Consider the following 57671-nt stretch of genomic DNA (forward strand, 5'->3'; position numbering starts at 1 on the left):
CAAGGGATGGTAAGGTTCTGCGCGTTGCGTCGAATTAAACCACATGCTCCACCGCTTGTGCGGGCCCCCGTCAATTCCTTTGAGTTTTAATCTTGCGACCGTACTCCCCAGGCGGAATGCTTAATGCGTTAGCGGCGCCACTGACCTGCATGCAGACCAACGGCTAGCATTCATCGTTTACAGCGTGGACTACCAGGGTATCTAATCCTGTTTGCTCCCCACGCTTTCGCGCCTCAGCGTCAGAACCGGACCAGACAGCCGCCTTCGCCACTGGTGTTCTTGCGAATATCTACGAATTTCACCTCTACACTCGCAGTTCCGCTGTCCTCTTCCGGTCTCAAGCCAACCAGTATCGAAGGCCATTCCGTGGTTGAGCCACGGGCTTTCACCCTCGACTAAATCAGCCGCCTACGCGCCCTTTACGCCCAGTGATTCCGAGCAACGCTAGCCCCCTTCGTATTACCGCGGCTGCTGGCACGAAGTTAGCCGGGGCTTATTCCTCCGGTACCGTCATTATCGTCCCGGAGAAAAGAGCTTTACAACCCTAAGGCCGTCATCACTCACGCGGCATGGCTGGATCAGGGTTGCCCCCATTGTCCAATATTCCCCACTGCTGCCTCCCGTAGGAGTCTGGGCCGTGTCTCAGTCCCAGTGTGGCTGATCATCCTCTCAGACCAGCTACTGATCGTCGCCTTGGTGAGCCGTAACCTCACCAACAAGCTAATCAGACGCGGGCCGATCCTTCGGCAGTCAAGCCTTTCCCCAAAAGGGCGTATCCGGTATTAGCTCAAGTTTCCCTGAGTTATTCCGAACCGAAGGGCACGTTCCCACGCGTTACTCACCCGTCTGCCGCTGACCCCGAAGGGCCCGCTCGACTTGCATGTGTTAAGCCTGCCGCCAGCGTTCGCTCTGAGCCAGGATCAAACTCTCAAGTTGAAGAGCTGATCAAAGCTGATCACAATAGTAACGGAGGCTCACGACCGACCGGCGTTTCCACCAATCGTGTGAGCACCGAAACGTCAGACCAGCATCATCCTACTCGTGATCCCACCCGAAGGCAGGATCCGCAGGGACGACGCCGTCCACGCTTCTCTTTCTCGTATGCACTTGTCAAAGAGCGACCCGATCGAAACCGGGGTATCATCGGCAACAACGGGACCAGCGCCTGACCAAGGTCAGGCTCGCCGGCCCGGACTGTCTCGAAGATGGCTCAGCGGCCGGTCCGCGGGAGCGGCCGGCGCCGATGGGCTGGGGTATACGGGCCACCTCCGGACCCGTCAACCCCTTGGCGAAACTTTCGCGACAGGGCCCCTCCCCTCTTCGTCCAGGGCCGGGACAGCTGTGGCGCAGAGCCAGTGCCGCATGGCGTCGAAGGTCGCGGTCGCCGAGATCACGATGGCATCGGCCTCGCCGCGTGTCGCCTCCTCGGCCAGGCGCTGGCGAAAAGCCTTCCACATCGCGCCGGTCTCGCGGCCATGCGCGGCGTAGTAGCGGCAGCCGCACTCCGCAGTGAGCCCGAGCTGGCGCCCGATATGTTTGGCGATCACCTGGCCGCCGAGGGTCGAGCCCTCCAGGACGTAGAGGGCGCCGAAGGCTTCGGCCCGGTCGCGCGGCGGGGCGAGGCGCGGGCACGGCAGAATTTGGATCTTCGCGTCGTCGAAACCGAGGATCCGCAGGTCGGCGGCGAGATGCGCGAGGCGCCGACGGGGATCGAAGAAGGGTGCGTCGTCGAGGGATGCGGCGAGGGCCGGCTCCAGCACGGCGTGGAACCCCCAGAACCGGGCGAGGAGCGCGCGGTATTCGGCCAGGGTCGCGACGCGGGTTTCCCAGGCGAGGTCGCGCTCGATCGCCTCGTGCGCCGGCCTGGTTTCGGCCCGCAGGCGCTCCAGGATATCGCTCACGCGGTGACCGTGAAGCAGGCGCCGGGACAGTTCTCGACCTCGAGCCGGGCGTTGATCTGGTCGAGCATGGCGCGCACCAGCTTCATGCCGAGACCGGTGCCGCGGGCCGGGACGTTCTGCCAATCGACCGGCAGGCCCTTGCCGTCGTCGCAGACCGAGAGCCGCACCCGCCCCTCCGCCTCGCCGGCGACCCGCACCGCGATGCGGCCGCCGGCTTCGGCGAAGGCGTATTTGAAGGCGTTGGTGATCAGCTCCGTGGCGATCAGCGAGAGCGCCACCGCCTTGCGGTAGGGCACCATCAGGCCGGGCTCGGCATCGAGATCGACCGCGTGCCCCTCCCCCGCCATGCCGGCGAGATCGGCGCAAAGATTCTCGATCGTCTGGCCGAGATCGACCTCCTCGACGCTCTCGGCCTGGTACAGGCTGTCATGGACCCGCGCCACGCTCATCACCCGGGCTGCGGTCTCGGCGAAGGCCGCCTGCGAGGCCGGGTCGGTCACCTGGCGGCGCTGCATCTGCAGGAAGGCCGAGACGATCTGGAGCGAGTTCTTGACCCGGTGGTCGATCTCGCGGGTGAGCAGGTCCTTCTGGGCGAGGAGGCGCTCCTTGTCGGCCAGCAGCCCGGTCAGCTCGGTGATCTTGCGCTGCTGGCGCAGGACCACGCCTTCCACCGCCTGGGCCAGGGCCTCGGCGATGGCGATCTGCCAAGCGGCGAAAGGCTCCGAGACGCCGCGGCGCTCCTCGACCCAGCGCTCGAACGAGCGCCGGGGCAGCACCGCCACCGGGCCGCTGCCCGCGAGGACCGGCTTTCGCGGATCGCCGCCCCAGGTGACGGTGCTCGGCATCTCGGGCCGGAACCACAGCAGCAGGTGGCGCCGCTCGGAATCGACGAAGACGGCGAGGAGCCCGCTGGCGCATTCGGCGAAAGGCGCGCTCGGCGGATGGACAGCGGCGAACTCCGCCGTGGCGTAGCTGGCGCGGTCCGCCGGCAGGGTGGTGCGCAGCCAGGCGGCGACCGTCAGGATCGCGTCCGGCGGCGGGGTTCGTCCGAGGCTGCGCACGGATCCGTCCGAGACGGTGGCGGCGCCGCCGGCCTCGAACAGGTCGAGGAGGGTGTGGGTGTTCTCGGTGAGCGCGCTGACGAAATCATCCGAGCGGGCGAGCTCGCGCACCAGGTCGCTCTCCAGCGCCAGGTGGGCCTGCTGCTCCTGCCACAGGCGCCGGCTCTCGAGTTCGTGGACCCGCATCGCGAAGGCGTCGGCGAGCACCGTGGCGGCGGCGCGGGTCTCCGGCGCGACGTAGTGCGGCCGGCGATGATGGCCGATCATCAGCCCCCAGAGCCGCCCCTCGACCAGGATGGAGATCGACATCGAGCCGTTCACGCCGAGATTGCGCTGATACTCGAGGTGGATCGGCGACAGGCTGCGCGCCTGGGCGAAGGTGAGGTCGATCGGAGCATTCGCGGTCGTCGGCGTCGCCACCAGGGGCACCGGCACGTAGTCGCGGTCGATGACGAAGCGGCTCTTCGAGCGAGTATAGAGGGCACGGGCCTGGGCCGGGATGTCGGAGGCCGGGAAATGCAGGCCGAGCAGGCTGCGGGTCCAGGACGGGTCCTTGTCCTCGGCGATGGCGGCACCGTTCCAGTCCGGATCGAAGCGGTAGACCAGGATGCAGTCGAAGCCGGTCAGCGCCCGGGTCTCGCGGGCCGCCACCGCGGCGGCGTCCTCCAGCGTGCCGGCGCCGCGCAGGCGGCTGATGGCGAGCTCGGTGTCGAGCTGGCTCGCGGAGCGGAAATCCTCCGGATGGGCCGGCGCCAGTTCGAGCTCGACGATGATGCGGTCGCCGTTGCGATGGGCCACCACCTCGACCGGCAGGCCGTCGGTGGCGGGCAGGACGAGGCGCTGGCGCAGGGTGCGGCCGGGATCGACGCCGTCTCCTTGCAGGGTCTCGCGGATCCGGTCGGCGAGGCTGCTCCCGAGCAGGGCGGCGAGGTCGAGCCCGAGGGGGTCGCGGTCGATGGCGTCGCGGACGTTGCCGCTGCAGGCCACGACGGTCAGGGTGTCGAGGTCGGCGGCGACCAGGACGGCATGGGGCTGGATCGCCCCCGGGATGTGGATCGGCTCCTGCTCGCACAGGCGCGGATCGACCGGCTCGGCCCGCACCCGCTGGCTCACCGCCGCCTGCACCGCCTCGCGGCTATGCCCGTGCTCCAACGTCTCCACCGGCTCGGTGACGATCCAGTAGCGGTCGGGCGTGGCGGCCTGGCGCAGGGTGATCCGCACCTGCATCGGCCGGGGATCGAAGCCGTAGACGAAGGAGAAGCTGTGATCGAGCCGGCCCCGGCGCACGCCCTCGCGGAAGCGGCCGTAGAAATGCGGCAGGTGGGTGCAGGGCGCGACGTCGGTGAAGAAGTTGCGGCCGATCACCCGCTCGGGCGCGCGGCCGGAAAAAACGCTCTCGGCCCGGTTGTAGAGATGGACGATCCCGCGCCCGTCGATCTGGATCACGCCCTGGCGCAGGCGGTCGAGGTCGGGCGGCGCCAGGGCGTCGAGATCGATCGTCGGAGCCGTGGTCGGGTCGGGCAAGGTCACGGCATTTCCAACGAAGCGATGGCCCGAGAGTGGTGCGCCTTCGGCGGCCGGTCCGGCACTTTAGATAATTCCCAACCTGAACGAAACCGCAACGGGTGATCGCCCGGCCGGACGGCGCCGCATTGTCACCGTGTACCGCCGGTGCGCTCGGCCACCGCCTTGACGGCGCTCTGCAAGCCTTCCTCCAGGGTCGGGTGATAGAAGGGCCGGTCGAGAAAGGTCGCGGCGTCCCAGCCTTCCTGCACGGCGATCGCCATGAGGTGAGCGAGATGCTCGACCCCCGGCCCGATCATCGCGGCGCCGATGAGCCGGCCGTCCGGCTCGGCATAGACCCGGATCAGGCCGGCGGCCCGGTCCATCGCTCGGGCGCGGCCCTGATCGGCGAAAGAGGCCTCGCCGATGACCCAGTCGCGGGCGGCTTGCGCATCGAAGGCCCTGCCCACCGCCGCGATCTGCGGATCGGTGAAGACCAGGGCGAAGGCCGGCCAGGGCGGCGGCGCCTCGACCTGGGGGAAGCGAGCGGCGTTGCCGCCGGCGATCCAGCCCTGGCGCTGGGCCTCGTGCAGGACCGGGTGCTCCTGGTTGGCATCGCCCGCGATGAAGATCGGGGCGGTGCCGCATTGAAGCGTGCGCGGGTTGAAATCCGGCAGGCCGTCCTCGTCGAGGGCGAGTCCCGCGGCACCGAGATCGAGGTCGGCGAGGTTGGGCGGCCGGCCGGCGGCGGCGAGCACGCGCGCGAAGGTATCGCTCGCCGTCTCGCCGGATTTGCGGCGCCAGGTCAGCCGGATCCCGTCGCCCACCACCTCGGCCTTCTCGACGGTGGCGCCGAGATGCAGGGTGAATTCGGACCCGATCAGCGCGGCGGCGCAAGTCCCGATCTCCGGGTCGCGGCCGCCGCCCACGGCGTCGCCCGGATCGAGCACCGTGACCTGGACGCCGAGGCGGGCCATCGCTTGCGCGAGTTCGAGGCCGACCGGGCCGGCGCCAAGCACCGCGAGCGAGTCGGGCAGGGTCTCGATCTCGAACAAGATGTCGGTGGTGAGCACCCGGTCGGCGACCGGGCGAAGGGGCGGCGGCAGGCTCGGGGTCGAGCCGGTGGCGACGACCACCGCGCCGGCGCTGATCCGGGTATGATCGTCGACGAGGAGGGTCGTCGGGTCGGTGAAGCGCGCGGTGCCGCTGACGCGCAGATCGGCGGAAATCCGGTCGAGCCCCTCGAAGACGGAGGCGACGAAATCGTCGCGCAAGGCGCGCACGCGCTCCATCACCGCCCGGCCGTCGACCCGGACCTCGCCGGTCGTGACACCGAAGGATCGGGTCCCGCGCGCGTCGTGGGCGGCGCGGCCGGCCTCGATCAGTAGCTTCGAGGGCATGCAGCCGACCCGGGCGCAGGTGGTGCCGCCGGGGCCGCGCTCGATCAGCACGGCGCGGGCTCCGGCCTTGGTGGCCGCGGCGTGGGCGGCGATCCCGGCGGTCCCGGCGCCGATGATCGCCACGTCGCAGGCCAGTTCACGCATCGCTCGTCCCCTTGGGCTGCCCGGCGCGGCAGGAGCGGCGACGTAGCGGATTCGACGGGGATCCAACTTGCATCGCGGGCGATTCGTTCCCGCGCGTCAGGTTTTCGATGTCCCCGATGCGTCCCGGCCCTCGGCGAGGAGGCCGCTCACGAAGCCGGCGAGGCCGGTCTGGCGCTCGCGCCGCAGGTGCTCGGCGGCGAGGATCGCCTCCAGGGTCTTGAACGAGCGGTCGAGGTCGTCGTTGACCAGGACGTAATCGTATTCCGACCAGCGCTCGATCTCGGTGCGGGCGTTGAGCAGGCGGCGCTCGATCGTCTCGGCGGAATCCTCGGCCCGGCGCTCCAGGCGGCGGCGCAGCTCGGCCATGCTCGGCGGCAGGATGAAGATGGTGACGACGTCGTCGCGCAGCTTGCCCCGGACCTGCCGGGTGCCCTGGTAGTCGATGTCGAAGATCATGTCGCGGCCGGCGGCCAGCGCCCGCTCCACCGGGCTCCGCGGCGTGCCGTAGTAATTGCCGTGCACCTCGGCCCATTCGAGCAGGTCGTCGCGCTCGCGCAAATGCTCGAAGGCGTCGCGGTCGATGAAGCGGTAATGCTGGCCGTCGATCTCGGACGGGCGGCGGGCCCTCGTCGTGACCGAGACCGAGAGTTCGAGGCCCCATTCGGGCCGCTGGGCCAGGGCCCGGGTCAGGGTGGTCTTGCCCGCCCCCGAGGGCGAGGAGAGGATCAGCACCAGGCCCCGGCGCGCCACCGGTGTGGTCAGGAGTTCGGAGCCCATCGTCGCCACCATCGCGTTGCATCACCTTCTCGCCGGCACCGACGCGCGGCCGACTTCCCATCCGGTCCCCTCCCATGCCGTCCCCCCGGCGGAGGCGCAACCGGGGAGATCATGACGGGCCGGGGACAGATATCCCCTACTCGACGTTCTGGACCTGCTCGCGGAACTGCTCGACCACCGCCTTGAGGTCGAGGCCGATGCGGGAGAGCGACACGTCGTTGGCCTTGGCGCAGAGCGTGTTGGCCTCGCGGCCGAGTTCCTGGGCCAGGAAGTCGAGCCGGCGCCCGACGGCGCCCCCCGTCGCCAGGAGATCGCGCGCGGCGGACAGATGCGCGCGCAGGCGGTCGATCTCCTCCCGCACGTCGGCCCGGGCGGCGAGCAGGACCGCCTCCTGGTGCAGGCGGGCCGGATCGAAGCTGGCGACCTCCATCAGGCTCGCGACCTGCGCGGCGAGGCGGGCCTTGACCGCCTCGGGCTGCCGGGCCGGACAGGCCTCCGCCGCCTCGACGAGGTCGGCCATGGCGGCGAGCTGGCCGCCGACGATCTCGGCGAGCGCCCGCCCTTCCGCGCGGCGGACCTCGACCAGCGCCGCGACCAGCCGGAGGGCCGCCGCCGCGAGGTCGCGCCGCAAGGCCTCGTCGTCGCCCGCATCCTCCTCAACCTCGACCACGCCGCGCAGGCTCAGGAGCCCGTCGACGGAGGGGAGCGTGATGCCGAGAGGCATCGGCACCCGGGTGACCGCCTCGGCCAGGGAGGCGAGCAGGGTCTCGTTGATCCGCACCCTCGGCGCGGATTCGGTCCGCGACAGGGTCAGGGTGAGGTGGCAGGTACCGCGCCCGAGGCGCTTCTGCACCAGGGCCCGGGCCTCCTCGCCGACGGCATCGAGGCCGGTCGGGACCCGGACCCGGACCTCCAGCCCGCGGCCGTTGACGCTCTTGAGCTCCCAGGCCCAGTGCGCGGGTCCGGTGGTTCCGGTCTCGCGGGCGAAGCCGGTCATGCTGGCGATGGACATCGGGCGCTCTAAGCAGGTGTCGCGAGAGTGGCCGCCGGCTTCGCGAGGGAACCGGCGGCACGACGGGGGTCTGACGTCATGGCGGACTCGCGTCGGTACGCCGACGCGAGTCCGGTCAGGGGTTGCGCGACCCGGGCGTGCCCTTGGGCTGCGACAGCACCGGGACGGTCTTGGGCGAGTTCAGGTCGTAGGTCCTGTTGCGCAGGGGGTCGCGGGCGGTCCCTTCCGAGGCGTCGAAGGCACGCGAGCGGGCGCCCGGATTCGCGTCGCCGCCGTCATAGGCGAGCGGCGCGCCGGGCAGCCCCGTGCGCGACGGCAGGGCCGAAGGCAGGGCCGAGGGATCGGCCTGCGGCGGCGGCTCGACCTTGTCGACGCCGATCGTCGAGGCCGGATCGGAAGCGGCCTTCGCCTTCTCGACCTGGCGCCAGCGGGCGACGTTACGGTTATGCGCCTCCAGCGTCTCGGCGAAGACGTGGCCGCCGGTCCCGTCGGCGACGAAGAACAGCTCCTTGGTGCGCGAAGGGTTCGCCACCGCCTCGAGCGCCGCCCGGCCCGGATTGGCGATCGGTCCCGGCGGCAGGCCCTCGATCGCGTAGGTGTTGTAGGGCGTCACCCGGTCGATCTCGGAGCGCAGGATGCCGCGCCCGAGGGTGCCGCGCCCGCCGACGAGGCCGTAGACGATGGTCGGATCGGATTGCAGCCGCATCCGCTTCTGAAGGCGGTTGACGAACACGCCGGCGACCCGCGGGCGCTCGTCGGCCCGGCCGGTCTCCTTCTCGACGATGGAGGCCAGGGTGACCATCTCCTGGGGCGTGCGCACCGGCACGTCGGGCGAGCGGCGGGCCCAGATCTGGTTGAGCACCTCGCGCTGCTTGGTGCGCATCAGGTTGAGGATCTTCTGGCGGGAATCGCCGCGCTCGAACTTGTAGGTGTCGGGCAGCAGCGAACCCTCCGGCGGGGTCTCGTTGATGTCGCCGGTGAGGATGTCGTTGTCGTTGAGGCGGGCGACGATCTGCTCGCTCGTCAGGCCTTCGGGGAAGGTGATGGCGTGCTGCACCGGCCGGCCCTGGACCAGCACGTCGACCACGTCGTCGATGCTGGCATGGGCCTTGAAGTTGTACTCGCCGGCCTTGAGCGCCGCCTTGCGGCCGAAGCGGGCGGTCAGCTCGAACAGCATCGGATGGGCGATCACGCCCTCGCGCTGGAGGAGGTCGGCCATCTCGCCGACGCTGGAGCGGGGCACGACCACCACCTTGTCGGCCTGAAGCGGGCCCGCCTCGTTGGTCTGGCGCTCCAGGACGACGAGGCCCAGGATGGCCCCGAGGCCGAGGATGACGAACAGGGTGAGGAAGCCGCTCACCGCGGAGAGCAGGCCGCCGCGTTCGCGCACCGGCTTCTCGGGCGGGGGCGGCGCGGCGGTCGGCTTGATGGCCTCGCTCGGGCTGCGCGGGGCGAGCCGGTTCGGCTGGCTGACCGGCTCCGGCGCGCTCGGCGCCGGGTCCTGCGTCTTCGATCTGCGAAACATGGCGGTCCTGTCGTGGCGCGTCCGGGAAGCCGGCCGTGGACGCGCATGCCGGCCCGAGAGGGCGGAAAGCGATCGAGACCCTAGCAAGTTTTATGGCGAAATGGAGCCGAGGCGCCCTGGAAGCCACATGCAAGAAAGCCCCTCCGCACCGGCGAGAGGGGCTTTTGACAGTTCGGCGATGGGCTTGAGGCCCGGATTCCGGTTCGCTCCAACCTGGGTTCACCCCCCCGAGTCATTCCGGGGCCGCGAAGCGGAGCCCGGAATCCAGACACTCGGGTTCGTCAGGACAGGGCGATCGGCGCCCCGCTCGATTCTGTTCCACCTGTGGTTCTGGATCCCGGGCTCCGCTGCGCGGCCCCGGGATGACGCGGAGGGTGTCAGACCGGACAGCGGACTTGGACAGGCCCGCAGCGATCGTTCACACCCGCCGCAGGATCAGCGACGCGTTGGTGCCGCCGAAGCCGAAGGAGTTCGACAGGGCGATGTCGACCTTCCGCTTCTGCGCCTTGTGCGGCACGAGGTCGATCGCGGTCTCGACCGAGGGGTTGTCGAGGTTGAGGGTCGGCGGCACCACCCCGTCGCGGATGGCGAGAACCGAGAAGATCGCCTCGATGGCGCCGGCGGCGCCGAGCAGGTGGCCGGTCGCGGACTTGGTCGAGGACATCGCCACGTCGGTGGCGTTGCCGAGCAGGCGCTCGACGGCCTTCAGCTCCAGCTCGTCGCCGAGGGGCGTCGAGGTGCCGTGAGCGTTGATGTAGTCGATCTCGGACGCCGTGATGCCGGCGCGCTTCACCGCCGCGCTCATGCAGCGGAAGGCCCCGTCGCCGTCCGGCGAGGGCGAGGTGATGTGGTAGGCGTCGCCCGAGAGGCCGTAGCCGATCACCTCGGCATAGATCTTAGCGCCGCGGGCCTTGGCGTGCTCGTATTCCTCGAGCACCACCACGCCGGCGCCCTCGCCCATCACGAACCCGTCGCGGTCGCGGTCGTAGGGGCGGGAGGCGCGCTGCGGCTCGTCGTTGAAGCCGGTGGACAGCGCCCGGCAGGCGGCGAAGCCCGCGAGCGAGAGCCGGTTGATCGGCGATTCGGCGCCGCCGGCCAGCATCACGTCGGCGTCGCCGAGGGCGACTAGGCGCGCGGCGTCACCGATCGCGTGGGCGCCGGTGGAGCAGGCCGTCACCACCGAGTGGTTCGGACCCTTCAGGCCATGGGCGATCGAGACCTGGCCGGAAGCCAGGTTGATGATCCGGCCCGGGATGAAGAACGGCGAGATCCGCCGCGGCCCCTTCTCGAACAGCGTCACCGAGGCATCGTAGATGCCGCCGATGCCGCCGATGCCGGAGCCGATGAGGACGCCGGTGGCGCACTGGTCCTCGTGCGAGGCCGGGTGCCAGTCGGAGTCGTCGAGCGCCTGGCCGGCCGCCGCCATCGCGTAGACGATGAAGGGGTCGACCTTGCGCTGCTCCTTGGCTTCCATCCAGCGATCGGCGTTGAAGGTGCCGTCGCTGCCGTCGCCGAGGGGGATCGAGCAGGCGATCTTGCACGCCAGATCCGAGACGTCGAAGGCCTCGACGCGGGCGGCACCGCTTTGCCCCTCGATGAGGCGGCTCCACGTGACGTCGACGCTGCTGCCCAGCGGCGACACCATTCCGAGGCCCGTGACGACGACTCGACGCATCGCGTTATCCCGACCCGATCCCATGACGGAAGCGTTCTACCTGCTAGAGCATTTTCCGACGAAGTGGACACCGGTTCGTCGACGAAAATGCGGCAAAATCAATGATCTAGAGCACCATTCGATCGCAGCGCGATCGGATGTTGCTCTAGCGGAAGACGCGGCGATCAGGCGGCGTTCTTCTCGAGGAACTTGATCGCGTCGCCGACCGTCTGGATCGTCTCGGCGGCGTCGTCCGGGATCTCGACGTTGAACTCTTCCTCGAACGCCATCACCAGCTCGACGGTGTCGAGGCTGTCGGCGCCCAGATCGTCGATGAAGTTCGCGTTCGGGGTCACCTTCTCGGGCTCGACGCCCAGGTGATCGACGACGATCTTCTTCACCCGGTCCGCGATATCGCTCATCGTGTAGATCCTTGAGTTACTGCTCGTGGCACTGTCCGGAGCCGCCGCGTGCGAGCGGAGCCCCGGGGAGAGTCGTGATGCGGCCGGCGCACCGGTCGCGCATGTCGTGGAAAAGCCGCGGGCGGCCGATCCGTCAATCCCCTCGCACGGCCGGCGGGTGCTTAACACAGGGATTTAGCCCTGGCGAGGGCCGCTTCACCCCCGGTTAAGAAACCGTGCCTCCCGGCGGAGGAATGTCCATGAAGGCCTAGAACATCGCCATGCCGCCGTTGACGTGCAGGGTGTGCCCGGTGACGTAGGCCGCCTCGTCGGAGGCCAGATACACGGCCGCCGCGGCGATCTCGGCGCCCTCGCCGAGGCGCCCCATCGGCACCGTGGCGAGGATGCCCTCGCGCTGCTTGTCGTTCAGCACGTCGGTCATCGGCGAGGTGATGAAGCCCGGCGCGATGCAGTTCACGGTGATCTTGCGGCTCGCCACCTCGGCGGCGAGCGCCTTGGTCAGGCCGACGAGGCCGGCCTTGGCCGCCGCATAGTTGCCCTGGCCGGCATTGCCGGTCGCGCCCACCACCGAGCCGACATTGATGATCCGGCCGTAGCGGCGCTTCATCATGCCCTTGACGGCCGCCCGCGACAGCCGGAACGCCGCCGTCAGGTTCACGGCGATCACGCTGTCCCACTCCTCGTCCTTCATCCGCAGGAAGAGGTTGTCGCGGGTGATGCCGGCATTGTTGACCAGCACGTCGAGCCCCCCGAGCGCCGCCTCCGCCGCCGGCACCAGGGCCTCGACCGCCGCGGTGTCGGACAGGTTGGCCTCCAGGACGTGGACGCGCTCGCCGAGTTCGCCCGCCAGCGCCTCCAGGGCCTCGCGACGGGTGCCGGAGACCGCGACGTGCGCGCCCTGGGCATGAAGGGCCCGGGCGATGGCGCCGCCGAGGCCACCGGTGGCGCCGGTGACGAGGGCCTTGCGGCCGCTGAGGTCGAACATGACGGTCACTTTCTCAGAGCGTGAAGGCCGCGACCTCGGCCGGGGTGCCGACCGGCGTGGCCGAACTCCCCGCCGCGATGCGCTTGACGAGGCCCGACAGCACCTTGCCGGTGCCGATCTCGTAGAAGGAATCGACGCCGGCCGCCGCCATCGCGGCGACGCATTCGCGCCAGCGCACGGTGCCGGTGACCTGCTCGACCAGGGCCGAGCGGATCGCCGCCGGCTCGCTGATGGGATAGGCCAGCACGTTCGCCATCACCGGGACGGCGGCGGGGCGCAAGGTGACGGCATCCAGCGCGGCGCGCATCGCCTCGGCGGCGGGCGCCATCAGGCTGCAATGGAAGGGCGCGGAGACGTTGAGCATCACCGCGCGCTTGGCGCCGCGGCCTTGCGCCAGGGCGACCGCCCGCTCGACCGCCGCGCGGTGGCCCGACACCACGACCTGCCCGGCGCCGTTGTCGTTGGCGACGTCGCAGACGTCGCCCTGGGCCGCCTCCGCCGCGACCTCGGCCGCCGCCTCGACGTCGAGGCCGAGCAACGCCGCCATGGCGCCGGAGCCCACCGGCACCGCCTTCTGCATCGCTTCGCCGCGCAGGCGCAGCAGCCGCGCCGTATCGGCCAGCGACAGGCTGCCGGCGGCGGCGAGCGCGCTGTACTCACCGAGCGAGTGGCCGGCGACGTAGGCCACGTCCCGGGCGAGATCGAGGCCGCGCTCGGCCTCCAACACCCGCAGCACCGCGATGCTGGAGGCCATCAGGGCCGGCTGGGCGTTGGCGGTGAGGGTCAGTTCCTCGACCGGGCCTTCGAACATCAGGCGCGAGAGGTTCTGGCCCAGGGCCTCGTCGACCTCGGCGAAGACGGCGCGGGCGGCGGCATGACTTTCAGCGAGGGCGGAGCCCATGCCGACGGCCTGGCTGCCCTGGCCCGGAAAGATGAAGGCGCGCGACACGTGCGGGGTGCTTCCTGCCCTGGATTGAGTCGATGCGGCTGCGGGACGCAGCGATTGGGCGGCGCCAGTCGCAGAGCGGCAAGCGGTAGTCAAGCGTGGCTGGAGGGTAAAAATGCATGGCCGCGTTCGGGAGAATCGTGCGGGCTGGATATCGTCGCTCCGGCGGTCCTCTGCGGAGGCGGGGCTGTACGGCGGAAAGAAGTGGCGCGGGTTTCCCCCTCCCCCTTTCTGCGGAGGAGGGGGCCTCGCGGATGCGAGGCGGAGAGGGGTCGACGCTTCCGGAGAGGTCGCGACCTTGGTGACGGGCTCCCTCCAAACCAACGTCGCGCTGCCCCTCTCCCGGCCTACTCCGTAGGCCACCCTCCCCCGCAGAGGGGGGGAGGGTTACCCGCGCCGTGCACTTTACCCGACTGCCCTGCACCCGACTGCCCTGCAAAGCCTCACATCCTCCGGGCTCCACCGACGCTTGTTGCAAAACGGCATCTCGTGTAGGGAGGCCGCTACTCCGAGATTTTCGTTTGACCAAGGAAGGGGTCGCGCATGGCTCGCGTCACCGTTGAGGACTGCATCGACAAGGTCGAGAACCGCTTCGAGCTGGTGCTGCTCGCCGGCCACCGCGCCCGGCTGCTCTCCTCCGGCGCTCCCCTCACCATCGACCGCGACCGCGACAAGAACCCGGTCGTGGCCCTGCGCGAGATCGCCGACGAGACCATCACCCCGGACGACCTCAAGGAGCAGCTGATCCACTCGCTCCAGAAATACGTCGAGGTCGACGAGCCGGAGGCCGAGACGGTTCCGCTGCTCTCCAGCTCGCCCGCCGCCGCCGCAGTGGCGCCGCAGGGCTCGGGCGACGGCGACGACATCCAGTTCGACAAAATGAGCGAGGAGGACCTGCTGCGCGGCCTCGAGAACCTCGCGCCCCCGACCGAGACCGAGGAGGAAGGCGACTAAGCCTTCTGTTAGCACCAGCACGACCCGAACCCGGCCCCTCGGCCGGGTTTTTTCGTGCCCGCCCTGCGCAAAGCGGGGCTGCCGCGACGTTTAGGGGCTGGCGCGGCCGCCGGTTCGGCTCGATATTTGATTTTGGGACCTCCACCAGCGTCGTCGGCGTTCAGCGCAACCGGCTTAGATCCGGCACGCCGCGACGCCTCCGCCGGCCGTGTGCCGGCGGCTCTTACGCGCCTAAGGAGACCAACGGCGGATGATGCGCCAGTACGAGCTCGTCGAGCGGGTCAAGGCCTACAATCCCGGCGCCGACGAGGGGCTGCTGAACCGGGCCTACGTCTACGCGATGCGGGCGCACGGCACGCAGAAGCGCGCCTCGGGGGATCCGTTCTTCGCCCACCCGCTCGAGGTGGCGGCCATTCTCACCGACCTGCGGCTCGACGACGCCACCATCGTGGCGGCGGTGCTGCACGATACGGTGGAAGATACCGCCGCGACGCTGGACGAGATCAACCGGGTCTTCACCCCGGAGATCGGCCGGCTCGTCGACGGGCTCACCAAGATCAAGCGCCTCGATCTGGTCTCGAAGCGCGCCGCGCAGGGCGAGAACTTCCGCAAGCTCCTGCTCGCCATCGCGGTCGACGTGCGGGTGCTGCTGGTCAAGCTCGCCGACCGGCTGCACAACATGCGCACCCTGCAGCACATGCCGGCGGAGAAGCGCGCCCGCATCGCGCAGGAGACCCTCGACATCTACGCGCCGCTGGCGAGCCGCATGGGCATGCAGGAGCTGCGCGAGGAGCTGGAAGACCTCTCCTTCGTCAATCTGAAGCCCGACGTCTACGCGACGATCGCCAAGCGGCTGTCCGACCTCTCGGCCAAGTCCGAGCGGCTGGTCGAGAGCATCGAGCGCGACCTGATCGCCAAGCTGGCGAATGCCGGCATCACCGCCACCGTCAAGGGACGGCAGAAGCGCCCCTACTCGATCTGGAGCAAGATGGAGCGCAAGTCGGTCGCGTTCGAGCAGCTGTCCGACATCTTCGGCTTCCGGGTCATCGTCGACGAGGTCGATACCTGCTACCGGGCGCTCGGCGTGGTCCACACCACCTGGCCGATGGTGCCGGGACGCTACAAGGACTACATCTCGACGCCCAAGCAGAACGATTACCGGTCGATCCACACGACCGTGATCGGGCCGAAGAGCCAGCGCGTCGAACTCCAGATCCGCACCACCGAGATGGACGAGATCGGCGAGTACGGCATTGCCGCGCATGCCCTCTACAAGGACGGCGCACCGCATCTCGCCACCGAGAGCGGCGCCTATCAATGGCTGCGCCGCACCATCGAGCTGCTCGCCGAGGGCGACAGCCCCGAAGAGTTCCTGGAGCACACCAAGCTCGAACTGTTCCAGGACCAGGTCTTCTGCTTCACCCCGAAGGGCCGGCTGATCGCGCTCCCCCGGGGCGCGACGCCGATCGATTTCGCCTACGCGGTCCATACCGACGTCGGCAACACCGCGGTCGGCGCCAAGATCAACGGCCGCATCGCCCCGCTTCTCACCGAGTTGCAGAACGGCGACGAGGTCGAGATCGCCCGGGCCGACGGCCAGATCCCGCCGGCGGCGTGGGAATCCCTCGTCGTCACCGGCAAGGCCCGCGCCGCGATCCGGCGGGCGACCCGCTCGGCGGTGCGCCGCCAGTATGCGGGCCTCGGCCGCCAGATCCTGGACCGCGCCTTCGAGCGCGCCGGCAAGAACTTTTCCGACGAGAAGCTGCGCGGCGCCCTGCCGCGGCTCGCCCGCCAATCGACCGAGGACGTGTTCGCCGCGGTCGGACGGGGCGAGATGTTCTCCGGCGACGTCGTGAAGGCGGTCTATCCCGACTACAAGGACGAGCGCCGCGCGGCGGCGAGCCAGCCCGCTCCGGGCCAGCCCCGCCCGCACGTCAACGGCGCCGGACGCCTGTCCCTCGACAAGGACCAGACGGTGCGGCTGACCTGGCCGGGCAAGGCGCCGGGAAAGGAGGGCGCGCCGGACGAAAGCGCGATCCCGATCCGCGGCCTCGACCGCGACGTGCTGGTGCGCTTCGCGCCCGATGGCGGCGCGGTGCCGGGCGACCGGATCGTCGGCATCCTCACCCCCGGCGAAGGCGTGACGATCTATCCGATCCAGTCGCCGGCTTTGGCCGCCTTCGACAACGAGCCCGACCGCTGGCTCGACGTGCGCTGGGACGTGGACGGCGCCTCCAACCAGCGCTTCCCGGCCCGGCTCGCCCTCCAATCGATCAACGAACCCGGCAGCTTCGCCCAGATCGCCCAGGTGATCGCCGACCACGACGGCAACATCGACAACATCTCGATGAAGCGGCGGACCCAGGACTTCACCGACGTGACGATCGACCTCGCGGTCTGGGACCTGAAGCACCTCAACGCCATCGTGTCGGAGCTGAGGGCCAAGCGCGTGGTGAGCCGGGTCGACCGCGTGAACGGGTGAGCGGGCGCCCCGCTAGAGGGGCCCCCGTACCCGGGCCGGGCAGAGCTGTCCGGCGAAAGAAGTAGCGCTGATTTTCCCCTCTCCCCGCCCGCGGGGAGAGGGGAATATCAGCGCCCCTTCTCTACCCCGGACGACCATGCGGGCCGGGTATCGGTGCGTGAGGAAATCGGTGCGAGACCAGCGCATTCGCGCCGCTCTCCCGCATCGCGGCAAAGCCCGGTTAGCCTTAAACGGCCATTAACCGCCCCGCCGCATCCTCACCGTCCAGTTCCGCGTTCCCGGTTTTTGTCCGCATGCGTTCGCTTCGTCGCTCGGCATCGCCCTACGATGGCCTCATCGACACGCTCCGCGCGTTCCTGACGCGGCGGGCGACGGAGGTCACCGGCCTCGCCCTGCTCGTCGGGGCGGCGTGCTTCACGGTCGCCCTGGCGACCTGGTCGATCGACGACCCGAGCCTCAACCACGCCACCTCCCGGACGGCCCGCAACCTCCTCGGCTTCGGCGGGGCGGTCGTGTCGGATCTCGGCATGCAGCTCCTCGGCCTGGGGGCGCTGGCCTTCGCGCTGCCGCCTGCGGTATGGGGCATGCGGTTGCTGCGCACCCACCGGCTCGCGCGGCTGCAATTGCGGCTGGTGCTCTGGGTCATCGGCTTCGGCGCGGCGAGCGGCATGGCGAGCGCCCTCCCCCCGACCGCGCGCTGGCCGCTGCCGACCGGCCTCGGCGGCGTGGCGGGCGACGCGCTGCTGGGCGCCGCCAAGGCGATCGCCGGCCCGGCCGGGGCCTTCGCGGGCTTCCTGTACGCAGCCATCGCGGTGGTCAGCCTGACCGGCGCCTGCGGCTTCGGGCTGATCGAGGACGAGGAGGCCGACGACGAGGCGGAATCCTACGCGCCGGTGGTGAGCCGCTACGACGAGCGGCAGCCTCGCCGCGGCGCAGCGCAATCCCACGACGACGAATCGCCCGGGCTCGGCCTCGCCTCGCTCGGGGCCCTCGCCCATCTGGCGATCAGCGCCCGCAGCGCCGTGGCGCAGAAGATCGAGTCGGTCCGCGACGGCTCCTGGCGCCACGGCGCCGCCGATCCCTATGCCGGCAACTCGCCGGCGCTCGCCGCCCGCCGTGCCTTCGCCGAGCCCGGCGAGGCCTGGGACGAGCCCGAGGCTCCGGTCGAGCGTTCCGCCAAGCCCGGCACTGCCAAGCCCGGCACTGCCAAATCCGGCCGCCGCGAGCCGGTCTTCGCCGAGGGCGCATCACGCCGGGTCGAGGGCGCCCCGCGCCGGGCCGACGCCGCGCTGGACGACGAGCCAGGGGACGAGGACGACGACGCGATGGACGCCCCGCGCGGCCGCGTCGCGCCCCCTGCCCCGCCGATCCAGACCCGGCGCGCGCCGGCGCCCGGCCCGGCCTCGCCCGATTCCTACGAACTGCCCGCGCTGACGCTGCTCGCCGAGCCGCGCCACCCGGCGCCGAGCGCCGCGGTGTCGACCGATGCGCTCGAGCAGAACGCCACCCTGCTCGAATCGACGCTGGAGGACTTTGGGGTCCGCGGCGAGATCCTGGCCGTGCGCCCGGGTCCCGTCGTCACGCTCTACGAGCTGGAGCCGGCGCCCGGCACCAAGTCGAGCCGCGTCATCTCGCTCGCCGACGACATCGCCCGCTCGATGTCGGCCATCTCCGCCCGCGTCGCCGTGGTCCAGGGCCGCAACGCCATCGGCATCGAATTGCCGAACGCCAAGCGCGAGACCGTGTACCTGCGCGAGCTCCTGGCCTCCCCGGCCTTCGCCGAGACCAAGCAGAAGCTCGCGCTCTGCCTCGGCAAGAATATCGGCGGCGAGGCGATCATCGCCGATCTCGCCCGCATGCCCCACCTGCTGGTCGCCGGCACCACCGGCTCGGGCAAGTCGGTCGCGATCAACACCATGATCCTGTCGCTGCTCTACCGGATGACCCCGGAAGAGTGCCGCCTGATCATGGTCGATCCCAAGATGCTGGAACTGTCGGTCTATGACGGCATCCCGCACCTGCTCTCGCCGGTCGTCACCGATCCCAAGAAGGCGGTGATCGCCCTCAAATGGGCGGTGCGCGAGATGGAGGAGCGCTACAAGAAGATGTCGAAGCTCGGCGTTCGCAACATCGACGGCTTCAACGCCCGGGTGGCGGAGGCGCGGGCGCGCGGCGAGGTGATCACCCGCACCGTCCAGACCGGCTTCGACCGCGAGACCGGCGAGGCGATCTACGAGGACGAGATGATGGATCTCGCGCCCCTGCCCTACATCGTGATCGTGGTCGACGAGATGGCCGACCTGATGATGGTGGCGGGCAAGGACATCGAGGGCGCGATCCAGCGTCTCGCCCAGATGGCCCGCGCCGCCGGCCTGCATCTGATCATGGCGACGCAGCGCCCGTCGGTGGATGTCATCACCGGCACGATCAAGGCGAATTTCCCGACCCGGATCTCGTTCCAGGTGACCTCGAAGATCGACTCGCGGACGATCCTGGGCGAGATGGGCGCCGAGCAGTTGCTGGGCCAGGGCGACATGCTGTTCATGGCCGGCGGCGGCCGGACGACCCGGGTCCACGGCCCGTTCTGCTCGGACGACGAGGTCGAGCAGGTCGTGGCGCATCTCAAGCGCCAGGGCCGCCCGTCCTACCTCGAGGCGGTCACCGCCGAGGAGGGCGAGGAGGAGGCCGACGCTCCGGTCATGGACCAGGGCGGCTTCGGCGACCCGTCGGCCGATGTCTACGACCAGGCGGTGGCGGTGGTGCTGCGCGACAAGAAGGCGTCGACCAGCTACATCCAGCGCCGGTTGCAGATCGGCTACAACCGGGCGGCCTCGCTGATGGAGCGGATGGAGCGCGAGGGCATCGTCGGCCCCGCCAACCATGCCGGAAAGCGCGAGATCCTGCTGGAGGAGCAGGACGGCTGACGCCGTCTTGCTGCCGAGTAGTGTTTCCCAGAAACCGACCTCATCCTGAGGTGCGACTGAAAGGAGCCTCGAAGGAGGGCTCCAGAGATCGTGGAGACTGCTGGAGTTCTCCTTCGAGGTCAGTCGATCGAAGATCGACTAACACCTCAAGATAAGGTGAGAGAGTGGCATCTCCGCAGCCCGTCCAGGTTTCAACATGCGAGGGAGCGCACTGGTTTATTAAAAACTAGCGCTGTCCGAAGCTCGCTTCCTTGAACAAATCCTTCAAGTGGTGCGGCTGCGAGCGCCAGTACTGCTTCGGGGCGCGGACCCGGGCGCCGAGTTCGGCGGCGGCGTGCCACGGCCAGCGCGGATCGTACAGCATGGCGCGAGCAAGCGAGACCGCGTCGGCCTTGCCCTCCAGCAGAATCGTCTCGGCCTGGCGCGGCTCGGTGATGAGGCCGACCGCGATCGTGACGAGGTCCGTCGCCGCCCGTACCCGCTCGGCGAAGGGCACCTGGTAGCCCGGCCCGACGGCGATCTTCTGCCGGGGCGAGACGCCGCCGGTGGAGACGTGGATGGCGGCGGCGCCGCGCGCCTTCAGGGCCTCCGCGAAGGCGATGGTCTGCTCGACCTCCCAGCCGTCCTCGACCCAATCCGTCGCCGAGACCCGGGCCCAGACCGGCTGACCGGCGGGAACGACCTCGCGCACCGCCTCGAACACTTCGAGGGGAAAGCGCATCCGGTTCTCGAGGCTGCCGCCGTACTCGTCGCTGCGCCGGTTGGCGAGCGGCGACAGGAACTGGTGCAGCAGGTAACCGTGCGCCGCGTGGATCTCCACCGCGTCGATGCCGAGACGGACCGCCCGCCGGGCGGTGGCCTTGAACCCGTCGCGGATGCGCTTCATGTCCTCGCGGTCCAGCGCCCGGGGCGCCACCTCGCCGTCGGCATGGGCGAGCGCCGAAGGCGCCTCGGTGAGCCAGCCGCGGGGTGAGTCCGGCGCCACCTGATGGCCGCCGCGCCACGGCGGCTCGCTCGAGGCCTTGCGGCCGGCATGCGCGATCTGGATGCAGACCGGCACCGGCGCGTAGTCCCGCACCGCGTCGAGGACATGGGCCAGCGCCCGCTCGGTCCCGTCGTCCCACAGCCCGAGATCGCCGTGCGTGATCCGCGCCTCCGGCGACACCGCCGTGGCCTCCAGGGTCAGGAGCCCGGCGCCCGACATGGCGAGCTGGCCGAGATGCATCATGTGCCAGTCGGTCGCCTCGCCGTCGCGGGCCGAGTACTGGCACATCGGCGCGACGATGATGCGGTTCTCCAGCTCCAGGCCGTCGAGGCGCAGGGGCTGGAACAGGAGGGGGCTGGTCATTCAGGTACTCCGGTGCAGGATGACGCGAATGTGGCGCAGGGCCGCGAATCCGGCCAGCGCGGACGATGCAGGGCGCCTGCGCGCGGCAGGGCGCGCGCGGGGTGCGCCGGCGCACCGAAACTCGGGCGATCACGCGTCGAGCGCGTAAGAGGGGCGGAGCTACCAGCCCCGGCCGAGGCTCACGGCGATCCGGCTCGGGCGCGTGCCGACCAGGACCGCCGCCAGGCCCCCGAAGGCCCGCGTCGCCGCACCGCGCGCCGCCGAACGCGCCCGGCGCGGACGGCTCGCCATCTCCGCCAGCCGCTCGCCCGCGCCCGCGAGTCGCTCCACGGCACGCATCACCGTCGGGTGTGCCTCGGCCTCCGTCAGGGCGCAGATATCCGACAGGGCGCTGCGCAGGGCATGCATCCCCTCGCGCACCCCGGTGCCTTCCGCCCGATCGGCATTCGCCAAATCGACGATGCCGCGCTCGATCCGGTCGAGCAGGGCTCTGAGGGGCAACGGCACCCGGTCCAGGATCGCGGCCACGCCGGCACCGGGACGGCGCTGCCTCTCTTGGGTATCCGAACCGAGCATGGCGACTTCTCTAGTCAGATCGACTGCGCACTCGTCACCTTGTCAGGATGCCAATCTTGTGAAAAATTCGCAACTGCTTGTTGTGACTTGTGACCTCGAACAGATCAAGATGCCTGTCCTGACGCTGAGTCTGCCGTCCACGACCGCGCCCGATAAGACGTGTGGTTGCATCAGGCACCCGCATTCGCTCGACACCTGTAGCATAGCGATACGGCCGCGTGACGCATCCACATTGCCATATATCTGATCGGGACTGCGACTTGGTCGCGAATGATTGCAGAGTGTTGAATTTATGAATAAATTCATATCATAAATTTAGTTAAATCGAAAAGGTCTTGCCTCCGAAAGATCCCAGAAATACAATCCCAAGTTGATACAACGGCACGAACCCCCCTCCCGACCGGATCGAACGATGCCCCTGCACCCCGTCTTCGGTGACTATTCCGGCAGTGCCAGCGACCAGATCCTGTCAGTCCTCCGGGCCGTCCGCCGCCACCTGGCCATGGATGTCGGCTTCATTTCCGAGTTCGTGGCGGGCGACCGGGTCTTCAGATTCGCGGATTCCGAGACGATGCACGGCCCGGTCGTCGTGGGAGGCCATGCCCCGCTCGAACAGAGCTTCTGCTACTACGTCGCCAAGGGCCTGATGCCCGGCCTGATGCAGGACGCCGCCGAGGATCCGGTCGCAGCACAGCTGCCGGCCACCCGCGACCTGCCGGTCGGGGCCCATCTGAGCGTGCCTCTGCGCCATGCGGACGGCGAGCCCTACGGGACGTTGTGCTGCTTCAGCTTCACGCCGGACCGGAGCCTCACGACCCGCGATCTCGCGACCCTGCGTCTCTGCGCGGATCTCGTGAACTCCATCCTGGGGAAGGACCGCGACGCCGCGCGGCAGCGGGACGCGAAGCACCGGCGCATCGCCGAGACGATCGCGGCCGAGTCCGTCGAGATGGTGTTCCAGCCGATCTACCGCACCGCCGACGACAGCCTCGCCGCCTTCGAGGCCCTGGCGCGCTTCACTGCCCCGACGGGTCAAGGCCTCATGAGCAAGGGTCCCGACGCCTGGTTCGCGGACGCCGCCGAGGTGGGCCTGGACGGGGAACTCGAGTTCCTCGCCCTGCGCAAGGCCCTGCGCGCCTTGCCCTCCCTCCCCGCCGGGGTCAGGCTGTCGGTCAACCTGTCGCCGGCGAGCCTCGCTGCGCCGCGCTTCGCCGAGACGATCGCGGGGGCGCCGCTCGACCGGCTGGTGGTCGAGCTGACCGAGCATGCGGCGGTCGCCTCCTACGAGGCCCTGCGCGACGCGCTGGCGCCGTTCCGGAGCCGGGGCCTGGGCCTCGCCATCGACGATGTCGGGGCCGGCCACGCGACGTTGCGGCACGTGCTCGACCTCGCCCCGGAGATCATCAAGCTCGACATGAGCCTGATCCGGGCCATCGACGCGCATTCCGGCCGCCGGGCCCTGACCGAGGCGCTGACGGGCTACGGACGGCGCATCGGCTGCGAGATCGTCGCCGAGGGGGTGGAGACAGAGGCCGAGTACGCGGTGCTGCGGGGCATCGGCGTGACGCGGGTCCAGGGCTTCCTCACCGGCCGGCCGATGCCGCTCGCCGCCGCCGCCGCCCTGCCGCTCTCCGGCACCGGGGCGTGGACGCGACGGGCCGGATGACCCCACCCTATCCCAGCCCGCGCTCCCGCAGCGCCCCGCCGATCTCGTCGAGGACGCCGGGGTCCTCGATCGTCGGCGGCATCGCCCACGCCTCGCCGTCGGCGATTTTCTTCATCGTGCCGCGCAGGATTTTCCCCGACCGGGTCTTGGGCAGGCGCCCGACCGTGAGCGCCAGGCGGAAGGCCGCGACCGGGCCGATGCGCTCGCGCACCAAAGCCACCAATTCGCGCTCGATCACGTCCGGACCTTTCGTGACCCCGGCCTTCAGCACCACGAAGCCGCAGGGCGCCTCGCCCTTGAGGCTGTCGCGGATGCCGATCACCGCGCATTCGGCGACCGCCGGATGGGAGGCCAGCACCTCCTCCATGCCGCCGGTCGAGAGGCGGTGGCCGGCGACGTTGATGATGTCGTCGGTGCGGCCCATCACCGAGACGTAGCCGTCGGCATCGAGGAAGCCGGCATCCGAGGTGTTGTAGTAGCCCGGATAGGTCGCGAGGTAGCTCTCGCGGAAGCGCTCGTCCTGCCGCCACAGGGTCGGCAAGGCGCCGGGGGGCAGCGGCAGCTTGATGGCGATGGTGCCCATCGTGTCGGGGGGCACGGGCTTCCCGGCTTCGTCGAGCACCTGGACGTCCCAGCCCGGCATCGCCACCGTCGGGCTGCCGTGCTTGACCGGCAGCGCGCCCAAGCCCACCGGGTTGGCGGCGATCGGCCAGCCGGTCTCGGTCTGCCACCAATGGTCGATCACCGGCACACCGAGAATCCGCTCGGCCCACGCGACGGTGTCCGGATCGGCCCGCTCGCCGGCGAGGAACAGGGTGCGAAAGCGCGCGAGGTCGTGGCCCTGCATCAGACGGCCTTCCGGATCCTCCTTCTTCACCGCCCGCAAGGCTGTCGGCGCGGTGAACAGGGCGACCGCCCCGGTCTCGGCGATGACGCGCCAGAACGCGCCGGCATCCGGCGTGCCGACCGGCTTGCCCTCGTAGAGCACCGTGGTGCAGCCGTGCAGGAGCGGGCCGTAGACGATGTAGGAATGGCCCACCACCCAGCCGACATCGGAGGCGCACCAATAGGTCTCGCCGGGGGCGACGCCGTAGAGGTTCGGCATCGACCAGGCCAGCGCCACGAGGTAGCCGCCGGTGTCGCGGACCACACCCTTCGGCTTACCGGTGGTGCCCGAGGTGTAGAGCACGTAGAGCGGATCGGTGGCGACGACCGGCACGCAAGGGGCGGCGCGGCCCTCGGCCTTCGCGGCGGCGACAGCCTCGGCCCAGTCGCGGTCGCGCCCCTCGACCAGGTCGGCGGCTTTTTGCGGCCGTTGCAGGATCAGGCAGGATTCGGGCTTGTGCGAGGAGAGCCGGCAGGCCTCGTCGAGGAGCGGCTTGTAGGCGACGACCCGGCTCGGTTCGATGCCGCAGGAGGCGGCGAGCACCACCTTCGGGGCGGCGTCCTCGATCCGGGCGGCGAGTTCCCGGGCGGCGAAACCCCCGAACACCACCGAGTGCACGGCGCCGATGCGGGCGCAGGCCAGCATGCCGAACAGCGCCTCGGGCACCATCGGCATGTAGAGCACCACCCGGTCGCCGCGTCCGACGCCGAGTTCCTGGAGCACGGCGGCGAGCGCCGCGACCTCGCTCAGCAGCTCGGCGTAGCTGATCCGGCGCTTGGTGCCGGTGACGGGGGACTCGTACAGGATCGCCGCCTGGTCGCCCCGCCCGGCCGCGACGTGGCGGTCGACGGCGTTGTGGCAGGCATTGACCTCGGCACCGACGAACCAGCGGCCGTAGGCGCCCGCCTCGGGATCGAAGACGCGGGTGGCGGGTCTCGCCCAGTCGATCGCCTCGGCGGCCTGTGACCAGAAGGCCTCCGGGTCGCGCTGCCAGGCGGCGTAGGTCTCCGGGTAGCGGCTCGGGCTCGCCATGGCGTCTCCTCCGGTGCCGTCCATCTGCGGGGCGGCCTGCCTGTTCAGATAGAATAGGCCCCGGTCCGGCCGGAAGTCGAACTTTCGTAAGGATGCCGGGCGGATTGATCGCTCCGCCCCGGCGGGTACTCTGGCGCGACAGGGAGCAGGACGACCCATGACCGGCGCGACGATCTACGACCACGGCCTCGACCGGAACCCGGCCAACCACCAGCCGCTCACGCCTCTCACCTTCCTGGAGAGGGCGGCCACGGTGTTTCCCGACCATACGGCCGTGATCCACGGAAATTTGCGGCGCAGCTACCGCGACCTCTACGCCCGTTCCCGGCGCCTCGCCTCGGCGTTGAAGGCCCGCGGCATCGGGCGGGGCGACACGGTGGCGGTGATGCTCGCCAACACCCCGGCGATGATCGAGTGCCATTACGGGGTGCCGATGGCCGGCGCGGTGCTCAACACCCTCAACACCCGGCTCGACGCCGCGATCATCGCCTTCTGCCTCGACCACGGCGAGGCCAAGGTGGTGATCACCGACCGGGAATTCGCCCGCATCATGGGCCCGGCTCTGACCCAGGCCGGGGTGAAGCCGCTCGTCATCGACTACGACGATCCCGAATACGACGGTCCGGGCGAGCGCCTCGGCACGATCGAGTACGAGGACTTTCTGGGTCAGGGCGATCCCGGTTACGCCTGGGCGATGCCGGGCGACGAGTGGGACGCGATCACCCTCAACTACACGTCGGGCACCACCGGCGACCCGAAGGGCGTGGTCTACCACCATCGCGGCGCGTCGCTGCTCGCGGTCGGCAACGTGGTGGCGGGCAATCTCGGCCGGCACCCGGTCTATCTGTGGACCCTGCCGATGTTCCACTGCAACGGCTGGTGCTTTCCCTGGACCCTGTCGGTGGTGGCCGGCACCCATGTCTGCCTGCGGCAGGTGCGGGCCAAAGCCATGTACGACGCCATCGCGGATCACGGCGTGACCCATCTGTGCGGCGCGCCGATCGTGATGTCTCTCCTCATCAACGCGCCCGAGGCCGAACGCCGGGACCTGTCGCACCGCGTCTCGTTCCTCACTGCGGCGGCGCCCCCGCCCGAGGCCGTGCTCGCCGGGATGGCGGAGGCGGGATTCGACGTCACCCACGTCTACGGGCTGACCGAGACCTACGGCCCGGCGGTGGTGAACGAGTGGCACGCCGACTGGAACGCCTTGGGCAAGGACGAGCAGGCCGCCCGCAAGGCGCGCCAGGGCGTGCGCTACCCGCCGCTCGAGGCGCTGGACGTGCTCGATCCCGAGACGATGCAGCCGGTGCCCGCCGACGGCGAGACGCTGGGCGAAGTGATGTTCCGCGGCAACGTGGTGATGCGCGGCTACCTCAAGAACCCGACAGCCACCGAGGCCGCCTTCGCGGGCGGCTGGTTCCATTCGGGCGATCTCGGGGTGAAGCACCCGGACGGCTACATCCAGCTCAAGGATCGCTCGAAGGACATCATCATCTCAGGGGGCGAGAACATCTCGTCGATCGAGGTCGAGGAGGCCCTGTTCAAGCACCCGGCGGTGGCCGCCGCCGCCGTGGTCGCCAAGCCCGACGAGAAATGGGGCGAGACGCCGTGCGCCTTCGTCGAACTGAAAGGCTCCGAGATGGTCTCGGCCGAGGAGCTGATCGGCTGGTGCCGCCAGTCGCTGGCCGGCTTCAAGGTGCCCAGGCACGTCGTCTTCACGGAACTGCCGAAGACCTCGACCGGCAAGGTGCAGAAATTCGTGCTGCGGGAGATGGCGAAGGCGTTGTGAGACGGGTTCGACCTGAACTGTTCCGGCCGCAATAAAGGGCGGGATCCCCCTCTTCGCCGTGGATGCAGGGCTGTCCGGGGAAAGAAAGTATCGCTGGTCTTGAACCCTCCCCCCTCTGCGGGGGAGGGTGCCCGGCGGCGCCGGGCGGGAGAGGGGAACCACGCTTCCGGATGAGGCGGAACCGTTCTGACTGGCGCCCTCTGAATCAGCGTCGCGCTGCCCCTCTCCCGGCCTGCTCCGCAGGCCACCCTCCCCCGCAGAGGCTAGCGTGTTCACACTTCTCGGTTCGAGAGCTTCTCCGGTGAAGGTCGCGCGCCTCTCCTCCCCCCGGCGATCCCGGGCTTGCCCGGAATCGCTGCAAGTTGTGGGGAGGAGTTGGAGGTGGGGGTGGTGCCGCGTAGAGCGCGAGGCTACTCCGGCACCACCCCCATCCCTAACCCCTCCCCACAAGGGGGAGGGGAAAGCGCGCATATTTACAGAGGGTTAGCTCACGAAGGAGAAGTGTGAATCCGCTAGCCCGCAGAGGGGGGAGGGGGAACTTGCGCTCTTCTTGCCGCGAACAGTTCACACGAAGACCGTATCACGCCTCCGGCGCGAACATCTCGTCGAACGAGTAGCCCGAGCCCCGCACGGTGCGGATCGGGTCGCTGTCGCGGCCGCGGTTGATCGCCTTGCGCAGGCGGCCGATATGCACGTCGACGGTGCGCTCGTCGATGTAGACGTCGTGGCCCCATACGCCGTCGAGCAGCTGCTCGCGGGAGAACACCCGGCCGGGGCTCTGCATCAGGAATTCGAGCAGCTTGAACTCGGTCGGGCCGAGATGCAGCTCGCGACCGTCGCGGCGGACGCGGTGGCTGACCCGGTCGAGCTCGATGTCGCCGGCGATCAGGAGGTCGGCGACGTGGGCGGGCTTGGCCCGCCGCAGGAGCGCCCGCACCCGCGCCAGCAGTTCCGGCACCGAGAACGGCTTGACGATGTAGTCGTCGGCACCGGTGGCGAGGCCCCGCACCCGGTCGCCCTCCTCGCCGCGGGCCGTCAGCATGATCACCGGCAGCCGCTCGGTCTCGCGGCGGGCGCGGATGCGCCGGCACAGTTCGATGCCGGACAGGCCCGGCATCATCCAGTCGAGGAGGACGAGGTCCGGCACCTGCTCGCGCAGGCGGATATCCGCCTCGTCGCCCCGGGCGACGGCGTCGACCTCGAAGCCCTCGGCCTCGAGGTTGTAGCGCAGGAGGAGGGTGAGGGCTTCCTCGTCCTCGACGATCAGGATGCGGGTACTCATCGGGGGCACTCAGGCGGGGCGGGGGTAAAGGCCCGCCGGGCCGCAAGGCCCGGACGGGCGTCGCCCTCAAGCCTCGGGCGGGGTGTCGAGGGTGGCGAAGCTCGAACGGTCGTTCTTCGGACGCTCGGTCGGCAGGGTCTCGCCGGTGGCGAGGTAGTGGATGGTCTCGGCGATGTTGGTGGTGTGGTCGCCGATGCGCTCGACGTTCTTGGCGCAGAACAGCAGGTGCGTGCAGAACGTGATGTTGCGCGGATCCTCCATCATGTAGGTCAGGAGTTCGCGGAACAGCGAGGTGTAGAGCGCGTCGATGCCGCCGTCCCGGGCCCAGACGTCGAGGGCCGCGACGGTGTCCTGGGTGGCGTAGGCGTCGAGCACGTCCTTGAGCTGCTCCTGGACCAGCTCGTTCATGTGCTCCACGCCGACGACGATCTTCTGCAGCTGGACCTGGTCGGCGATGGCGACGACGCGCTTGGCGACGTTCTTGGCCAGATCCCCGATGCGTTCGAGGTCGCCCGAGACGCGGATCGCCGAGATCGTCTCGCGCAGGTCGACCGCGAGCGGCTGACGGCGGGCGATGAGGAGGATGGCCTTCTCCTCGATCTCGCGCTGCAGCCCGTCGAGACGCTGGTCGGTGGCGATCACCGCCTGGGCGAGGGCGGCGTCGCGGCGCAGGAGCGCTTGGCCGGAATCGGCCACCATCTTTTCGGCGATGCCGCCCATCTCGGCGATGCTGCGCCGCAGGTTCTGCAACTCCTGATCGTAGGAGGTGACGATGTGGCTCGACATGGGATCTGGCTCCTCGCGCGGAGGTGGAGCGTAGGCTTGTGCCGGCCCGGCAGACCGGGCCGGCGGATGATCGCGTCAGGCCTCAGCCGAACCGGCCGGTGATGTAGTCCTGGGTCTGGCGCTTCGACGGGTTCATGAACAGCCGGTTGGTCGGCCCGAACTCGATCAGCTCGCCGAGATACATGAAGGCGGTGAACTGCGAGATGCGCGCCGCCTGCTGCATGTTGTGGGTGACGATGGCGATGGTGAACTCGCCCCGCAGCTGCTCGATCAGTTCCTCGATGCGGCCGGTCGAGATCGGGTCGAGGGCCGAGGTCGGCTCGTCGAACAGGATCACCTCCGGGCGCTGCGCCACCGTGCGGGCGATGCAGAGGCGCTGCTGCTGGCCGCCGGACAGGCCCATGCCGGACTGCTTGAGCTTGTCCTTGACCTCGTCCCAGAGGGCGCCCTTGCGCAGGGCCTCCTCGACGCGGTTGTCGAGATCGGCCTTGCCGAGGCGCTCGTAGAGCCGGATGCCGAACGCGATGTTGTCGTAGATCGACATCGGGAACGGGGTCGGCTTCTGGAACACCATGCCGACCCGGGCGCGCAGCTCGTTGAGGTCGATCGAGGAATCCAGGATGTTGCGGCCGTCGAGCAGGATCTCGCCTTCCGCGCGCTGCTCCGGATAGAGGCTGTAGATCCGGTTGAAGGTGCGCAGCAACGTCGACTTGCCGCAGCCGGACGGCCCGATCAGGGCCGTGACCTGGCGGTCGAGGAAGTTGAGGTTGATGTTCTTCAGGCCCTTGAAGTCGCCGTAGTAGAAGTTGAGGTCCTTGACGGCGAGGCGGATCGCGGCGGACTCGTCGGCCGTGCTCTGGCCCACGACCGGCACGGCGGTGGCGGTGGCGCTCATCGGGGTGTCTCCGGGCAAGGTGTCGGATCAGCGGCCCTTGGGACCGCTCAGGACGAGGCGGGCCACGATCGACAGGCCCAGGATGGTGACGGTGATGAGGAGCGCGCCGGCCCAGGCCAGCTGGCGCCAGTTCTCGTAGGGCGAGAGCGCGAACTGGTAGATCATCACCGGCAGGTTCGCGACGCCGCCCATCAGGTTGGGGCTGAACCAGGAATTGTTGTTGAGCGCGGTGAAGAGCAGGGGCGCGGTCTCGCCGGCGATGCGGGCCAGCGCCAGGAGCACGCCGGTCACGATGCCCGACTGGGCCGCCCGCCAGGTGACGGAGCGGATCACGATCGAGTACGGGGCGCCGAGGGCGACGCCGGCCTCGCGCAGGGGGCCGGGCACCAGGCGCAGCATGTCCTCGGTGGTGCGCACGATCACCGGGGTGGCGATGATGGCGAGCGCCACGGCACCGGCCCAGCCCGAATAGCCGCCCATCGGCCGCACCATCAGGGTGTAGACGAAGAGGCCGATCAGGATCGACGGCGCCGAGAGCAGGATGTCGTTGAGGAAGCGGATCAGGTTGGCGAGGTGCGAGCCTCGGCCGTACTCGGCGAGGTAGGTGCCGGCGAGCACGCCGACCGGCGTCGCCACGACGATGCCGAGCACCGTCATCACCAGGCTGCCGAGGATCGCGTTGGCGATGCCGCCGCCCTCGGAGCCGGGGCCCGGCGTGACCTGGGTGAACAGGGCCGGCGAGAAGCCCTGCACGCCCTGGATGATGAGCATGAGCAGGATCGAGCCGAGCACGACGGCGCCGAGCGCGGTCGCGGCGGTGCAGCCGACGATCAGGAGCTTGTCGGCGGAGCGCCGGCCGGCGCGGACCCGGCCCCAGGCCTGCGGGGCGGGCGGGAGGCGGGCGGGAGCGGTCGGGCCTTCGGAGCCTGAGACCGCGGCGGGGGAAGCGTTCATCGGGAAACGTCCGTGCGGGAGCGGGATCAGGCCACCTTCGCGCGGCGCACCAGCAGCCGGGCGATGATGAGCACGATGAAGGTGACGACGAACAGGATGCAGCCGAGCGCCATCAGCGCGTGGAGCTGCATGCCGTCGGCCTCGTTGAACTCGTTGGCGATGCGCGAGGCGATGGTCGAGCCGGGATCGAAGATCGAGGCCGAGAGGCGGTTGGCGTTGCCGATCACGAAGGTGACCGCCATCGTCTCGCCGAGCGCGCGGCCGAGGCCGAGCATGATCGCGCCGATGATCGAGACCGAGGCCTGCGGGATCAGGACGTGGCGCACGACCTCCCAGGTGGTGCAGCCGATGCCGTAGGCGCTCTCGCGCAGGACGGTCGGGATCTGGTCGAGCATGTCGCGGGTGATCGAGGCGACGAAGGGCACGATCATGATCGCCAGGATGATGCCGGCGGTGAGCACGCCGACGCCCGACGGCACCTGGGCGTAGAACAGGGTGCCGACGATCGGCATGCCCTCGACCACGTTCGAGACCGGGATCTGCACGAAGCGCGCGAAGAGCGGCGCGAAGATGAACAGGCCCCACATGCCGTAGATGATGCTCGGCACGGCGGCGAGCAGCTCGATCGTCATCGCGACCGGGCGGCGCGCCCAGCCGGGGCAGAGCTGCGTCAGGTAGATCGCGATGCCGAGCGAGATCGGCACGCCAATGAGGAGGGCGAGCAGCGCCGAGACCAGGGTGCCGATGATGGCGACGAGGGCGCCGTATTCCTCGCGCCCGACGTTCCAGGCGCTCGAGGTCAGGAAGCCGGGGCCGAACTCCCGGAAGGCCGGCCAGCCGCCATAGGCGATCGAGGCCAGGATGCCGGCGAGCACCAGGAGCACCAGCAGCGCCGAGGCGAGGGCGGCGCCGCGGAAGATGCGGTCGCCCACGGGGCTCGGGGCGCGGCGGGCGACTTGGGGACTTGCCGCCAATGCGACGTTCTCAGACAACGCGACCATCCGGGTTTCCCTTGGAGTGAGCGGCCTCTAGCGCGCTCGGCGGATCGAGGCGAGTCGGACGCGATCCGGCGGGGGGCGGGATCTCGGCTTTCCTCAAGCGCCGCGCAGGCCCGCATGCGGACCGGCGGAAGGAGGGCGGGACCACCCCGCCCTCCCGAGATTCGTTCTATCAGTTGCTCAGGACGGGCTTGCCGTCCTTGGTGATCGACTTCCACTCGTCCTCGACCTGGGTGACGACCTTGGCGGGCAGCGGCACGTAGTCGAGAGCGGTCGCCATCGGGCCGCCGTTCTTGTAGGCCCAGCGGAAGAACTTCAGCACCTCGGCGGTGCGGGCGGCGTCGGCCGGGTTCTTGTGGACCAGGATGAAGGTCGCGGCGGTGATCGGCCAGGCCTTCGCGCCGGGCTGGTTGGTCAGCGAGATGCCGAAGCCGGGAGCGGCCTTCCAGTCGGCATTGGCGGCGGCGGCCTGGAACGCCTCGTCGCCCGGCATCGGGTACTGGCCGTCCTTGTTCTGGATCAGCGCGACCGGCAGGTTGTTCTGCTTGGCGTAGGCGTACTCGACGTAGCCGATGGCGTTCGGGACCTGCTTGACGACGGCGGTCACGCCCTCGTTGCCCTTGCCGCCCTGGCCGGCCGGCCAGCTCACCGTGGTCGAGGCGCCGAGCTCGGACTTCCAGGCCGGCGAGACGTCCGACAGGTAGGTGGTGAAGATGTTGGTGGTGCCGGACGCGTCCGACCGGTAGACCGGGGTGATCGGCGCGTCGGGGAGCTTCACGCCCTCGTTGAGCTTGGCGATCTTCGGGTCGGACCACTTCTTGATCTTGCCCTGGTAGATCTCGGCCAGGACCTCGCCGGTCAGCTTGACCTCGCCGGGCTTGACACCGGCGATGTTCACCACCGGAACCACGCCGCCCATCACGGTCGGGAACTGGACCAGGCCGTCCTTGGTCAGGGCCTCGCCCTTCAGCGGCGCGTCGGTGGCGCCGAAATCGACGGTCTTGGCCTGGATCTGCTTGATGCCGCCGCCGGAACCGATCGACTGGTAGTTCAGGCCGTTGCCGGTCTCCTTGCGGTAGGCCTCGGCCCACTTCGAATAGACCGGGAACGGGAAGGTGGCGCCGGCGCCGGTGATGTCGAGGGCCATCGCCGAGGTGGCGATCTGGGCGGTCGCGAGCCCGATGGCGAGCGCGTAGGAGAAGGGCTTCACTGGTATCTCTCCGTGTTCGGATCGGTCCGGCACGATGCGGGAGCGAACTCGCCGACCCGCATCCTGCCCATCGACGGCCGGTGACGACGCGACCGGTTTCCCCTGGCTTGCGCCGGATCGTGTCCCGATCGTTGCCGGGGCGTCCGCCGCGCCGCGAGGGATAAGCCCGGTGCGACGCCGGCCCTATGACAGTCGCGTGACACTTGGATGACAAGCACCGGCCGGATGCGACGTTCCGGCCCTCTTGCGCGTTGGGAGGTTGAACATCCGCAGGCACTTGCGCCGCGACCCCCACGACAGGACAAGCCGTTGTGCACAACCTCGACACGATGACAGGGCGAAACCGGATCGACGCCGGCCGGATCGGGGACGATCGGGAGCAAGGCTCCCCCGACGATCCCGCACGCCGGGAATTGATGGCCCTCCACGCCGAGCGGGCCGAACTGGAGCAGCGCCTCGCCCGGGCCGAGCAGGAGCGCCTCTACCTCGCCGATCCCGCCGCCGTCGACGCGGCGCGGGACGAGGAGGCCGCGCTTCTCGCCGAGCTCGACCGGATCATGACCCGCATCCGTGCGGCGGAGTACCGGAGCCAGCCCGGCGCCCGCACCTGGTAGGGCGCGATACGATCACGGGATCACGATTGGGGGAACCTGGGCAGTACGAAGCCGTTGCCCCTCGCGACCCACGCCGTCGGCGCGGGCGCCGCAGGGCCGTTGCGGCCGGCGAGGCGACGGGAGCGACGGCGATGCGGTGCGAAGAGGCGCGGAGAGAGGCTGGGATGCGAGGCCGGATGCGGCGCTGCTGAGACTTCGCACCTCTTCGCCGCGGCCCGCGGCGATGCGCGCGTGTCGACAGGCGCGCGGCGCGCCCCACTTCCCCTCTTCAGGAAGCTCCGGCGGGGTATTTTCAGCGAGTGGCCCGTCAGAGTGCCGCCGCCCCGCCCTCCCCGCTTCAGAACGTGAGAGTCGCATGGCGTCCACCGAGAACCCCATCCTCAGCACCGAAGCCAAGCCCGGCCTGCCCCCGACCGTCCAGGTCCATCTCGGCCGCCAACTGCGCGCGGCCTATGCCCCGATCGAGACCGCCGCAACACCCGATATCTTCCTCGCGCTGATCGAGAAGCTCGAAGCGGCGCTCGCCGCGCAAGGGCGCGCCGTCGAGCCGGAATTCCGCGAGGGGATGCTGGCTGCGCTGTCGTCGTTGCGCGCCTTCGCGCTCTCGCTCACCAACAACGCCGCCCGGGCCGACGACCTCGTGCAGGACACGATCCTGCGCGCCTGGCAGAACCAGCACCGCTTCCAGCCCGGCACCAACCTGAACGCCTGGCTGTTCACCATCCTGCGCAACGCCTTCTATTCCGAGCAGCGCAAGCGGATGCGCGAGGTGCAGGACGAGGACGGCTCCTACGCGGCGCGCCTGTTCACCGCCCCCGACCAGGGCCACCGCCTCGACGTGCAGGACCTGCGCGCCGGCCTCGCCAAGCTGCCGCCGGACCAGCGCGAGGCGCTGATCCTGGTCGGCGCCGAGGGCCTCTCCTACGAGGAAGTCGCGGGCATCTGCGGCGTGGCGATCGGCACGATCAAGAGCCGCGTCAACCGCGCCCGCAACCGCCTCGCCGAACTGCTCGGTTATGGCGACGACGACCTGACCGGGGATCGGATGATGCAGTCGGCCATGGGTGAGGGTGTGTGAGGGCTGTTCGGCCGACTGACCCGGACTCGGATCGGGGTACACGACACGGCAGGTCGCGCGGTGCAGGAGCAACGCAGCCGGTCGAGACTCTCCCCCCTCTGCGGGCTAGCGGATTCACACTTCTCATCAGAGAGCTAACCCCCTGTAAAGGTGCGCGCTTTCCCCTCCCCCTTGTGGGGAGGGGTTAGGGGTGGGGGTGGTGCCGGAGTAGCCTCGCGCTCTACGCGGCACCACCCCCACCTCCGGCTCCTCCCCACAGGGGGGAGGAGAGGCGCGCTATTCTTGAACGGAGAAGCGCTCAACCCGAGATGTGTGCACACCCTCCCCCGCAGAGGGGGAGGGTTTTCGCGCGCACCGTCCTCGCGCCCGCGCTGCGCAACATGCTGTCCCGTTCTCTCAGACGACATCCGGACGCGGCCATCCGGATGTCATTCCTCCCCCTCGATCAGCGACCATTCCCTGACCCGCGCCAGGTGATCGTAATCCGAATACGCCTTGGCGTATTTCGGGTAGGGCCGCGACAGGTACGACGCCTCGCCGGCCATGAAGGCCCCGACGAGCTGGCGCAGGCCCGCGACATGGGCGTCCACCAGTTCGGGCAGCGTCCGCCCGTCGCCCCGCGGGGGTTTGAGCGGCGCGGGGTCCAGCGGCGTCTTGCCGCCGCCGGCGCGGATATAGAGCAGGTCCGCCGTATCGGAGGCAGGCTTGACTCCCTTGAAGGCCCCGGCGCGCAGCATCGCGGCCTCGAGGGTCAGCTGGGGTGAGAAGCCGGCGAAGACCTCCCGGGTGCTCGGCGGCTGGCCGGTCTTGAAGTCGATGATGGTGTGGCCGCCATCGCGACGGGTCTCGATCCGGTCGGCCCGGGCACGCAAGGTCAGGACGTGGCCGCCCGGGATGTCGAGGGCCCAGCGCCCGCCCGCCTCGGCGTCGACGCGCCGGATGCCGGGGCGGCGCTCCGCCTCCCAGGCGAGGAAGGCTTCGGCGAGGCGCACGAAGCGCGGCCACCACTCGGCATAGAGTTCCGGATAGGCATCGGCGATCGGCCCGAAGGCGTCGGCGGCCAGCGCGTAGAGGACCTGCTCGGCCTCGTCGAGGGCGGGCAGCCCTTCCGGGAAACGCTCGGCGAAGCCGCCCAGCACGGCATGCACGATGGTGCCGCGGTCGCTGGCGCTCGGCTGCACCGCCACCGGTTCGAGCGCGTCGAGGCCGAGCACGTGGCGGGCGAAGATCCCGTAGGGATCGCGCACCAGGGTCTCGATCTCGGTGACGCTGAGCGAGCGCGGGAAGAGCGCGGGATCGGGCCGGGGCGAGGGGCGGCGCAGGCGCGGCGGCAGCGGGCCGGTCCCGGCATCGATCGCCGCAGCGAGCGACCGGAACCGCTGCCCACCTTTCACCAGCCCCTTCCAGGCCTCCTCCCCCGCGAAGGCGCGCAGGCGCTGGAGGAAGCGCGACGGCACCGTCGGCGCCCCCTCGCGCTTGTGCGCCCGGGTGACGATCGCGTCCGGGCAGCCCAGCGCCTGGACGAAGTCGTGCGCGGTCTGGCCCAGGCGCCGCTCCGGCGGCGGCAGACCGACCCGGCCCCGCATCGGCCGGTTGAGGAAGGCGTCGGTCTCGGCCTTGGGCGGCCAGACGCCCTCGTCGAGGCCGCCCAGCACCACCCGGTCGACCGAGAGCAGCCGCGCCTCCAGGAGGCCGAGGATGCGTAAGCGCGGATGCGGGCTCGCGTTGCGGCGCGAGACCACCCGCTCGCGGGCGAGCGCGGTGAAGAAGGCGGGGTAATCGGAAAAGCGGCCGGCGAGCAGGCCGGGTTCGGCCAGTTCCATGTCGTCGAACAGGGCGTCGAGCACCGCCACCGAGGCGTCGACTTCCGCCTCGCCCTCCTCCGGCCCCTCCATCAGGAGGTCGCAGGTGGCACGGTGATTCTTGGCGATGGCGATCAGGTCGTCTGGGGCGTCGTCCTCGTCGGCGAAGAAATCGCGGAAGGCGACCGAGAGGCGCAGCAGCAGCTCTTCCGCCGCCTCCCAGTCCTCCGGGGTGAGACGCCGCCGCGGCCGGGGATCGTGCCGGCGCTCCTCGGTCCGGGCCAGCCGCAGGGCCTCCTCGATGCCCGAGAATCCCTTGGCGGGGGCGGGACCGCGTAAACACCCGATCTCCAGGGCGCTCGCCGCCCGTTCCACCTCGTTCCGGGTCAGGCCGAGGCGCACCAGCGGATGGGCGAGCAGCGCCAGCACCCGATCGGGCTTGGCGTCGAGGGCCGCGACGTCGGCGGCGAGCCGGGCCAAGCGTCCGGCCGGGCTGCGTGCCAGCGGCTCTCCGGCCGAGTCGTCGGCGACGATGTTCCAGCGCCGCAGCTCGGCGGCGACCCGGAGGGCCAGGGCGCGGTCCGGGGTGATGAGGGCGGCGGTGCGATCCGGCTGCTCCAGGGCCTCGCGCAGGGCGACCGCGATCGTCAGCGCCTCCTCGCGCTCGTCGGCGGCCTCGACCACCCGGATGCCGGCGGCCCCGTCGCGGGCGAGTTTTTCGCGGAAGGCCGGGTCGAGATCGGCCCAGGCATCCGTGGTCTCGGCCGGGCGCAGGGCCTGCGACAGGAGCCCGGCCCGGGCCGCGGCCCCGGGGGTCGGCGTGCCGAGGGAGATGATGGCGGCGCGGTCGAGGGCGAGGAAGTCCTGGCCCACCAGCCGGTGGAGCACCGCCTGCGGATGGGCATGGGCCGCCGCCTCGCCGTCGCCGGCCGGGTCGATCGCGGTCCAGCCGGCGGCGTCGAGGTCGCGGTCGAGGCCCGGCAGCACCACGGCGCCGCGGGGCAGGCCGGCGATGGCGGTGATGAGCCGGGCGGTGGCCGGCACCGATCCGGTCGAGCCGGCGACGATCACCGGGTCGGTCGGGCGGTCGCGGGTGAGGCGCGCGGCCTCCGCCAGCACCAGGGCGCGGCCGCGCTGGACCGGATCGGCGACCCCGCGGTCGGCCAGGATTTTAGGCCAATGCTCGGCGGCGATGCGCACGAAATCGAGGGTGAGGGAGAAGTAGCGCGAATGCTCCGCCTCGACGGCGCCGGCGATGTCGTCCCAGGGCAGGCCCTCGACGGCGAGCGAATCCATCAGCCCTTCGAGGTCGGCGGCGAGCCCGATCGCGTCCGCCGGCGAGGACGGCACCCGGAACGGCACCTCGTCGCCGAGCGGCAGGAGCTGGCGGTCGACCGTGCCGGCCCAGGCCTGGACGAGGCGGGCGAGAATCAGCCGGCGCTCCAGCGACGGGATCGGCGGGCGCAGGACGTCGTCGCGGCGCTCGCCCGGTGGTGCCGACAGCAGGTCGAGCTCGGCCTCGTCGGCCTCGCCGAGCGGCACCATGCGGGGCAGGAGCGCCGCCGGGCCGCATTCCCGCGCCAGGATGGCGGCGAGCGCCCGGGCGGCGCGGCGGGTCGGCAGATAGAGAGTGACCGCGGCGAGCCCGAACGGCCCGCCGGCGAGATCACCGACGAGGCGGCCGGAGAGGAGCGCCTCGGCCAGGGTGTCGAGGAAGCGCAATCCCGGTGCGATGGTGAAGACGTGGCCTTCGTTCACCGGGTGGCCTCACGGAGGAGGTAGCGCACGGTCTTGGCGCCACCGTGGATCTCGGCGGTGCCGACCTCCCGGAAGCCGAGGGCGGCGTGGAAGGCGTCGGAGCCGGGATTGGGCGGCACGATGTTCACCTCGCAAGCGATCCGGTCGTGGCCGGCGGCTTCGGCCTTCGCGAACAAGGCCTCGTAGAGCGCGCGGGCAAGGCCGCGGCCACGCTGGCCCGCGGCGGTGACGATACGGTCGACATAGACGAAGCGGGGATAGCGGGCCTGGAACCAGCGGAAGTTCGGGCTGGCGTAAGCTGCATCCTGGTCGAGGGCGATCAGGAAGGCGGCCAAGCCCTCGGGGCCGGTCACGGCGGCGGCGAGGAAGGCCTGGTCGATCAGCGCGCGCAAGGCGCCCTCGTCGAGAAGCGAGGTCTCGGTGGCGTTGGCGGCGTTGAGCGCCAGCACCGCGGCGAGGTCGTCGAGGGGGCCGATCGAGAAGCCGGGGGGCATGCAGAGTCCCTGCGCTGTGGGCGGATGAGGCAATAGTGGGATGTTACCTCTCCCGAATACCGGCAGACTGGGCGTCATTGGCTGAGGCACAACTTCCCCCTCTCCCCGCGGGCGGGGAGAGGGTCACGGCCCCCTTGTCGGGGCTGTGACAAGCGCAGGCGAAGCCGAAGCGAGGGTGAGGGGGTCTCGACGGATGAGACTCCTCCGGACACACCCCCTCACCCTCGCCCTGCGGGCTTGCTGCATCTCCTGAACGGAGACGCAGCCCTCTCCCCGCCCGCGGGGAGAGGGGGAAAACCAGCGCTCTATCGGTGTCGGACTGGCTTAACCCCCACCCTCACGGCTGCGCCGCGCTCGCCTTCACCCGCTCCTCGGCGTCGCGCAGCCCTTCGGGGGTCCCGACATGCAGCCACTGCCCGTCGAGGCGCAGCCCGAACAGGCGCTCGGCGGCGATGGCGCGGTCGAACAGGAGGTTGAGGGAGAACGAGCCCTCGGGGGTGTCGGCGAACAGGTCGGGCTTCAGGATGGCGACGCCGGCATAGACGAAGGGCGAGACCTCGCGCTCGGCGCGGCGGGTCAGGCGCCCCTCCTTGTCCATGTGGAAGTCGCCCGGCCCGTCATAGCCGAGGCTGGTGGCGGCAGACGCCAGCAGCAGCAGCATGTCCATCCGCTCCGGGTCCCAGGCGGCGACCAGGCGGCGGAGATTCGGCTGCGGCCCTTCGAGCCAGAACGAATCGGAGTTCAGCACCATGAACGGCGCTTCGCCCAACAGCGGCAGCGCCTTCTTCACCCCGCCGCCGGTCTCGAGCAGCCGGTCGCGCTCGTCCGAGACGACGATGTGCGGCGGGCCGCGGCGGCGCACGAGATGCGCCTCCATCAGGTCGGCGAGGTAGTGCACGTTCACCACCGCCTCGGGGATCCCGGCCTCGGCGATCCGGTCGAGGGCGTAATCGACCAGCGACTTGCCGGCGACCTCGACCAGGGGCTTGGGCGTGGTGACGGTGATCGGGCGCATGCGCTTGCCGAGGCCCGCGGCCAGCACGAAGGCGCGCGTCACGGCGGGAGCAGGTGTATCGGTCATCGCGGGCGGGGTTTCGTCAGGGTTCGGGGCACAGGCGCGGCAGATGCGCCGCGTACCACGCCCGGACACCGGCGAGCGCCGGGTGGGCGAGGTTGCGGGCGAGGTAGCCCTCGATGCGCGGCAGATGGGCGAGGTAGCCCGGCTTGCCGTCGCGCCGGTCGAGGCGGGCGAAGATGCCGAGGATCTTGGTGGCGCGTTGCGCCCCCAGCACCGCATAGGCGCGGGCGAAGCCCTGCATGTCGAACTCGGCGTCGCGGAGCTTCCGCTCGCGGGCATAGAGGCCGAGGAGGCGCAATTCGAACTCGGCGCTGGCATCGACCCGCGCATCCTGGAGCAGCGAGGCGACGTCGTAGGCCGGGTGGCCGAGCACCGCGTCCTGGAAGTCGATCAGGCCGATGCGCTCGATCCCGTCGCGCTCGGGCAGCCAGATCAGGTTGGGCGAGTGGTAGTCGCGCAGGGTCCAGGTCCGGGCCTCGCCCTCCAGGCCGTCGAGCGCCTCGCCCCAGGCCGCCACGAAGGAGGCCCGGGCCGCCGGCGCCAGCGGCGAGTTGGCGACGAAGGGTGCGTACCATTCGGGGAGCAGCTCGGCCTCGAACAGCAGGGCCTCGCGGTCGTAAGGAGGCAGCACGTGGTCGCGGCCCTCGGCCACCGGCAGCACGCCGGGCAGGGTCGTGCCGTGCAGGCGCGCCAGCACCTTCACGGCTTCGGCGTAGCGCTCGGGGCGCGGGCCGTTCTGGTCGGCCACCGGCTCGGTGCCGAGATCCTCCAGGATCAGGAGCCCCGCCTCCAGGTCCTCGCCGAGGATCTTGGGGGCACTCAGGCCCAGCGCCCGCAGGCCGCGATCCACGGCGACGAAGGCGTGGACGCTCTCGGCGAGATGGACGATGGCGCTGTAGGGCTTGCCGTCCCGCACCGGCGGCCCGTCGGCCTTCGGCGGCGAGACCATCAGCACGGCCTTGGTTCCGTCCGGGTTGACCAGGCGCTCGTAGGACCGGCTCGACGCGTCGCCCTGCATGTGGAAGCGCTCGGCCTCGCCCCAGCCGGAGCGGTCGAGGAGGACGCGCAAAGCCCGGGCCCGCATCAGCCGGCCGCCCAAGCCGCCGCCGCCGATGAGGCGGGCGAGGCGGGCGTCGTCGCCGAATTCGGGCTTGAGCGAGAGGTCGATGGCGAGCGTCGGGCCGTGGCGCGGCGGCAGCCGGTCGGGCCACTCGACGAGGGCGATCGCCCGCTCGGTCATCTCGTCGAAGCCGAGCTCGACCAGTTCGTCGGGCCCGCGCAGGCGGTAGAGGTCGGCATGGACCACCGCCTGCCCGCCGCGTCCCTCGTAGGGCTGGATCAGCGTGAAGGTCGGGCTCGGAACCTCGAGGTCGGGGTCGCCGACGATCTCGCGGATGATCGCCCGGGCCAGCGTCGTCTTGCCGCCGCCGAGCCCGCCCGACAGCGCCACCAGGTCGCCGGGCCGCAGGATCTCCGCGAGGAAGCGACCGAGATCCTCGGTCGCGCTCTCGTCCGGCAGCACGATCTCCCAGGGTGTGCGCTCGGCCATGCCCTCCTGGTCCACTCCGCCATCCTCGCTCACGGGCCCGTCCGGGGCTGAAGGCCTCGGTGATAGCCCATGAACCTTAATCCTTCCCGGCTGTCCCCGGGGCCGTGCGACACTTGCGTCCGACACGATGCGCGCAGGGTGCCGGATTTTCCCGACTCCGTCACCCACCGGCACGACTCGACGTTCTCGCGGCGGCCGCCCTGCCGGCTATTCGGCCGCCGCCAGATGGGCCTCCCCGTCCCCGACCGGGAAGGTGCAGGTGACCCGGGTTCCGGATCCGGGCGAGGACGCGATGTCGATGCGCCCGCCATGCAGCTCGACGAAGGAGCGCACGATCGACAGCCCGAGGCCCACGCCGCGGTGGCGGGTGCCGAGCGTGTTGCTCTCGAAGCGCTCGAAGACCCGGGCCATCACCTCCGGCGGCATGCCGCGGCCCTGGTCGATCACCTCCAGGACCAGGCTCTCGCCGTCCTTGCGGGCGCAGACCCGGACCTGCTGGCCGGGGGCCGAGAAGCCGACCGCGTTGGAGAGCAGGTTGAACAGGATCTGGCGGACGCGCTTGCCGTCGGCGACGAAGGTGCCGATGTCCGGCGGCACGTCGAGGACGAGGGCGATGTCGGCCTCCGCCAGCCGGTCGCCGATGCCCCGCACCGCCGCCGCGATGGTGGTCTGCACGTCGACCCGCTCGCGCGTCAGTTCCATCGAGCCGGCATCGATCGAGGCGAGGTCGAGGATGTCGTTGATGATGACGAGGAGCGCCGCCGAGGAGCGCATGATGTGGTCGGCATATTCGCGCTGGCGCGGGTTGAGGGCGCCGACGGTCTCGTCGCCGAGGAGCTCGGTGAAGCCGATGATGTTGGTGAGCGGCGAGCGCAGCTCGTAGGAGACGTGGTGCACGAACTCGTCGCGCAGCCGCGTCGTGCGCTCCAGGGCGTCGTTCTTGTCGGTCAGCGCCCGCTCGACGTTCACGCTCGCCGTGACGTCGATGTGGGTGAGCAGCGTCGCGCCGTCCGGCAGCGGCTCGGCGGCGCAATCGAGCATCGTGCCGTCGGCGAGCGCCAGCCGGCAGGCGAGTCCCCGGCGGGCATCGACCAGACCGGTCACCGCCTCGCGGATCTGCGCCCACGGCTCCTCGGCCGGGCTCAAGGTCCGGCAAACCGCGATCACCTGGTCGATGTGGGGCTGGACCTCGACCATCTCGGGGCCGATGCGCCAGACCTGGGTAAAGGCGCGGTTGGCGAATTTCAGCCGCCCGTCGGTGCCGAACACCGCCACCGGCTCGCGCAGGGTGTCGAGCGTCTCGCTCTGCACCTGCATCAGCACGTTGTAGCGCGATTCGAGATGGACCCGCTCGGACACGTCCTCGAACAGGTAGGTCAGGCCCCCTTGCGGATTCGGGTCGGCCAGCACGCGCAGGGTCCGCCCATCGGGGAGGTGCCACCAGGTCTCCTGGGCCTCCGCGGCCCGGTAGGCGGCGAGCACCCCGGCCTTCCAGCTGCGGAAATCCGCCTGCTCGGGCAGTTTCCGGGCGTTGCGCAGGGTGTCGAGGATCTCGCCGTCGAGGGGACGGCCCTCCAGGAAGGCGGGGTCGAGGTCCCAGAGCTGGCGATAGGCGGCGTTGTGGAAGATGAGCTGCTGGCGTGCGTCGAACATCGCGACGGCGGTGGGCAATTGGTCGAGGGTGCGGACGTTGGCGTCCATCTGGCGCTGCAGGTCGGCGCGGACGCTCTCCAGTTCCGAGACGTCGACGGCGATGCCGACGGTCCCGGCGTCGGTCGCCACCTCGGTGACGTCGAGGGTGCGGCGCGCGCCCGCCACCACGGCCGAGACCCGCAACGGCCCCGCCCCGCCCCGGGACCGGCGGCGCTCCGCCTCCTCGCGGGCGGTGCGTTCCAGAAGTTCGGCCCCCTCGCGCACCGCACGGGCGCCGTCGCCCGCTTCCGCTGCGGCAGCGTAGGCGGCATTGGCCCAGGCCAGGCGCCCGTCGCGGCCGCGGCGCCAGACCGGCTGCGGGATCGTGTCGAGGAGGCCGGACAGCGCGTCGAGCCCGTGGCGGGCCTCCTCCAAGGTGGCGCGCAGCGCGACGAGTTCCCGGCGCTCGCCGGTGAGTTCGCGCAGGCGCAGGAGCGCCTGGCCGCCGACCGCCTGCCCCTGCGCCTCGACGGTGCGGCCCTGGAGCGTGTGGACGGTGCGGCGGAAGCGCTCGCCGCGCCCGCGCAAGGACTCGACCGCGGCGTCGAGGGCGGCGGCGTCGGCGGGCACGAGCCAGGCCCCGAAGGCCAGCACCCGGCGGACCGAGCCCGGCCGGGCCCCTTCCGCGGTGATGCCGACATCGCCCTCGATCAAGGGCTCGCCGCGGGAATCCCAGGTCACGACGACCTGCGGCTCGGAACCGAGCAGCAGGTCGGCCCGGTCGTGGGCGCCGCGCAACTCGGCGAGCTCGGTGTTCAGGGTGTGCTCGCGCCGGGCCCAGCGGGCGCGCTCGCGCAGGTAGAGCAGCGACAGGATGGTGGCGAAGATCGTCAGGCCGATCAGCACCGCGAAGCCCACGGCGTTGTGCGCATGGAGGCCCGGAGCGGTCTCCGCCGCCTGGGCGGCGGCCGCGAGACCGAGTGCGCCGCCCAGGATGCCGGCACCCGCGCCGCCGCCGAGCCGTCGCGGCGTACGTCCAAACCCCATGATCCGTCCGTCTCCACGCGAACCGGCGCACCGGCCCTCGACCGGACCGGCACGCCTGACAACCTGAACGCTACGCCTCGATGAACGCTGGGAGGCGCCGCACGGCCATGACCGCGCGGCGCCTCCCCTCCCCAGAGATTCGCCCGCAGTTTAGCGCGGCGTGGATTCGCCCCGGAAGGGGTGAATTGGGGGGAGGCCGGCGATGCTCGCACGGAGCATCGTCAAGAGCACAGAAATGCCACACCTGAGACGGAACGAAGGCGGAACACTGGCGCCGGTCGCGATCGCACAACCGCATATGTCGAGCGTACACGCAAAAAGAAGAGCCCGACCTTTCGGCCGGGCTCTTCTTCGATCACCGCGCGATCATCGCGCGATCTTCATATGACCTTGGCGCCGATCAGTAACGGTAGTGGTCGGGCTTGAACGGGCCGGACTGGCTGACGCCGATATAGGCGGCCTGGTCCTCGCGCAGCTTGGTCAGCTTGACGCCGATCTTCTCGAGGTGCAGCGCCGCGACCTTCTCGTCGAGGGCCTTGGGCAGGGTGAAGACGTTCTTCTCGTACTTGCCCGGGTTGGTCCAGAGCTCGATCTGGGCCAGCGTCTGGTTGGTGAAGGATGCCGACATCACGAAGGACGGGTGGCCCATGGCGTTGCCGAGGTTCACCAGACGGCCCTCCGACAGGAGGATGATGCGGTGGCCGTCGGCGAACTCGATCTCGTCGACCTGCGGCTTGATGTTCTGCCACTTCAGGTTCTTGAGACCCGCGACCTGGATCTCGTTGTCGAAGTGGCCGATGTTGCAGACGATCGCCCGGTCCTTCATCGCCCGCATGTGGTCGAGGGTGATGACGTCCTTGTTGCCGGTGGCGGTCACGAAGATGTCGGCACGCGGCGCGGCATCTTCCATGGTGGTGACCTCGTAGCCCTCCATCGCGGCCTGGAGCGCGCAGATCGGATCGACCTCCGAGACCATCACGCGGCAGCCGGCGTTGCGGAGCGAGGCGGCCGAGCCCTTGCCGACATCGCCGAAGCCCGCGACCATCGCGACCTTGCCGGCCATCATCACGTCGGTGCCGCGGCGGATGCCGTCGACCAGCGACTCGCGGCAGCCGTAGAGGTTGTCGAACTTCGACTTGGTGACCGCGTCGTTGACGTTGATCGCCGGGAAGAGGAGCTTGCCCTCCTTGGCGAGCAGGTACAGGCGGTGCACGCCGGTGGTGGTCTCCTCCGAGACGCCCTTGATCGACTCGGCGAGACCGGCGAACCAGCCCTTCGGCTTCTCGGCCAGCATGCGCTTGAGGAGCGCGAAGAAGATCTCCTCTTCCTCGGAGGCCGGCTTGTCGAGGAAGGCGGTGTCGCCCTGCTCGGCGCGCAGGCCCAGATGGACGAACATCGTGGCGTCGCCGCCGTCGTCGAGGATCATGTTCGGCATGCCGCCGTCATGCCACTCGAACAGCTTGGCGGTGTAGTTCCAGTAATCCTCAAGGGTCTCGCCCTTGATGGCGAAGACCGGGATGCCGGCGGCGGCGATGGCCGCGGCGGCGTGGTCCTGGGTCGAGTAGATGTTGCACGACACCCAGCGGAGATCGGCGCCGAGAGCCTTCAGGGTCTCGATCAGCACCGCGGTCTGGATCGTCATGTGGAGCGAGCCGGCGATCTTGGCGCCCTTCAGCGGCTGGCTCGCGGCGTATTCCTCGCGCACGGCCATCAGGCCGGGCATCTCGGTCTCGGCGATCGCGATCTCCTTGCGGCCGAAATCGGCCAGGGCGATGTCCTTGACGATGTAGTCGTTCGTGCTCGGCATTGGTCGGTCTCCCGTGTCGGCCGGTTCGACGGGGCCTATAGCAGCCCCCCGGCAGGGAGGCAATCAAGATATAAAGATGTCTTTATACGACCGGTTCGAAGGTAGGCCGGCGGTTGCCCGGCCTCGCTTGCACCCTCCTTGCCGTCGCACGCCCTTTGCCTCGCATGCTCCTTGCAGACGTCAGGCGCGTAACGCGGCCGGACGGGCCGCGCCCCAGCCGAGGTCCATCGATGAGCCCCATTTCCCTCTCGCGCCGCCAGTGGCTCGCCGGAGCCTCCGCCCTCGCGGCGCTCGGACCCACCGGCACCGTGCTCGCGCAAGGGGCGGCCCAAGGGACAGCGACGGCAAGCGCCGATGGCAAGGCCGCCGGCCACCTGACCTACGGCATCTCGCTGTTCGACCTGCCGCTCACCACCGGCCAGCCGGACCGGGGCGCGGGCGGCTACCAGTTCACCGGGCTCACCCTCTACGATCCCCTGGTCGCCTGGGAGCTCGACGTCGCCGACCGGCCGGGCAAGCTGGTGCCGGGTCTCGCGACCTCCTGGGAAAGCGACCCGGCGGACCGCCGCAACTGGGTCTTTCGCCTGCGCGAGGGGGTGACGTTCCACGACGGCTCGGCCTTCGATGCCGACGCGGTGGTCTGGAACTTCGACAAGGTGCTCGACGCGAAGGCCCCGCATTACGACCAGCGCCAGGCCTCGCAGGTGCGCCCGCGCCTGCCCTCGGTGGCGTCCTACAAGAGGCTCGACGCCATGACGGTGCAGGTCACCACCAAGGCGGTCGACGCGCTGTTTCCCTATCAGATGCTGTGGTTCCTGATCTCGTCGCCGGCGCAATACGAGGCGGTCGGGCGCGACTGGACCAAGTTCGCCTTCCAGCCCTCCGGCACCGGCCCCTATCGCCTCGCCGCCCTGGTGCCGCGGGTGCGCCTGGAGCTGGTGCCGAACGAGGCCTACTGGAACGCCAAGCGCAGGCCGCGTCTGGCCAAGCTGACGCTGGCCTGCATCCCGGAGGACCTGGCGCGGGCCAATGCGCTGCTTTCCGGCAATGCCGACCTGATCGAGCTGCCCGCACCCGACGCGGTGCCGCGGCTCAAGGGCGCCGGCATGCGGGTGACGGGCAACGACACGCCGCATGTCTGGAACTACCACCTGTCGATGCTGGAGGGCAGCCCGTGGCGCGACCTGCGCCTGCGCAAGGCCGCCAACCTCGCCATCGACCGCGACGGCGTCGCCGCCCTGATGGGCGGGCTCGCGACCCCGGCCGTCGGGCAGGTGCAGCCATCGAGCCCGTGGTTCGGCAAGCCGGGCTTCAAGATCGGGTATGATGTCGATGCGGCGCGCAAGCTGGTGAAGGAGGCCGGCTTCTCGGTCCAGAATCCGCTGCGGACGACCTTCATCATCCCGACCGGCGGCTCGGGCCAGATGCTGTCGTTGCCGATCAACGAGTTCGTGCAGCAGAGCTGGGCCGAGATCGGCATCGCCGTCGAGTTCCGGGCGGTCGAGCTGGAAGTGGCCTACACCGCCTGGCGCCAGGGCGCCGCCGACCCGTCGCTGAAGGGCGTCACCGGCAGCAACATTGCCTACGTCACCTCGGACCCGCTCTACGCCATCCTGCGCTTCTACGATTCGAAGCAGGTCGCGCCGACCGGCGTGAACTGGAGCCACTACCGCAACCCGGAGGTGGACCGGCTCTGCGACGCGGTCCGGGCGAGCTTCGACCCGGCCGAGCAGGACCGGATGCTGGCGCGCATCCACGAGATCGTGGTGGACGACGCGGTCCAGGTCTGGGTCGTGCACGACACCAACCCGCATGCCCTGTCTGGCAAGGTGAAGGGGTATACCCAGGCGCAGCACTGGTTTCAGGATCTGACGACGCTCGGGTAAGGCGATCCGCGGCGCCTCGGTCAGCCCTGAGCAGATTTCGCCGACGCGGTGACCGGTTCGGCGCGAAAAATCTGCGACAAAACAACAACCTAAGCGGACGAAGCGTTGCACGCCAACGCAAGTCTGCTTAGTGGCCGAGGCCGACCGATCGGGAAACGACGGCCCTCGGCCGCGCGGAGCGGCGGAGGCCCACCACCCGGCGGTCGGCGTCGGCCGCCGCAGGCGCACCGACGATGCGCGGCTTGCGCCCGTCCGCGAGCGCATGCACGATCATCGTCTCGCTCCGCCCTCGCAACTGATACGCGCCGAGCGCTTCCGCCGCGATGCCCTCGGGGAGCCGCGGCAGCCGGGCGAGAACCGCCTCCGAGATCAGCACGTCGCGTCGGGTTTCCCGGCACAAACCCTCGAGCCGGGCGGTCGCGTTCATGACGTCGCCGAAATACGCGATCTTGTGCCGGTCGACGCCGACCTCCGCCGTCACCACGCTGCCGCCGTGCAGGGCCGCGCGCAACTCGGGCACCAGGCCGAAGCGCGCGAGCCAGCGCTCCCGGTCGGCGTCGAGGGCTTGACGGATCGCGAAGACGCAGGCGACGCACCGCGCCTGCACGACGCCGCGCGCGAGCGGCCAGGAAACGATCACCTGATCGCCGATATAGTCGTCGACCTGACCGCAATACCGGCGCACCGGCTCGGCGATTGCCGAGAACACCGCCGTCAGCAGCTCCTGGGCGGCAAGGTCGCCGTGTCGTTCCGCGTAAGCCGTCGAGCCGGCGAGATCGAGGAACAGGAAGACGCGCTCCTCCCGGACCGGGCGATGGTAGCGCCCGAGGACGAGGTTCACGAAGGTCTCGCCGCCGATCAGGTCGCGCACGCGCAGGACCGCGACGATGATCGCCGACATCGCCAGCGCGAAGGGAATGGTGGAGAGCTTCGGCGTGACGGCTTCCGTCAGGGGCTTGTCGACGATGCCGAGCGTCCAGAGACACAGGCCGGTCAGCGCCATGCCGATGACGATGACGAGCACAAGGCTGACCTCGGCGGCCGCGAAATAGGCCAGTGTGGGCAGCCGGCGCAGGCGCTCGGTGTAGCCGGCGAGGAAGACGCCGCGCTCATACGCGATGGTGAGGACGCCGATGCAGGCCCCGTAGAGGATGCCCGCGACCGTCGGGCCGTCGGCGAACAGGAGGCCGTGCAGGGCGCCGAACGAGGCGCTGACAGCGGCGATGATGATCCAGAAGGTTGCGGCGCCGTACGACATCGTCTTCCTCGGCTCGGGAACGATATCGTATGGATGACCGAGCAATAACGGCCATACAATGATGATCAGGAACTTGGCAGCGCCGGGCAGACGGGCGTCGTGCGGCAGCACACGAGGCGACGTCGTGAACAGGGGGGTTCCGATGCCTACACGGCCTCGTCGGGTATGAACAAGTATGATAAATTCATACACAGCGAGCCAGCCGTTGAGGATGCCATGGCGCAGATCGAGCGCATGACGGTCGTCTTTCCCGAGCCGATGGCGGCGCAGATCCGCGCCGCCGTCGAGGCGGGAGAATATGCGACGACGAGCGAGGCGGTTCGCGATGCCGTCCGGCTGTGGTCGGACCGCCGGCAGACCCGCGCCAACGATCTTGAGCGGATGCAACAGGCCTGGGATGCAGGCAAGGCCAGTGGATCGGCCGGAGAGGCCGATTTCAAGGCGTTGAGACAAGAAGCCCGTCAGCGCCTCGCCGAACTGCACGACGATTGTGATCGCTAGCTTCGCGTGGTCGAGATCGGCCCGAGAAGCTCTTCTCGACATCTATTTGGCGATCGGCATTCATAATCCGGACGCGGCCGAGCGCCTCTACGATCGCCTCGAGCAGCGAGCCGAGACGCTGCGACAGCATCCCAAGATGGGGCCGAGGCGCCCTGATATCCGACCAACGGCACGCGTTCTCGTGGAGCCGCCCTACCTTATCCTCTACGAAATCACGCCGGATACGGACGACGACCCCGTCGATGCCATTCAGATCGTCGCCGTTCTGGACGGTCGTAAGGACTTGAGCCTGGGGATCTGAGGAAGCCTACGCGAACACCCGCGTCACATCCCCCTCCCCCATCACCCGGCACTGCCCGGGTTCCAGGTCCGCCGGCAGGTCGAGCGCCCCGACCCGATCCCGGTGCAGGACCGTGACGTGGTTGCCGACCGCCGCGAACATCCGCCGGACCTGGTGGTAGCGGCCTTCCGTCAGGGTGACGGCGGCGCTCGTCGGGCCATGGACCTCCAGGATCACCGGCAGCAGCGGCTTCTCCTCGCCCTCCAGCATCAGCGTGCCGGAGGAGAAGATCGCGCCCTCGTCGCCGCGCAACGGGCGGTCGAGCGTCACCTGGTAGCGCTTCGACACACTCGCCTTCGGCGAGATGATCCGGTGCAAGAGCGCGCCGTCGTCGGTCAGCAGCAGGAGCCCCGAGGTCTCCTTGTCGAGGCGGCCGACGGTGGAGAGCGGCGGCTCGCGGCGGCGCCAGCGTGGCGGCAGCAGGCTGTAGACCAGCGCGCCGGCCTCCTTGTGCGAGCAGGTCACGCCGAGGGGCTTGTGCAGCATCAGCGCCACGCCCGGCAGCGGGTCGAGGTTCTTGCCGCTGACGGTGAGGCGGGCCGGCAGGTCCGGGTCGAGGGCGATGCGCTGGTCGGCGTCGCGCAAGGGCGCGCCGTCGAGCACCACCTTGCCGGCCCGGGCGAGCATCTGGATCTCGCGGCGCGAGCCGTAGCCGAGATTGGCGAGCAGCCGGTCGAGCCGGACCGACGCCACCTTCGCCTTCGCGCTCATCGCCCGCGGCTCATTTGCGCGCCTCGTGGATCTTGTAGCCGTGGGCGGCGGCCCGCTGCGTCACCTCCTTGAACACCTCGCCCAGCGTCGCCTCGTAGGGAAGATGGGTGTTGGCGGTGAGCCACAGCGTCCCGCCCGGCCGCAAGGCGGCGGCGGCGCGGCGGATGAAGGCCTGGCCCAGCGTCCGGTCCTCGGCGCCGCCATCGTGGAAGGGCGGGTTCATCACCACGAAGTCGAGGCGCTCCGGCACCGCGCCGGCGTCCCGGGCATCGGCCCATGTCACCGTCACGCGGGGATCGTCGACGTTGCGCCGGGAGGCCTCGACGGCCCGGCGGTCGTTGTCGACGAGCGCGAGCGCGGTCACCTTCGGCGAGGCCAGCACGGCGTGGGCGAGGATGCCGAGGCCGCAGCCGAGATCGGCGCCGCGCCCGGACAGGGCCGGCATCGTCTCGATCAGCAGGGCGGTGCCGGGATCGATCCGGTTCCACGAGAAGATGCCGGGCTGCGTCCACAGGCCGAGGCCGTCGTCGCGCCGCGGCGCGCCCTCGCCGATCGCCTCGTCGAGCCCGGTCGGCGCGTCGGGCCGCGATGTCCGGACGATGCGGTGGTGGCTCTTCGCGCTCTCGTCGAGGCGGCAGCCGAAGCCGGAGAGTTCGCGGGCGAGCCGGGAGCCGCCCCGGTCCTTCGGGGCGAGCACGGTGAGGCTTGCGCCGGGCGCGAGCGCCCGCAAGGCCAGCGCCAGCACGTGGCGCCGCTCCAGGGTGCCGGGCGGGGCCAGCACGGTCAGGCCGGGCAGCGAGCCGGGGGCCAGCTCCTCCAGGGCGGTGCCGCCGGGCAGCAGCGGCGAGAGCTGGACGGCGCCCTCCGGCACCTCGGCGAGTTCGGCGGGCGGGTGTCCGTAGACGCCCGGGCGGGGGGAGATCGGATCGGTCACAGGAATCAGCCGCGCGGGAATTCCAGGCCCATCTCGCGGTAGCGCTCCGGATCGTCGGCCCAGTTCTCCCGCACCTTCACGAACAGGAACAGGTGGACCTTCGCCTCCGCCGCCTCGGCGATGTCGATCCGGGCGGCCTGGCCGATGGCCTTGATGGTCTGGCCGCCCTTGCCGAGCACGATCTTCCGCTGGCTCTCGCGCTCGACGAAGATGGTCTGCTCGATCCGCACCGAACCGTCGGGCCGGACCTGCCACTGGTCGGTCTCAACGGTCGAGGAATAGGGCAGTTCCTCGTGCAGCCGGTCGTAGATCTTTTCGCGCGTGATCTCGGCGGCGAGCATCCGCAGCGGCGCGTCGGAGACCTGGTCCTCGGGATAGAGCCAGGGGCTCGGGGGCATCCGGGTCGCGAGCTCGCGGCGCAGGTCGTCGACCCCGTCGCCGGTCAGCGCCGAGATCATGAAGATGCGCTCGAACGGGACCCGCTCGTGGAGCGCGGCGGCGAGCGCCAGCAACTTCTCACGGGGCATCAGGTCGATCTTGTTGAGCACCAGGTATTTCGGGCGCTTCAGCTCCGGCATCCGGTTGAGGATCGCGTCGACCTCCTCGTCCACCCCCTTGCGGGCGTCGATCAGCAGGCAGACCGCATCGGCATCGGCGGCCCCGCTCCAGGCCGAGGTCACCATCGCCCGGTCGAGGCGGCGCTTGGGTGCGAAGATGCCGGGCGTATCGACCAAGACGATTTGGGCCGACCCTTCCATGGCGATGCCGCGCACGAGCGCCCGGGTGGTCTGCACCTTGCGCGAGACGATCGACACCTTGGTGCCGACGAGGCTGTTGAGCAGGGTCGACTTGCCGGCATTCGGCACCCCGATCAGGGCGACGAAGCCCGCGCGGGTATCCTTGGGGGGAGTGGTGTCGGCGGGAGCGCTCGGGAGCGCGCCGTCATCCTCGGTCTCGGGTGTGGTGTCGTCGTCGGTCATTCTGGTTGCTCCCCGGGTTCGTCCCCGGTCCACAGCCCCTCGCGCACCAGCAGATCGCGCGCGGCCGTCTGCTCGGCCAGGCGCTTCGAGCCGCCGATGCCGATGCCGGGCGCGACGCCGGTGACCCGGGCCTCGATACGAAATTGCGGGGCATGGTCGGGCCCGGCCCGCTCCACCACCGCGTAGGTCGGCGTCGGCCAGCCTTGCGACTGCGCCCATTCCTGCAACGCCGATTTCGGGTCGCGGCTGCGCGTCCCCTCCGTCTGGCGGTCGGCCTCGAAGGCGCGGTCGATCACCGCCTTGGCGGCGCCGTAGCCGGCATCGAGGAAGATCGCCCCCAGGATCGCCTCGCAGACATCGGCGAGGATCGCCGCGTTGCGGCGCCCGCCGCCATGGACCTCGCCGCCGCCGAGATTGAGATGCGGGCCGACCTCCCAGGCCTGGGCCACCATGGCGCAGCTCTCGCGCCGCACCAGGCTCGACAGGCGCCGCGACAGGTCGCCCTCGTCGGCGCCCGGTAGGGCGTTGTAGAGCCCGTCCGCCACCGCGAGCCCGAGCACCCGGTCGCCGAGGAATTCGAGGCGCTGGTAGCTGCCCTTCCCGTTCGTGGCGCTGACATGGGTGAGCGCCCGGACCAGGAGGTCTCGGTCGGCGAAATGGTGGCCGATGCGCTCCTCCAGCACCGAGAGGTCGGGTCGGCGCCGCATCCCGCGCTTGCGCCGCGGCGGGGCGTCGCCTGCGCCGGTCACCGGCGGTTCGGCCTGCGGCATTGCGGCGTCGGCGTCGCTCACGCTCGTCACCTCCCGTCAGTGGATCGGCTTGAAGATCCGGTTCCAGCGCACCGTCCAGGGCCAGTTCCAGATCTGCCAGGCGGCCGCGCCCTCGTCGATCGAGAAGAAGATCACCTCGGCCCGGCCGATCAGATTCTCGTAGGGCACGTAGCCGACATTGCCGAGGTCGCGGGAATCGGTGGAGTTGTCGCGGTTGTCGCCCATCATGAAGAAGTGGTCCGGCGGCACGGTATAGACCTGGGTGTTGTCCCACAGGCCGCGGTCGCCGTCGCGCTCGATGATCTCGTGGGTGACGCCGTTGGGCAGGGTCTCGCGGTATTGCGGCACCAGGGTCGGCTGGCCGAAGGCATCGGTGGTCGAGTAATCGGCGATGCGCTCGCGCTTCACCGGCCGGCCGTTGATGTTGAGCACGCCCTCGATCACCTGAATCCGGTCACCCGGCAGGCCGATCACCCGCTTGATGTAGTCGGTGGCGTTGTCCTTGGGCAGCTTGAAGACGACGATGTCGCCCTGCTTCGGGGAGGCGCCCCAGATCCGCCCCTTGGCCTCGAACGGCAGGTACTCGCTCAGGGGCAGGGAGTACTTCGAATAACCGAGGGAGTACTTCGAGACGAAGAGGTAGTCGCCGATCAGCAGGGTCGGGATCAGCGAGCCGGACGGGATGTTGAACGGCTGGAACAGCAGGGTGCGGACCACCAGCGCGATCAGCAGCGCCTGGGCGCCGACCTTGACGGTCTCCTTGATCGAGTCCCAGAGGCCGGCGTCCTTGCCGCGTTTCAGGTCCTGGTCCGTGCGTGCGCGATCCATGCTCGTTCTCTCCGGCGGTCCGTGCAGCTATCGCCTGGGCACCCGCCGTGGGCACGCGGCCGGCTGTTTGCGCGGTGCGGGGGGTCTAGACCAACGCTTGCCCGCCCGCAACGCGCCGAGGCAGACGGGCGCGAATCACCTTCGGACGGGCCGCTACCCCTCCGGCAGCGCCTCGATGATGACGAAGGCCTGGGCCAGCGGCGGGTCGTCGGTGAGCGTGACGTGCACCACCGGGCGGTGGCCCGGCGGGATCAGGGCGGCGAGGCGTTCCGCCGCGCCGTTGGTGAGGCGCAGGGTCGGCCGGCCGCCGGGGAGGTTCACCACTTCCATGTCGCGCCAGAACACGCCGTGGCTCATGCCGGTGCCGAGCGCCTTGGAGCAGGCCTCCTTGGCGGCGAAGCGCCGCGCATAAGACGGGGCACGGGCGGCGCGCCGGTCGCTGCGGGCGCGCTCGCCCTCGGTGAACACCCGGTGGGTGAAGCGGTCGCCGAAGCGCTCCAGCGAACGCTCGATGCGGCGGATGTCGCAGAGATCGGAGCCGATGCCGACGATCATGCGGCGGTCCCGGGACGGGCGGCGTCCATCGCGGCCCGCATCGCCCGGATCGCCGGGGCGAGGCCATCGAAGATCGCCTCCGCCATCAGCGCATGGCCGATATTCAGCTCGCGCACTTGGCGGAGAGCCGCCACCGGACCGACGCTGTCGAGGGTGAGGCCGTGGCCGGCATGGATCTCGAGCCCCAGCGCGCTGCCATGCTCGGCCGCCCGGGCGAGGCGGGCGAGCTCGGCCCGGATCCGGCCTTCGTCCCCCTCGATCACCGCCTCGCAATAGGTCCCGGTATGCAATTCGACCACGGGAGCGGCGAGCGCCCGGGCCGCCTCCATGACGTGGATCTCGGGCTCGACGAAGAGCGAGACCCGGATCCCCGCCTCGTTGAGGCGCACTATGGCAGGCGCCAGGTGCTCGCGCCCGCCGACGATGTCGAGCCCGCCCTCGGTGGTGCGCTCCTCGCGCTTCTCCGGCACCAGGCAGGCGGCATGGGGCCGGAAGTGCAGGACGATTCCCATCATCTCGTCGGTCACCGCCATCTCGAAATTGAGCGGGCGGTCGATCTCGCGGCGCAGCCGCTCCATGTCGGCATCGCGGATGTGGCGCCGATCCTCGCGCAGATGGGCGGTGATGCCGTCCGCCCCGGCCGCGACCGCGACGTGCGCCGCGCGCACCGGATCCGGCATCGTGCCGCCGCGGGCGTTGCGCAGGGTGGCGACGTGATCGACGTTGACGCCGAGGCGGAGGGGGGAGACGGACATCGGCGGCGTTCTCGGGGCGGCTTCTCGGGAGGGACTGTCTCGGGGACACCCGCGATGTAGCGTCGCCCGCCCGCCCCCGCCAGCCGCCCGTATGGCGGAACAACACTCCCCGGGAAAGCGCGCGCGAGCCGGGCATCCGCCTGGACAACCTCGCCCGCGGCGCCGCACTGTGCTGTTTCCGCGGCGCGGATCCGGATACCCGTCCGGTGCAAGGCCCCGCCGCGACAACCCGACGACCGATGCTCGGGCGGGCCGCCGCGCCTGCCCCGGAGGCCCACGATGTCTGCTCGACGGCTCGACCGCGGCGGTGATGCGCCCGCCCGGCTGCCCCTGCCGCCCCGCCCCCACAACTTCGCCGCGTTCGTCCCGCATCCGGACCTCCCGCCTCCGGAACCGTCGGCCCTGGCCGCGGTTTCCGGGGGGACGCGTCGTGTGACCCTGCGTGAGGCCCGCTTGCCCGCATCACTACCCGGAACCCTGCGGATGCTGCTGGCAGCCTGCACGCTCTCCGCCGTGACGGCGGCGCACGCCCAGCAGGGCTCCGCCCCGGCCGACGCGCAGAAGCCTCCGGCAGCGGCCACCTCGGCTCCCGCTCCCGCCGCTCAGGCGCCCGTGGCACAACCGCAAGCGCCTGCGGCACAGCCACAAGCGCCTGCGGCACAGCCACAAGCGCCCGCGGCGCAAGCTCCGGCGAACCCCGCCCCCGCGGCGCAGGCCCCGGCAGTGCCGCACGGCACGCCCGCCACGGTCCTCGACACCCAGGATTACGACGGCGTCCTCGGCAAGCCGGTGCGCAGCGCCGCGGGCGAGGATATGGGCCGGATCATCGACATCATCGTCGACAAGGACGGCAAGCCCCGCGCGGCGATCATCGATTTCGGCGGCTTCCTCGGGGTCGGCTCGCGCAAGATCGCGGTGGATTGGCGCGCCCTGCACTTCTCGGCCGACAACAAGCCCGGCCGCGCGGTGCTCCAGCTCAACCGCAACCAGGTCCGGGTCTCGCCGGAATACAAGCCCGGCGACCCGATCGTGGTGCTCGGCCCGGCCGGCCCGGTGCCGCCGCCGGCCTCGTCTGCCGCGGCAGCCCCTGCTTCACCCGCCCCCGCCGCGCCGCCGGTGGCGACTCCCGCCGCACCCCCGGCTTCGCCGCCGGCGGCGGCCGCGCCGGCTCCCGACGCCGACCAGGCCGCCTCCCGCAACCCGCCGGACAAATGACGCGACCGCGCCAGGCCCACCGCTCCCTCGCCCACCGCGACCGGGAAGCGTCCCGCTCCGAGATGCGGCAGGATCCCCGGCCTGATCCCCGCCAGGATTCCGCCCGGGACCGGGCGGGCGCCTCTCCGGGCCGGCGCGGGGAGAAGCCGGCGCCGTCGCTCACCAGCAGCCGCGGGCTCGACGCGTTCACGTTCTTCGTCGCCAACCTGCAGACGGGCTTCGGCCCGTTCGTGGCGGTGTACTTCACCTCGCAGAGCTGGACCCAGTCCGATATCGGGCTGGTTCTCACCATCGGCGGGCTGTTCAGCCTGTTCGGGCAGGTGCCCGGCGGCGCCTTCGTCGACTGGGTGACCTCGAAGCGCTTCGTCGCCGCCCTGTCGGTGGCGGTGATCGGCCTGTCGGCCGCCGGTCTCGCCCTTTTCCCGACCTTCCTGATCGTGGCGCTCTCGATGGCGGCGCACTCGATCGCGAGTTGCACCCTCACCCCGGCCATCGCGGCGATCAGCCTCGGCCTCGTCGGCCATGCGGGCTTGGGCGAACGGCTCGGGCGCAACGCCCGCTTCTCCTCGATCGGCAACGCGCTCGCCGCCGCCGGCATGGGCGCCTGCGGCTACTACCTGTCGAGCGAGGCGGTGTTCTACGTCACGGCGGCGCTCGCCCTCCCGACGCTCGCCGCCCTGTGGTTCGTGCGCGCGAGCGAGATCGACCTGGTGCGCCCGCAGGCTCCGGAGGGCGAGAGAGCGCCCGGCGGCTGGGAGAGCCTGAAGCTCGTGGTGACCAACCGGGCGCTCCTATGCTTTGCCGCCTGCATCACCCTGTTCTTCGTCTCCAACGCGGCGATGCTGCCGCTGGTCGGCAGCGTGCTCACGGTGCGGGCGAGCCACACCGCCACCATCCTGATCGCCGCCTGCATCATGGCCCCGCAGCTGGTGATGGCGCTGATCGCCCCGGCGGTGGGACGAGCCGC

The 57671-nt window shown here is 70.3% G+C and carries 45 protein-coding genes and 1 rRNA gene (2 of these 46 cut by a window edge); 12 read left to right on the forward strand and 34 right to left on the reverse strand.

Annotated features, from left to right (window positions below; all coding sequences use genetic code 11):
- From HBB12_RS28395 to fabD, 11 genes are all read right to left on the reverse strand, one after another.
- Window positions 1–936 (reverse strand): 16S ribosomal RNA (locus HBB12_RS28395); it reaches 548 nt to the left of the window's first position.
- Window positions 937–1277: 341 nt separating this feature from the next.
- Window positions 1278–1901 (reverse strand): biliverdin-producing heme oxygenase, encoded by a 624-nt coding sequence (locus HBB12_RS28400; protein WP_236992430.1) that lies wholly within the window; start codon window positions 1899–1901, stop codon window positions 1278–1280.
- The gene (locus HBB12_RS28405) at window positions 1898–4492 is read right to left on the reverse strand and encodes a histidine kinase dimerization/phosphoacceptor domain -containing protein (RefSeq protein ID WP_442919331.1); all 2595 of its coding nucleotides are present in this window, start codon (window positions 4490–4492) and stop codon (window positions 1898–1900) included. Before HBB12_RS28405 ends, HBB12_RS28400 begins: the two co-directional genes overlap by 4 nt.
- A 125-nt stretch (window positions 4493–4617) precedes the next feature.
- A complete protein-coding gene (locus tag HBB12_RS28410) occupies window positions 4618–6009 on the reverse strand; it encodes a dihydrolipoyl dehydrogenase (RefSeq protein WP_236992431.1) in 1392 nt (463 codons plus the stop codon).
- A gap of 96 nt (window positions 6010–6105) precedes the next feature.
- Window positions 6106–6798, reverse strand: a complete 693-nt coding sequence (gene gmk, locus HBB12_RS28415) for a guanylate kinase (RefSeq protein WP_236992432.1) — start codon at window positions 6796–6798, stop codon at window positions 6106–6108.
- A gap of 124 nt (window positions 6799–6922) precedes the next feature.
- Window positions 6923–7798: a YicC/YloC family endoribonuclease gene (locus tag HBB12_RS28420; RefSeq protein ID WP_236992433.1), complete on the reverse strand. Its 876-nt coding sequence runs from the start codon at window positions 7796–7798 to the stop codon at window positions 6923–6925.
- 115 nt (window positions 7799–7913) lie between these two features.
- Entirely contained in the window at window positions 7914–9323 is a 1410-nt protein-coding gene (gene mltG, locus HBB12_RS28425; RefSeq protein ID WP_236992434.1) for an endolytic transglycosylase MltG, read from the reverse strand.
- A 418-nt stretch (window positions 9324–9741) separates the two neighbouring features.
- A complete protein-coding gene (gene fabF, locus HBB12_RS28430) occupies window positions 9742–10998 on the reverse strand; it encodes a beta-ketoacyl-ACP synthase II (protein WP_236992435.1) in 1257 nt (418 codons plus the stop codon).
- Window positions 10999–11162: 164 nt separating this feature from the next.
- The gene (locus HBB12_RS28435; RefSeq protein WP_236992436.1) at window positions 11163–11399 is read right to left on the reverse strand and encodes an acyl carrier protein; all 237 of its coding nucleotides are present in this window, start codon (window positions 11397–11399) and stop codon (window positions 11163–11165) included.
- 247 nt (window positions 11400–11646) lie between these two features.
- Entirely contained in the window at window positions 11647–12384 is a 738-nt protein-coding gene (fabG, locus tag HBB12_RS28440; RefSeq protein ID WP_236992437.1) for a 3-oxoacyl-[acyl-carrier-protein] reductase, read from the reverse strand.
- A gap of 13 nt (window positions 12385–12397) precedes the next feature.
- The gene (fabD, locus tag HBB12_RS28445) at window positions 12398–13333 is read right to left on the reverse strand and encodes an ACP S-malonyltransferase (RefSeq protein ID WP_236992438.1); all 936 of its coding nucleotides are present in this window, start codon (window positions 13331–13333) and stop codon (window positions 12398–12400) included.
- A 540-nt stretch (window positions 13334–13873) separates the two neighbouring features.
- Here fabD and rpoZ point away from each other — a divergent pair.
- The 3 genes from rpoZ to HBB12_RS28460 all read left to right on the forward strand — a co-directional run bounded on the left by rpoZ (window position 13874) and on the right by HBB12_RS28460 (window position 19690).
- Window positions 13874–14284 carry a DNA-directed RNA polymerase subunit omega gene (rpoZ, locus tag HBB12_RS28450; RefSeq protein ID WP_060848248.1) on the forward strand — a complete coding sequence of 137 codons (411 nt, stop codon included), beginning with the start codon at window positions 13874–13876 and terminating at the stop codon, window positions 14282–14284.
- Between the two features lie 250 nt (window positions 14285–14534).
- Window positions 14535–16766: a RelA/SpoT family protein gene (locus HBB12_RS28455; RefSeq protein ID WP_236992439.1), complete on the forward strand. Its 2232-nt coding sequence runs from the start codon at window positions 14535–14537 to the stop codon at window positions 16764–16766.
- A gap of 293 nt (window positions 16767–17059) precedes the next feature.
- Window positions 17060–19690 (forward strand): DNA translocase FtsK, encoded by a 2631-nt coding sequence (locus HBB12_RS28460; RefSeq protein ID WP_236992440.1) that lies wholly within the window; start codon window positions 17060–17062, stop codon window positions 19688–19690.
- Window positions 19691–19916: 226 nt separating this feature from the next.
- On the opposite strand, the gene HBB12_RS28465 is transcribed toward HBB12_RS28460, so the two are convergent.
- Together HBB12_RS28465 and HBB12_RS28470 are read right to left on the reverse strand one after the other, a co-directional pair.
- Entirely contained in the window at window positions 19917–21038 is a 1122-nt protein-coding gene (locus HBB12_RS28465) for an NADH:flavin oxidoreductase/NADH oxidase (protein ID WP_236992441.1), read from the reverse strand.
- Between the two features lie 159 nt (window positions 21039–21197).
- Complete coding sequence (locus HBB12_RS28470; protein WP_236992442.1) at window positions 21198–21614, reverse strand: hypothetical protein; 417 nt, start codon at window positions 21612–21614, stop codon at window positions 21198–21200.
- 412 nt (window positions 21615–22026) lie between these two features.
- Here HBB12_RS28470 and HBB12_RS28475 point away from each other — a divergent pair, with 412 nt between their 5' ends.
- Window positions 22027–23280 (forward strand): sensor domain-containing phosphodiesterase, encoded by a 1254-nt coding sequence (locus HBB12_RS28475; RefSeq protein ID WP_236992443.1) that lies wholly within the window; start codon window positions 22027–22029, stop codon window positions 23278–23280.
- A gap of 7 nt (window positions 23281–23287) precedes the next feature.
- On the opposite strand, the gene HBB12_RS28480 is transcribed toward HBB12_RS28475, so the two are convergent.
- Entirely contained in the window at window positions 23288–25198 is a 1911-nt protein-coding gene (locus tag HBB12_RS28480; protein WP_236992444.1) for a propionyl-CoA synthetase, read from the reverse strand.
- 157 nt (window positions 25199–25355) lie between these two features.
- Here HBB12_RS28480 and HBB12_RS28485 point away from each other — a divergent pair, with 157 nt between their 5' ends.
- Window positions 25356–26987, forward strand: coding sequence for an acyl-CoA synthetase (locus HBB12_RS28485; RefSeq protein WP_236992445.1), 1632 nt, complete (start codon window positions 25356–25358; stop codon window positions 26985–26987).
- A 580-nt stretch (window positions 26988–27567) separates the two neighbouring features.
- On the opposite strand, the gene phoB is transcribed toward HBB12_RS28485, so the two are convergent.
- From phoB to pstS, 6 genes are all read right to left on the reverse strand, one after another.
- Entirely contained in the window at window positions 27568–28269 is a 702-nt protein-coding gene (gene phoB / locus HBB12_RS28490) for a phosphate regulon transcriptional regulator PhoB (protein WP_236992446.1), read from the reverse strand.
- Between the two features lie 66 nt (window positions 28270–28335).
- Complete coding sequence (phoU, locus tag HBB12_RS28495) at window positions 28336–29055, reverse strand: phosphate signaling complex protein PhoU (RefSeq protein ID WP_236992447.1); 720 nt, start codon at window positions 29053–29055, stop codon at window positions 28336–28338.
- Window positions 29056–29137: 82 nt separating this feature from the next.
- Window positions 29138–29950, reverse strand: a complete 813-nt coding sequence (gene pstB, locus HBB12_RS28500) for a phosphate ABC transporter ATP-binding protein PstB (RefSeq protein ID WP_236992448.1) — start codon at window positions 29948–29950, stop codon at window positions 29138–29140.
- A 27-nt stretch (window positions 29951–29977) separates the two neighbouring features.
- Window positions 29978–30904, reverse strand: coding sequence for a phosphate ABC transporter permease PstA (gene pstA, locus HBB12_RS28505; protein WP_236992449.1), 927 nt, complete (start codon window positions 30902–30904; stop codon window positions 29978–29980).
- A gap of 26 nt (window positions 30905–30930) precedes the next feature.
- A complete protein-coding gene (gene pstC / locus HBB12_RS28510; protein WP_236992450.1) occupies window positions 30931–31905 on the reverse strand; it encodes a phosphate ABC transporter permease subunit PstC in 975 nt (324 codons plus the stop codon).
- A 169-nt stretch (window positions 31906–32074) separates the two neighbouring features.
- Window positions 32075–33112, reverse strand: a complete 1038-nt coding sequence (gene pstS, locus HBB12_RS28515; protein WP_236992451.1) for a phosphate ABC transporter substrate-binding protein PstS — start codon at window positions 33110–33112, stop codon at window positions 32075–32077.
- A 416-nt stretch (window positions 33113–33528) separates the two neighbouring features.
- Here pstS and HBB12_RS28520 point away from each other — a divergent pair, with 416 nt between their 5' ends.
- Together HBB12_RS28520 and HBB12_RS28525 are read left to right on the forward strand one after the other, a co-directional pair.
- Complete coding sequence (locus HBB12_RS28520) at window positions 33529–33726, forward strand: hypothetical protein (RefSeq protein ID WP_236992452.1); 198 nt, start codon at window positions 33529–33531, stop codon at window positions 33724–33726.
- Window positions 33727–34081: 355 nt separating this feature from the next.
- Complete coding sequence (locus HBB12_RS28525; RefSeq protein WP_236992453.1) at window positions 34082–34804, forward strand: sigma-70 family RNA polymerase sigma factor; 723 nt, start codon at window positions 34082–34084, stop codon at window positions 34802–34804.
- Window positions 34805–35232: 428 nt separating this feature from the next.
- Here HBB12_RS28525 and addB read toward each other — a convergent pair whose 3' ends face one another.
- The 6 genes from addB to ahcY form a co-directional block, all read right to left on the reverse strand.
- On the reverse strand, window positions 35233–38364 hold the full coding sequence (gene addB, locus HBB12_RS28530) for a double-strand break repair protein AddB (protein WP_236992454.1): 3132 nt from the start codon (window positions 38362–38364) through the stop codon (window positions 35233–35235).
- Window positions 38361–38858 (reverse strand): GNAT family N-acetyltransferase, encoded by a 498-nt coding sequence (locus HBB12_RS28535; RefSeq protein WP_236992455.1) that lies wholly within the window; start codon window positions 38856–38858, stop codon window positions 38361–38363. The genes addB and HBB12_RS28535 overlap by 4 nt, the downstream gene beginning before the upstream one ends.
- Window positions 38859–39195: 337 nt before the next feature.
- Window positions 39196–39939 (reverse strand): nucleotidyltransferase family protein, encoded by a 744-nt coding sequence (locus tag HBB12_RS28540; RefSeq protein WP_236992456.1) that lies wholly within the window; start codon window positions 39937–39939, stop codon window positions 39196–39198.
- A 16-nt stretch (window positions 39940–39955) separates the two neighbouring features.
- Window positions 39956–41485, reverse strand: a complete 1530-nt coding sequence (gene tsaE, locus HBB12_RS28545; protein WP_236992929.1) for a tRNA (adenosine(37)-N6)-threonylcarbamoyltransferase complex ATPase subunit type 1 TsaE — start codon at window positions 41483–41485, stop codon at window positions 39956–39958.
- A gap of 207 nt (window positions 41486–41692) precedes the next feature.
- Window positions 41693–44164: a sensor histidine kinase gene (locus HBB12_RS28550; RefSeq protein WP_236992457.1), complete on the reverse strand. Its 2472-nt coding sequence runs from the start codon at window positions 44162–44164 to the stop codon at window positions 41693–41695.
- Window positions 44165–44564: 400 nt separating this feature from the next.
- Window positions 44565–45971: an adenosylhomocysteinase gene (gene ahcY, locus HBB12_RS28555; protein WP_236992458.1), complete on the reverse strand. Its 1407-nt coding sequence runs from the start codon at window positions 45969–45971 to the stop codon at window positions 44565–44567.
- A gap of 230 nt (window positions 45972–46201) precedes the next feature.
- On the opposite strand from ahcY, the gene HBB12_RS28560 reads away from it, so the two are divergent.
- Window positions 46202–47857, forward strand: a complete 1656-nt coding sequence (locus HBB12_RS28560; RefSeq protein WP_236992459.1) for an ABC transporter substrate-binding protein — start codon at window positions 46202–46204, stop codon at window positions 47855–47857.
- A gap of 127 nt (window positions 47858–47984) precedes the next feature.
- Here HBB12_RS28560 and HBB12_RS28565 read toward each other — a convergent pair whose 3' ends face one another.
- Window positions 47985–49115, reverse strand: a complete 1131-nt coding sequence (locus HBB12_RS28565; protein WP_336886961.1) for an adenylate/guanylate cyclase domain-containing protein — start codon at window positions 49113–49115, stop codon at window positions 47985–47987.
- A gap of 258 nt (window positions 49116–49373) precedes the next feature.
- Here HBB12_RS28565 and HBB12_RS28570 point away from each other — a divergent pair, with 258 nt between their 5' ends.
- Both HBB12_RS28570 and HBB12_RS28575 read left to right on the forward strand, forming a co-directional pair.
- Window positions 49374–49616 carry a ribbon-helix-helix domain-containing protein gene (locus tag HBB12_RS28570; protein WP_336886968.1) on the forward strand — a complete coding sequence of 81 codons (243 nt, stop codon included), beginning with the start codon at window positions 49374–49376 and terminating at the stop codon, window positions 49614–49616.
- Window positions 49617–49662: 46 nt separating this feature from the next.
- A complete protein-coding gene (locus HBB12_RS28575; protein WP_236992461.1) occupies window positions 49663–49917 on the forward strand; it encodes a type II toxin-antitoxin system RelE/ParE family toxin in 255 nt (84 codons plus the stop codon).
- Window positions 49918–49923: 6 nt separating this feature from the next.
- Here HBB12_RS28575 and HBB12_RS28580 read toward each other — a convergent pair whose 3' ends face one another.
- From HBB12_RS28580 to HBB12_RS28610, 7 genes are all read right to left on the reverse strand, one after another.
- The gene (locus HBB12_RS28580; RefSeq protein WP_236992462.1) at window positions 49924–50667 is read right to left on the reverse strand and encodes a pseudouridine synthase; all 744 of its coding nucleotides are present in this window, start codon (window positions 50665–50667) and stop codon (window positions 49924–49926) included.
- 10 nt (window positions 50668–50677) lie between these two features.
- Window positions 50678–51607, reverse strand: a complete 930-nt coding sequence (locus tag HBB12_RS28585; protein ID WP_442919381.1) for a class I SAM-dependent methyltransferase — start codon at window positions 51605–51607, stop codon at window positions 50678–50680.
- Window positions 51607–52581 carry a GTPase Era gene (era, locus tag HBB12_RS28590; RefSeq protein WP_236992464.1) on the reverse strand — a complete coding sequence of 325 codons (975 nt, stop codon included), beginning with the start codon at window positions 52579–52581 and terminating at the stop codon, window positions 51607–51609. The genes HBB12_RS28585 and era overlap by 1 nt, the downstream gene beginning before the upstream one ends.
- On the reverse strand, window positions 52578–53351 hold the full coding sequence (gene rnc, locus HBB12_RS28595) for a ribonuclease III (protein WP_236992931.1): 774 nt from the start codon (window positions 53349–53351) through the stop codon (window positions 52578–52580). The genes era and rnc overlap by 4 nt, the downstream gene beginning before the upstream one ends.
- Before the next feature lie 36 nt (window positions 53352–53387).
- On the reverse strand, window positions 53388–54179 hold the full coding sequence (gene lepB, locus HBB12_RS28600; RefSeq protein WP_236992465.1) for a signal peptidase I: 792 nt from the start codon (window positions 54177–54179) through the stop codon (window positions 53388–53390).
- Between the two features lie 153 nt (window positions 54180–54332).
- Entirely contained in the window at window positions 54333–54734 is a 402-nt protein-coding gene (gene acpS, locus HBB12_RS28605; RefSeq protein ID WP_236992466.1) for a holo-ACP synthase, read from the reverse strand.
- Window positions 54731–55489, reverse strand: coding sequence for a pyridoxine 5'-phosphate synthase (locus HBB12_RS28610; protein ID WP_236992467.1), 759 nt, complete (start codon window positions 55487–55489; stop codon window positions 54731–54733). Before HBB12_RS28610 ends, acpS begins: the two co-directional genes overlap by 4 nt.
- A 432-nt stretch (window positions 55490–55921) precedes the next feature.
- Between HBB12_RS28610 and HBB12_RS28615 the strand changes: the two genes are divergently transcribed.
- Window positions 55922–56704 (forward strand): PRC-barrel domain-containing protein, encoded by a 783-nt coding sequence (locus HBB12_RS28615; RefSeq protein WP_236992468.1) that lies wholly within the window; start codon window positions 55922–55924, stop codon window positions 56702–56704.
- A protein-coding gene (locus HBB12_RS28620) for an MFS transporter (protein WP_442919332.1) crosses the window boundary here: on the forward strand, window positions 56701–57671 show its 5' portion. The gene runs 382 nt beyond the window's last position; the window shows 971 of its 1353 coding nt (coding positions 1–971); its start codon is at window positions 56701–56703; the stop codon falls past the right edge of the window. Before HBB12_RS28615 ends, HBB12_RS28620 begins: the two co-directional genes overlap by 4 nt.

This window comes from Methylobacterium sp. SyP6R (assembly GCF_019216885.1).
Lineage (GTDB): Bacteria > Pseudomonadota > Alphaproteobacteria > Rhizobiales > Beijerinckiaceae > Methylobacterium.

Excerpts from the sequence above, each read along its gene's own strand:
- HBB12_RS28580 (WP_236992462.1), bottom strand. The coding sequence starts at position 50,667 with ATGAGCGCGAAGGCGAAGGTGGCGTCGGTCCGGCTCGACCGGCTGCTC.
- HBB12_RS28550 (WP_236992457.1), bottom strand. The coding sequence starts at position 44,164 with ATGGGGTTTGGACGTACGCCGCGACGGCTCGGCGGCGGCGCGGGTGCC.
- HBB12_RS28470 (WP_236992442.1), bottom strand. The coding sequence starts at position 21,614 with ATGCTCGGTTCGGATACCCAAGAGAGGCAGCGCCGTCCCGGTGCCGGC.
- tsaE (WP_236992929.1), bottom strand. The coding sequence starts at position 41,485 with ATGGCCGAGCGCACACCCTGGGAGATCGTGCTGCCGGACGAGAGCGCG.
- HBB12_RS28610 (WP_236992467.1), bottom strand. The coding sequence starts at position 55,489 with ATGTCCGTCTCCCCCCTCCGCCTCGGCGTCAACGTCGATCACGTCGCC.
- era (WP_236992464.1), bottom strand. The coding sequence starts at position 52,581 with ATGACCGACGACGACACCACACCCGAGACCGAGGATGACGGCGCGCTC.
- HBB12_RS28565 (WP_336886961.1), bottom strand. The coding sequence starts at position 49,115 with ATGTCGTACGGCGCCGCAACCTTCTGGATCATCATCGCCGCTGTCAGC.
- fabF (WP_236992435.1), bottom strand. The coding sequence starts at position 10,998 with ATGCGTCGAGTCGTCGTCACGGGCCTCGGAATGGTGTCGCCGCTGGGC.
- phoB (WP_236992446.1), bottom strand. The coding sequence starts at position 28,269 with ATGAGTACCCGCATCCTGATCGTCGAGGACGAGGAAGCCCTCACCCTC.
- HBB12_RS28410 (WP_236992431.1), bottom strand. The coding sequence starts at position 6,009 with ATGCGTGAACTGGCCTGCGACGTGGCGATCATCGGCGCCGGGACCGCC.
- HBB12_RS28480 (WP_236992444.1), bottom strand. The coding sequence starts at position 25,198 with ATGGCGAGCCCGAGCCGCTACCCGGAGACCTACGCCGCCTGGCAGCGC.
- gmk (WP_236992432.1), bottom strand. The coding sequence starts at position 6,798 with ATGGTGGCGACGATGGGCTCCGAACTCCTGACCACACCGGTGGCGCGC.
- acpS (WP_236992466.1), bottom strand. The coding sequence starts at position 54,734 with ATGATCGTCGGCATCGGCTCCGATCTCTGCGACATCCGCCGCATCGAG.
- HBB12_RS28525 (WP_236992453.1), top strand. The coding sequence starts at position 34,082 with ATGGCGTCCACCGAGAACCCCATCCTCAGCACCGAAGCCAAGCCCGGC.
- HBB12_RS28435 (WP_236992436.1), bottom strand. The coding sequence starts at position 11,399 with ATGAGCGATATCGCGGACCGGGTGAAGAAGATCGTCGTCGATCACCTG.
- rnc (WP_236992931.1), bottom strand. The coding sequence starts at position 53,351 with ATGCCGCAGGCCGAACCGCCGGTGACCGGCGCAGGCGACGCCCCGCCG.
- pstC (WP_236992450.1), bottom strand. The coding sequence starts at position 31,905 with ATGGTCGCGTTGTCTGAGAACGTCGCATTGGCGGCAAGTCCCCAAGTC.
- HBB12_RS28560 (WP_236992459.1), top strand. The coding sequence starts at position 46,202 with ATGAGCCCCATTTCCCTCTCGCGCCGCCAGTGGCTCGCCGGAGCCTCC.
- HBB12_RS28520 (WP_236992452.1), top strand. The coding sequence starts at position 33,529 with ATGGCCCTCCACGCCGAGCGGGCCGAACTGGAGCAGCGCCTCGCCCGG.
- mltG (WP_236992434.1), bottom strand. The coding sequence starts at position 9,323 with ATGTTTCGCAGATCGAAGACGCAGGACCCGGCGCCGAGCGCGCCGGAG.
- HBB12_RS28455 (WP_236992439.1), top strand. The coding sequence starts at position 14,535 with ATGATGCGCCAGTACGAGCTCGTCGAGCGGGTCAAGGCCTACAATCCC.
- HBB12_RS28485 (WP_236992445.1), top strand. The coding sequence starts at position 25,356 with ATGACCGGCGCGACGATCTACGACCACGGCCTCGACCGGAACCCGGCC.
- pstA (WP_236992449.1), bottom strand. The coding sequence starts at position 30,904 with ATGAACGCTTCCCCCGCCGCGGTCTCAGGCTCCGAAGGCCCGACCGCT.
- HBB12_RS28570 (WP_336886968.1), top strand. The coding sequence starts at position 49,374 with ATGGCGGCGCAGATCCGCGCCGCCGTCGAGGCGGGAGAATATGCGACG.
- ahcY (WP_236992458.1), bottom strand. The coding sequence starts at position 45,971 with ATGCCGAGCACGAACGACTACATCGTCAAGGACATCGCCCTGGCCGAT.
- rpoZ (WP_060848248.1), top strand. The coding sequence starts at position 13,874 with ATGGCTCGCGTCACCGTTGAGGACTGCATCGACAAGGTCGAGAACCGC.
- HBB12_RS28535 (WP_236992455.1), bottom strand. The coding sequence starts at position 38,858 with ATGCCCCCCGGCTTCTCGATCGGCCCCCTCGACGACCTCGCCGCGGTG.
- HBB12_RS28420 (WP_236992433.1), bottom strand. The coding sequence starts at position 7,798 with ATGTCCATCGCCAGCATGACCGGCTTCGCCCGCGAGACCGGAACCACC.
- HBB12_RS28475 (WP_236992443.1), top strand. The coding sequence starts at position 22,027 with ATGCCCCTGCACCCCGTCTTCGGTGACTATTCCGGCAGTGCCAGCGAC.
- lepB (WP_236992465.1), bottom strand. The coding sequence starts at position 54,179 with ATGGATCGCGCACGCACGGACCAGGACCTGAAACGCGGCAAGGACGCC.
- HBB12_RS28460 (WP_236992440.1), top strand. The coding sequence starts at position 17,060 with ATGCGTTCGCTTCGTCGCTCGGCATCGCCCTACGATGGCCTCATCGAC.
- fabG (WP_236992437.1), bottom strand. The coding sequence starts at position 12,384 with ATGTTCGACCTCAGCGGCCGCAAGGCCCTCGTCACCGGCGCCACCGGT.
- HBB12_RS28465 (WP_236992441.1), bottom strand. The coding sequence starts at position 21,038 with ATGACCAGCCCCCTCCTGTTCCAGCCCCTGCGCCTCGACGGCCTGGAG.
- HBB12_RS28540 (WP_236992456.1), bottom strand. The coding sequence starts at position 39,939 with ATGACCGATACACCTGCTCCCGCCGTGACGCGCGCCTTCGTGCTGGCC.
- pstB (WP_236992448.1), bottom strand. The coding sequence starts at position 29,950 with ATGAGCGCCACCGCCACCGCCGTGCCGGTCGTGGGCCAGAGCACGGCC.
- phoU (WP_236992447.1), bottom strand. The coding sequence starts at position 29,055 with ATGTCGAGCCACATCGTCACCTCCTACGATCAGGAGTTGCAGAACCTG.